Annotated in this window: 40 protein-coding genes and 1 riboswitch; of the genes, 15 read left to right on the forward strand and 25 right to left on the reverse strand. The window is 48.0% G+C overall.

The genetic code is table 11. The annotated features are described in order from the left end of the window. Window positions 1-143 precede the first annotated feature (143 nt). Complete coding sequence (locus JKK62_RS08810; protein ID WP_201427584.1) at window positions 144-1,931, reverse strand: serine/threonine-protein kinase; 1,788 nt, start codon at window positions 1,929-1,931, stop codon at window positions 144-146. 48 nt (window positions 1,932-1,979) lie between these two features. After that, window positions 1,980-2,453, reverse strand: a complete 474-nt coding sequence (locus JKK62_RS08815) for a hypothetical protein (RefSeq protein WP_201427585.1) — start codon at window positions 2,451-2,453, stop codon at window positions 1,980-1,982. 277 nt (window positions 2,454-2,730) lie between these two features. On the opposite strand from JKK62_RS08815, the gene JKK62_RS08820 reads away from it, so the two are divergent. Both JKK62_RS08820 and JKK62_RS08825 read left to right on the forward strand, forming a co-directional pair. After that, window positions 2,731-2,889, forward strand: coding sequence for a hypothetical protein (locus JKK62_RS08820; RefSeq protein WP_201427586.1), 159 nt, complete (start codon window positions 2,731-2,733; stop codon window positions 2,887-2,889). Between the two features lie 17 nt (window positions 2,890-2,906). Beyond that, entirely contained in the window at window positions 2,907-3,827 is a 921-nt protein-coding gene (locus JKK62_RS08825) for a glycoside hydrolase family 25 protein (protein ID WP_201427587.1), read from the forward strand. Window positions 3,828-4,041: 214 nt separating this feature from the next. Here JKK62_RS08825 and JKK62_RS08830 read toward each other — a convergent pair whose 3' ends face one another. Next, window positions 4,042-4,566: an S-ribosylhomocysteine lyase gene (locus JKK62_RS08830; protein ID WP_201427588.1), complete on the reverse strand. Its 525-nt coding sequence runs from the start codon at window positions 4,564-4,566 to the stop codon at window positions 4,042-4,044. Between the two features lie 140 nt (window positions 4,567-4,706). Next, entirely contained in the window at window positions 4,707-4,919 is a 213-nt protein-coding gene (locus tag JKK62_RS08835; protein ID WP_201427589.1) for a hypothetical protein, read from the reverse strand. 440 nt (window positions 4,920-5,359) lie between these two features. Between JKK62_RS08835 and trmL the strand changes: the two genes are divergently transcribed. From trmL to JKK62_RS08865, 6 genes are all read left to right on the forward strand, one after another. After that, window positions 5,360-5,884, forward strand: coding sequence for a tRNA (uridine(34)/cytosine(34)/5-carboxymethylaminomethyluridine(34)-2'-O)-methyltransferase TrmL (gene trmL, locus JKK62_RS08840; RefSeq protein ID WP_243411801.1), 525 nt, complete (start codon window positions 5,360-5,362; stop codon window positions 5,882-5,884). Between the two features lie 108 nt (window positions 5,885-5,992). Next, on the forward strand, window positions 5,993-7,048 hold the full coding sequence (locus tag JKK62_RS08845) for a helix-turn-helix domain-containing protein (protein WP_201427590.1): 1,056 nt from the start codon (window positions 5,993-5,995) through the stop codon (window positions 7,046-7,048). Between the two features lie 208 nt (window positions 7,049-7,256). After that, window positions 7,257-8,468 carry a phosphoglycerate kinase gene (locus JKK62_RS08850; protein WP_201427591.1) on the forward strand — a complete coding sequence of 404 codons (1,212 nt, stop codon included), beginning with the start codon at window positions 7,257-7,259 and terminating at the stop codon, window positions 8,466-8,468. Window positions 8,469-8,608: 140 nt separating this feature from the next. Next, entirely contained in the window at window positions 8,609-9,400 is a 792-nt protein-coding gene (gene tpiA / locus JKK62_RS08855; RefSeq protein ID WP_201427592.1) for a triose-phosphate isomerase, read from the forward strand. 192 nt (window positions 9,401-9,592) lie between these two features. After that, complete coding sequence (gene gpmI, locus JKK62_RS08860) at window positions 9,593-11,113, forward strand: 2,3-bisphosphoglycerate-independent phosphoglycerate mutase (protein ID WP_201427593.1); 1,521 nt, start codon at window positions 9,593-9,595, stop codon at window positions 11,111-11,113. Window positions 11,114-11,383: 270 nt separating this feature from the next. Further along, window positions 11,384-12,868 carry a CotH kinase family protein gene (locus tag JKK62_RS08865; RefSeq protein WP_201427594.1) on the forward strand — a complete coding sequence of 495 codons (1,485 nt, stop codon included), beginning with the start codon at window positions 11,384-11,386 and terminating at the stop codon, window positions 12,866-12,868. A 31-nt stretch (window positions 12,869-12,899) separates the two neighbouring features. On the opposite strand, the gene JKK62_RS08870 is transcribed toward JKK62_RS08865, so the two are convergent. The 13 genes from JKK62_RS08870 to JKK62_RS08930 all read right to left on the reverse strand — a co-directional run bounded on the left by JKK62_RS08870 (window position 12,900) and on the right by JKK62_RS08930 (window position 26,945). Then, window positions 12,900-13,394, reverse strand: coding sequence for a flavodoxin family protein (locus tag JKK62_RS08870; protein WP_201427595.1), 495 nt, complete (start codon window positions 13,392-13,394; stop codon window positions 12,900-12,902). A gap of 9 nt (window positions 13,395-13,403) precedes the next feature. Continuing rightward, window positions 13,404-13,610 (reverse strand): helix-turn-helix transcriptional regulator, encoded by a 207-nt coding sequence (locus JKK62_RS08875; RefSeq protein WP_201427596.1) that lies wholly within the window; start codon window positions 13,608-13,610, stop codon window positions 13,404-13,406. Then, window positions 13,610-13,939: a DUF6442 family protein gene (locus tag JKK62_RS08880; protein WP_201427597.1), complete on the reverse strand. Its 330-nt coding sequence runs from the start codon at window positions 13,937-13,939 to the stop codon at window positions 13,610-13,612. Before JKK62_RS08880 ends, JKK62_RS08875 begins: the two co-directional genes overlap by 1 nt. 333 nt (window positions 13,940-14,272) lie before the next feature. Beyond that, entirely contained in the window at window positions 14,273-15,082 is an 810-nt protein-coding gene (locus JKK62_RS08885; protein ID WP_201427598.1) for a hypothetical protein, read from the reverse strand. A 187-nt stretch (window positions 15,083-15,269) separates the two neighbouring features. After that, entirely contained in the window at window positions 15,270-16,034 is a 765-nt protein-coding gene (locus JKK62_RS08890; RefSeq protein WP_201427599.1) for a hypothetical protein, read from the reverse strand. A 31-nt stretch (window positions 16,035-16,065) separates the two neighbouring features. Beyond that, window positions 16,066-18,138 (reverse strand): elongation factor G, encoded by a 2,073-nt coding sequence (locus JKK62_RS08895; RefSeq protein ID WP_201427600.1) that lies wholly within the window; start codon window positions 18,136-18,138, stop codon window positions 16,066-16,068. A gap of 577 nt (window positions 18,139-18,715) precedes the next feature. Next, entirely contained in the window at window positions 18,716-20,209 is a 1,494-nt protein-coding gene (locus tag JKK62_RS08900) for a serine/threonine protein kinase (protein ID WP_201427601.1), read from the reverse strand. Window positions 20,210-20,259: 50 nt separating this feature from the next. Continuing rightward, complete coding sequence (locus JKK62_RS08905; RefSeq protein ID WP_207752160.1) at window positions 20,260-20,820, reverse strand: NUDIX hydrolase; 561 nt, start codon at window positions 20,818-20,820, stop codon at window positions 20,260-20,262. Window positions 20,821-20,868: 48 nt separating this feature from the next. Then, window positions 20,869-21,921, reverse strand: a complete 1,053-nt coding sequence (locus tag JKK62_RS08910; RefSeq protein WP_201427603.1) for an acyltransferase family protein — start codon at window positions 21,919-21,921, stop codon at window positions 20,869-20,871. A gap of 105 nt (window positions 21,922-22,026) precedes the next feature. Continuing rightward, a complete protein-coding gene (locus tag JKK62_RS08915) occupies window positions 22,027-23,058 on the reverse strand; it encodes an alpha/beta hydrolase fold domain-containing protein (RefSeq protein WP_201427604.1) in 1,032 nt (343 codons plus the stop codon). A gap of 25 nt (window positions 23,059-23,083) precedes the next feature. After that, the gene (cysK, locus tag JKK62_RS08920) at window positions 23,084-24,013 is read right to left on the reverse strand and encodes a cysteine synthase A (RefSeq protein ID WP_201427605.1); all 930 of its coding nucleotides are present in this window, start codon (window positions 24,011-24,013) and stop codon (window positions 23,084-23,086) included. A 134-nt stretch (window positions 24,014-24,147) separates the two neighbouring features. Continuing rightward, window positions 24,148-25,770 (reverse strand): collagen-binding domain-containing protein, encoded by a 1,623-nt coding sequence (locus tag JKK62_RS08925; protein WP_201427606.1) that lies wholly within the window; start codon window positions 25,768-25,770, stop codon window positions 24,148-24,150. A gap of 80 nt (window positions 25,771-25,850) precedes the next feature. Continuing rightward, a riboswitch (cyclic di-GMP riboswitch) is annotated at window positions 25,851-25,937 on the reverse strand. A gap of 183 nt (window positions 25,938-26,120) precedes the next feature. Next, complete coding sequence (locus tag JKK62_RS08930) at window positions 26,121-26,945, reverse strand: GGDEF domain-containing protein (protein ID WP_201427607.1); 825 nt, start codon at window positions 26,943-26,945, stop codon at window positions 26,121-26,123. A 33-nt stretch (window positions 26,946-26,978) separates the two neighbouring features. Between JKK62_RS08930 and JKK62_RS08935 the strand changes: the two genes are divergently transcribed. Then, on the forward strand, window positions 26,979-27,191 hold the full coding sequence (locus JKK62_RS08935; RefSeq protein ID WP_201427608.1) for a hypothetical protein: 213 nt from the start codon (window positions 26,979-26,981) through the stop codon (window positions 27,189-27,191). 364 nt (window positions 27,192-27,555) lie between these two features. Here the strand turns inward: JKK62_RS08935 and JKK62_RS08940 are convergent, their stop codons facing one another. From JKK62_RS08940 to JKK62_RS08970, 8 genes are all read right to left on the reverse strand, one after another. Further along, window positions 27,556-28,038 carry a GNAT family N-acetyltransferase gene (locus JKK62_RS08940; protein ID WP_201427609.1) on the reverse strand — a complete coding sequence of 161 codons (483 nt, stop codon included), beginning with the start codon at window positions 28,036-28,038 and terminating at the stop codon, window positions 27,556-27,558. Between the two features lie 42 nt (window positions 28,039-28,080). Beyond that, window positions 28,081-29,325 (reverse strand): ADP-ribosylglycohydrolase family protein, encoded by a 1,245-nt coding sequence (locus tag JKK62_RS08945; RefSeq protein WP_201427610.1) that lies wholly within the window; start codon window positions 29,323-29,325, stop codon window positions 28,081-28,083. A gap of 345 nt (window positions 29,326-29,670) precedes the next feature. Then, complete coding sequence (locus JKK62_RS17775) at window positions 29,671-29,805, reverse strand: hypothetical protein (RefSeq protein WP_279380618.1); 135 nt, start codon at window positions 29,803-29,805, stop codon at window positions 29,671-29,673. A gap of 150 nt (window positions 29,806-29,955) precedes the next feature. Beyond that, window positions 29,956-31,221: a site-specific integrase gene (locus JKK62_RS08950; RefSeq protein WP_201427611.1), complete on the reverse strand. Its 1,266-nt coding sequence runs from the start codon at window positions 31,219-31,221 to the stop codon at window positions 29,956-29,958. 97 nt (window positions 31,222-31,318) lie between these two features. Continuing rightward, window positions 31,319-31,513, reverse strand: coding sequence for an excisionase (locus tag JKK62_RS08955; protein ID WP_201427612.1), 195 nt, complete (start codon window positions 31,511-31,513; stop codon window positions 31,319-31,321). A gap of 361 nt (window positions 31,514-31,874) precedes the next feature. Beyond that, complete coding sequence (locus JKK62_RS08960; RefSeq protein WP_201427621.1) at window positions 31,875-33,086, reverse strand: virulence-associated E family protein; 1,212 nt, start codon at window positions 33,084-33,086, stop codon at window positions 31,875-31,877. Window positions 33,087-33,219: 133 nt separating this feature from the next. Then, window positions 33,220-34,689: a MobQ family relaxase gene (gene mobQ / locus JKK62_RS08965; RefSeq protein WP_436286308.1), complete on the reverse strand. Its 1,470-nt coding sequence runs from the start codon at window positions 34,687-34,689 to the stop codon at window positions 33,220-33,222. Between the two features lies 1 nt (window position 34,690). After that, complete coding sequence (locus tag JKK62_RS08970; protein WP_201427614.1) at window positions 34,691-34,975, reverse strand: DUF3847 domain-containing protein; 285 nt, start codon at window positions 34,973-34,975, stop codon at window positions 34,691-34,693. A 464-nt stretch (window positions 34,976-35,439) separates the two neighbouring features. Here JKK62_RS08970 and JKK62_RS08975 point away from each other — a divergent pair, with 464 nt between their 5' ends. The 6 genes from JKK62_RS08975 (at window position 35,440) to JKK62_RS09000 (ending at window position 43,399) form a co-directional block, all read left to right on the forward strand. After that, complete coding sequence (locus tag JKK62_RS08975; RefSeq protein WP_201427615.1) at window positions 35,440-36,231, forward strand: helix-turn-helix domain-containing protein; 792 nt, start codon at window positions 35,440-35,442, stop codon at window positions 36,229-36,231. 294 nt (window positions 36,232-36,525) lie between these two features. Further along, on the forward strand, window positions 36,526-36,738 hold the full coding sequence (locus JKK62_RS08980) for a helix-turn-helix domain-containing protein (RefSeq protein ID WP_436286307.1): 213 nt from the start codon (window positions 36,526-36,528) through the stop codon (window positions 36,736-36,738). 2 nt (window positions 36,739-36,740) lie between these two features. Beyond that, on the forward strand, window positions 36,741-37,598 hold the full coding sequence (locus JKK62_RS08985) for an NgoPII family restriction endonuclease (protein WP_201427616.1): 858 nt from the start codon (window positions 36,741-36,743) through the stop codon (window positions 37,596-37,598). Between the two features lie 15 nt (window positions 37,599-37,613). After that, the gene (locus tag JKK62_RS08990) at window positions 37,614-39,641 is read left to right on the forward strand and encodes a HaeIII family restriction endonuclease (protein ID WP_201427617.1); all 2,028 of its coding nucleotides are present in this window, start codon (window positions 37,614-37,616) and stop codon (window positions 39,639-39,641) included. Further along, on the forward strand, window positions 39,626-40,567 hold the full coding sequence (locus JKK62_RS08995) for a DNA cytosine methyltransferase (RefSeq protein WP_201427618.1): 942 nt from the start codon (window positions 39,626-39,628) through the stop codon (window positions 40,565-40,567). Before JKK62_RS08990 ends, JKK62_RS08995 begins: the two co-directional genes overlap by 16 nt. A gap of 27 nt (window positions 40,568-40,594) precedes the next feature. Then, window positions 40,595-43,399: a TrlF family AAA-like ATPase gene (locus tag JKK62_RS09000; protein ID WP_201427619.1), complete on the forward strand. Its 2,805-nt coding sequence runs from the start codon at window positions 40,595-40,597 to the stop codon at window positions 43,397-43,399. The last annotated feature ends 151 nt before the right edge of the window (window positions 43,400-43,550 follow it).

The following is a 43,550-nucleotide window of genomic DNA, read 5'->3' on the forward strand; positions in this document are numbered from 1 at the left end:
CATACTGTTGTATGTGTCTATACTCTCTTGACATACAAAATCCCCCTTATGGTAGTTCTTTTTCATTCTACCATAAGGGGGTGCTTTTTTCTATTGTCCGTTTTTACTGGACCTGTTCAATTTCCGCTGCTCTTTTCATTACGCTATTGTTTTTCAAATACCATTCGATCCTTGCCGTCCGGATTCTCTATGATCATCTTTTTTCCTTCCATCCGATAGGGGATCGACTGATTGTTTTCGTTGGTGATCGTATGGCTCTGAGGATCGAACTTCCAGACCAAATGATCGGATCCGATATCGATCGTGCCGATGTTATCCTTGATCACCAAATCAACAATGATATTATTCAGATCCTGAGATTTATCAACACCGTCCGATACCATCTCAGTCATACGATAGGTACCGTCCAACGCTTCAATCCCGTTACCGAGTCCTAATACCACCAACAATGTGATGCCCGCCGCCAACACTACGATTCCGCCGATGATCAAGCCGATGATCAAACCGGTCTTTTTCTTCTTTGGCTTTTCGACGACAGCAGTTTGTGTACCGTAAGTCTCCGCACCCGAAACCGGCGTCGCATAAGAGCTCTGAGAACGATAGTCGGTGTTTTGATACTGCTTGGAAGAAGATACCGGCGTCGCGTAGTTAGTATTGTTGTCGTTGCTTACCGGCGTTGCGTAGTTATTATTGTTCGTGCTTACCGGCGTTGCGTAGCTATTGTTATTCGTGCTTACCGGCGTCGCATAATTATTGTTATTGGTACGAACAGGTGTTGCGTAGGATAGGTTCTGTGAAGATGACGATCGTTCTCCCGTCGTGACCGGTTGTGCATACGAGACCTTGCTTGCGCTATTCTGCGACATCGCGCCGTCATCTGCGAGATATGTATGCTGTTCGGGCTGATCGGAAGGAACCTGTTGCGGCTTCGGCAGCAAGTTCGCCGTTTCTTCTGCCGCACCCTGCGGATCATCCAGCGCTTTTTCGATCAGGGAGGACAGCTCATCCATACTTTGGCAGCGATTCTCCTTGAATACCGCCAAACCGTATAACAGGATATTTTCCATCGCGGTCGGAATGTTGACCCCCAGCTTAGAGGGCGGTATCAGGTTATCTTCTCTGAGTCGATCGAGCGCGTCCTCGGGGATGTTGCCCGTGATACAGCGGTACATCGTCGCGCACAGACCGTAAACATCCGTCCACGGACCCTGCTTTCCGTTTTTACGATACTGTTCCTCAGGCGCGTAACCCTGCTTGAGCAGTACCGACATCTCTTTTTGCTCGTTGGTAAAGTACCTTGCCGATCCAAAGTCCATCAGCTTTAAGCTGCCGTTACTCATATACATGATATTATCGGGCGAGATATCACGATGGATCATTCCCGCGTCATGGATCCGCCTGAGCGAATAGGTGATGGGCAGCATCAGCCTGAACATTTTCTCCGCGTTGAAGGTACCGTTCCGCTTGATGTAAGAAGCCAGGTTCTCTCCCTCGAGGTACTCCATGATGATGTACGCCGTACCGTTTGCCTCAAAATACTCTCTGATACCGACGATACCGGGCTCACCGAGGAACTTGGCGACCTTACGCGCTTCTTCCAAAAAGTTATCCTTACCCTTATAGAAATAATGCTTTTGGCTCTCGGTAGTAGCAAATACATTCTGATCGATCGTATTATTACGGTTGGCATATCCGTTAGGATAATACTCCTTGATCGCGATCTTGATATCCAGCGACAGATCTCTGCCGATATAGGTGATTCCGAAGCCGCCTTCACCCAGACAGTTACCGACCAGATATTTATTATCCAGGATCGTACCCGGTCTGAGGCGATATACGACATTATCGGGAGTATTCTCTTTGTGACAATGAGGACACACACGCTGATCATCTGTGATTTCATTCATACAATGATAACAGTAATTGCTCATAATCTTGCTCTCCTATCCAATGTAATATCAAGGTGAGGTTTGATGGATTCAGCCGCCGTTCATCACCGCGTCAAGAACCTGTTCTTTCAGGCGATCCAACGGGCTTTTGTCGGGGATCAGCTCCGCGGGATCGGGTTTATGCTGCGGCAAACAGGACGCCGAGCTGAAGCTCTTCATCTGAATGACGATGTGCTCGTTCTTTACCAGCTCAAACAGCTTGTCGATCGTGGGGCAGGTCTGCACCGCGCGGATGAGCTGTTCTTTCGTATGTCGGGGCGCTTTGGTACGCGCCGCGTCCAATACCGCCTGTCGCACCTGTATCTTGAGACTTTCGAGGGGTGAGAGGTCGGGGATCTGCTTAGGTGTTTGTTTGGGCAGGGATGACGCGGAGTTAAAGCTCTGCATCTGGATCACGATATGCTCGTTCTTGACGATCTCAAAGAGCTTGTCGATCGTCGGACAGGTCTCGATCGCCCTGAGGATCTGTTCGGTCGTATGTCTTTGATAAACCGGTTTTTGCAAAAGCCTTCCTCCTTTCCCGTTATTGTCGCATATAATGTCACCGAAATGACCGCCTATGCGCCATAAATTTGCCCTTTTCGGTAAATAAGAGCAATATTGGTTATATTATAATCGAAAGATAAGAGATTTTCAAGTAAAAGTAAACTTATTATGAAGTTTATTTACAACAACCTCGTTTTGTGCTATGCTATTATGGACTCAAAAGAGCAAAAACAATCGATATTGCGGGGATGGATCGCGTGTTCATCCCGCTGCGATCTTTATAAAAGGAGCAAAAATGGCTTATTTAGATGACAACAACGATCATTTGTACACAGCGGGCGACCCTCTCGAGGCGCTCGACAAAGAGCTTGCCGAGCTGAAAGCGTCGCTCAAAGAGCTTGACGGCATTACCGAAGCCGATCAAATGAACGATCCGAACCCCCAAGATCACTGAAAGAAACAGAGGCTGATATGAAACATTCACAATCCACAACATCCTCCGGCGGCAAGCGTGTAGGTATCATCATCGTGGTGATCCTCCTCTCCGCCGCGCTGATCATCGGCGTCGGCTACGGCGCGATGCGGTTACTGACTCCGAAAAATACATCCGACGCCACCTCCGCGACCTCCGCGGGTGAGGTCGTCACCATCAACGACTCCGTCATGGGCGATATCGAGATCCAAACCGTCAAGGGCGCCGAGGTCAACACCTACACGGCGGACAACCTTGTCACCGACGAGAACGGGATCCCCGCCTACTATGAGAACGGTCAAAAGATCTCTCACCTCGGTATCGACCTCAGCGAATTCCAGGGTGACGTCGACTTTGCCGCGATGAAGGAAGCAGGCGTCGAATTCGTCATGCTGCGCATCGGCGGCCGCTACTACGGCGACGACGGCGTTCTCTACACGGACAAGAATTTCGATACCAACTATGATAAAGCCAAGGCGGCGGGACTCAAGGTCGGCGCGTACTTCTTCTCACAGGCGATCAGCGCCGAGGACGCGAAGCAGGAGGCAAATTATACCCTCGAAAAGCTGAACAAGCGCGCCCTCGACTACCCCATCGGCTTTGACTGGGAAAACATCCAGGAAGAGGCTGCCCGCACCGACTCCGTCACCGGCGATCAGCTGACCGATATCGCCGAAGCCTTCTGTGACACCGTCACCGAAGCGGGCTATAAGGCTATCGTATATTCCAACACCTCGCAGATGTTGATCATGTATGACTTCGAGACCATGAAGGACTATGATTTCTGGCTCGCCGACTACCGCGAATTTCCCACCATGTACTACAAGTTCGATATGTGGCAGTACAGCAAGGAGGGCAAGATCGCCGGCGTCGAGGGCACCGTCGACATGAACATCAGCTTCACTGATTTTACCGAATAATAGTGATTTCGATACAACAAGCGCCTACCGAGGTAACGATATCATTAAGTTAAGAAGGCTCCTTTTGGTAAAAGGAGCTGTCGCCCGACATATGTCGGGCGACTGAGGAATTGCATCAATCGCTCGAGCGTCAGCGAGATACATTTTCTTAACTTAATGATATCGACCAAAGAAAGCGCTTGTTTGTGTCAATATGCTTTTTGCGGGATCGCGTTTACGAATCAAAGAACTGCTGTCCCTCATCCGTGATCAACCTCTCCGTTTTCGGATACTCAAAGATCGCGGGATCCTCGGCGTTCTTCTCCAGATACTCCGCGAATTCCGCCGCGTACCACTTCGCCATCCCGAGATTGTGCATGAGATAATGGCCGCAGTTCACCGCCGTCGCGCCGGGGATCACCTCGGCGTCCTCCACCGACCGGAACGCGGCGAGGAGCAGCTCATAGATCTCCTTTGGCGCGCGGTTGCCCTTGAGGATCAGATAGAAGCCCGTCAGACATCCCATCGGGCCCCAGTAGATTACTTCATCCTTCCAATCGGGATCGTTGCGCAGAAAGGTCGCGATGAGATGCTCAAGCGTATGCATCGCCGCCACATCGATCACCGGCTCTCTGTTCGGCTTTTTCAGTCTGACGTCATAGGTCGTGACCATATCGCCGCCGACATGATCCTCGCGGCTGAGGAAGATCCCGGGGACGATCTTGGTATGGTCAACGGTAAAGCTCTGGATCAGTTCCATATTTATCTCTCCTTTATGCTATCATCATTTGATATGAGTTTAGCATAAAAGGAGGACTTTTTCAACACCTTAAGAATCGTTAGGGGTTTCCCATAATCACTAATCACTAACCACTAACCACTAACCACTGACCACTGACATTACTGAAACATATCCTTTGCGCTGTCGAACAGGTCCTCCATCGCGTCGGCAACCTTCCCCGCCTTCTTCTGCAGGGTTTTCTTACTGTTGTTCATCATCACAACACCCACCGCGCTGACCGCGACTCCCGCCGCGAGACCGCCGAGGATCCCTTTCACCACGCCGCTCTTTTTATCGGCGCAATTACCATTTGTACACATCGTCTTTGGCATGATACCAACTCCTTTCTGTTTTGGACAGGCTGAATCAAGCCTTCCCCTTGAGGGGAAGGTGGGCTTTTCGCGCTGAAAGCCGAAAAGGTCGGATGAGGTGTAATACTGATTCCTAATAAAATGGCTTATCATCTGATGCGTAATAATTTCGCATAACTGCGTTGTTGTCCTTGATAGGCGCCAGCCTATCGGCGTCCTCCGCCTTGTTCTGCGAAATCTTCCACTATCATCTGATTAACCCGTTTTATGAGAAATCAGTATAAACGCTTCATTCAATTCTTTTCCATCGATAATACGGAAAGGTCTCCACCTCATCCGCCTCGCTTTGGGCGAGGCACCTTCCCCTCAAGGGGAAGGCTCAAATGCTGCCCTTATTCAAACTCATCATTATTCTTTGTAATTGCTCAGCTCATATTCTAAGATAAAAGAGGGAATTCAAATTGGAAAAATCTGACAACAAGGTATTGAACATCGTCTTATTCGAGCCGGAGATCCCGCAGAACACCGGCAACGTCGCACGCACCTGTGCCGCTACGGGCGCAAGGCTCCATCTGGTGCGACCCTTCGGCTTTGAGATCACCGACCGCAACCTCAAACGAGCGGGGCTCGACTACTGGTACCTCGTCGACATCACCTACTATGATTCGATCGACGACTTCTTTGCCAAGACTGAAGGCGGCGAATACTTCTTCTTTTCCACCAAGGCGCGTCACAAGCACAGCGAAGCCAGCTACCCCGACGGCACCTACATCATCTTCGGCAAAGAAACGCGCGGCATCCCCGAGCATGTTCTGATGAAATACCCCGACCGATGCGTCCGCATCCCGATGATCGATGAAGCGCGATCCCTCAACCTCGCGAACTCCGTCGCCGTCGGCTGCTACGAGGTCTTGCGACAGTGGGATTACCCCACCCTGCAAACCAAAGGCGAGCTCCACCGCCATCATTGGGAGGATGCTGAATAGCCGAAAAGACCGCTAAAGTATAATATCAACTGAAATTCAACATCGTTTTTGTTGCCGAAAGCATATGGTTCTGTTATAATATGTCTGAAAACACCCACTGGAGGACATATGAAAGAGAACGATTATCGCTTCGGCAATTTTGTTTGTCAGCTACGCGAGGAAAAAGGCATGACGCAGGCGGAACTGGCTGAATTGTTGGACGTTACCCCTGCGGCGGTATCAAAGTGGGAAAATGGCGAATCAAAGCCGCGCACCGAAAAGCTCTTTGAGCTGGCAAAGCTATTAGATGTGACCGCTGAGGAACTGATAAACGGCGAACGCAAGCCGCCGCAGCCGCCGACGATCCAGCCGACGATCCCTTACCGTCCCAATGCCCTGCCATCCAATGACACCCGTTTCAGGCGTATTGGAGCCTTTTTTCTGGATGTGCTTTTCTGTGAGATAACCGGTATTATCGTATTTGTTGTTCTTTTTGCCGTATTCCGTCAAAAAATAAACATTTTCGGAAACATTACTGTTTCTGTCAGCGTAATCGCTCTGCCGTTGATGGTTTTTCGCGATTTCATCTTTAACGGCAGAAGCCTCGGTAAGCGCATTACCCGAATGACCGTCGCTAACACCGACGACGGAAGCCGTCCGAAATGGTACAAGCTGATCCTGCGCAACCTGCCCTTCTTTATCTATTTTATCGATTTCTTCGTATTGATCATCAACGGACATTCCCTCGGTGATCTGCTCACCAATACCTTTACGCCGCCGTATGTGATATATAAAACCGCTGACGGACGCCCTATCGCTCCTTCTCGTCCATTAGCGCAGAGCTTTACCACTCCCCCAAAGAAAAAGCGCAAAATATTCATCATCGTTACCGGCGTTCTTGTCGGTGTTATCCTTTTCTTCACTATCATTTTCACGGTCGCTTTCAATTTTGTCAAGCATTCTCCCGCTTATCCCGTCGCGATCCAATACGCCTCAGAGATCGACTTGCTTTCCCAATATGATCTGAAAGAAAGTGATTTTGCATTGCACAGCTACCATTCCGGACGGCAGAACAGCTCAAGGTATGAAACTTTCGGCTTTTGGGTCAAAGGGCATGACATCTATGTTACAACCCACACAGAAAATGGCAGTATCGAAGTTACCGACTGCAAGAAATACAGATAGCGCTTTCACGCTCCGTAAAGCAGGACGTCTTTACGGAGCTTTTCTTGTTATTTTTAACAAATAAACCTGATATTATTCCATTTTGCTATTGCAATAAGCTACCGTTTTGTTATATAATTAATGAGTAAAATTATGGTATTGTGCGTTTGCGGTTAGCTTTAACTAACATAAGCGCGAACGCCCAATGCGAAGAAAGGATGTTTTTATCATGAAACTCAATAAGTACACCGTTGATGACATCAACTTTGCCGGCAAGAAAGTCCTTTGCCGCTGTGACTTCAACGTACCGCTCAAGGACGGCGTGATCACCAACGATAACCGTATCACCGCCGCTCTGCCCACCATCAAGAAGATCATCGCCGACGGCGGTCAGCTCATCCTCTGCTCCCACCTCGGCAAGCCGAAGAACGGCCCTGAGGAGAAGTTCTCCCTCGCACCCGTAGCCGTTCGCCTGTCCGAGCTGCTGGGCAAGGACGTTGTATTCGCCAATGACGATGAGGTCGTCGGCGCTAACGCCAAGGCTGCTGTTGCCGCAATGAAGGACGGCGACGTCGTTCTGCTGCAGAACACCCGTTTCCGCAAGGAAGAGACCAAAAACCTCGAGCCGTTCAGCTCCGAGCTGGCTTCTCTGGCAGAAGTATTCGTTATGGACGCGTTCGGTTCCGCTCACCGCGCACACTGCTCCACCGTCGGCGTGACCGATCACATCAAGTGCACCGCAGTCGGTTATCTGATGCAGAAGGAGATCGACTACCTCGGCAACGCGGTAGAAGCTCCCGTACGTCCCTTCGTCGCGATCCTCGGCGGCGCTAAGGTCGCGGACAAGCTCAACGTTATCTCGAACCTCCTCGAGAAGTGCGACACTCTGATCATCGGCGGCGGCATGGCTTATACCTTTGCTAAGGCACAGGGCAAGGCGATCGGTACCTCTCTGGTCGACGACACCAAGCTCGATTACTGCAACGAGATGATCAAGAAGGCTGAGGATCTCGGCAAGAAGCTCCTCCTGCCCATCGACACCGTCTGCACCAAGTCCTTCCCCGATCCGATCGACGCTCCTATCGACACCGAGGTCTATGCCGCAGGCGAGATCCCCGAGGACTGCATGGGTCTGGATATCGGCCCCAAGACCCGCGAGCTCTATGCGGAGGCTGTCAAGTCCGCTAAGACCGTTGTTTGGAACGGCCCCATGGGCGTATTCGAGAACCCGATCCTCGCGGAAGGCACCATCGCGGTCGCCAAGGCGCTGGCTGAGACCGACGCTACCACCATCATCGGCGGCGGCGACTCCGCTGCGGCTGTCGTCAACCTCGGCTTCGCCGACAAGATGAGCCACATCTCCACCGGCGGCGGCGCTTCTCTCGAGTACCTCGAGGGTAAGGTTCTGCCCGGTATCGCTGCTATCGCTGACAAAGACTAAGACATTTGTTCAGGGCGGGATGCTCTCTCGCCCTGTTTTACACCGAATAAGAGTACCGTATCTGCATGATGATCGGCGGGAGCAAGCCCCCGCCCTACGGTATGACAATTTCAGTAATACTATTTGAAAGGATTTTTATCATGATACTTGACGCTTTAACAAAAGGTATGAGAAAGACCATCATCGCCGGTAACTGGAAGATGAATAAGACTCCTTCCGAGGCGAAGGCTCTGCTCGAGGAGATCATCCCCCTCGTCAAGGACGCGGCATGCGAGGTCGTAGCCTGCGTTCCTTATGTTGACCTTGCTACAGCGGTTGAGGTCACCAAGGACACCAACATCAAGATCGGCGCTGAGAACTGCCACTGGGCAGAGAGCGGCGCTTTCACCGGCGAGATCAGCACCGGTATGCTCAAGGAACTGGGCGTTGAATATGTCATCATCGGTCACTCCGAGCGCAGACAGTATTTCGGCGAAACCGACGAGACCGTCAACAAGCGCGTCAAGGCTGCTCTGGCAGCAGGTCTCAAGCCCATCGTTTGCGTCGGCGAACTGCTCTGGGAGCGTGAGTGCAACATCACCAACGAGGTCATCGCGCGTCAGCTCAAGCTCGACCTGTGGGGCGTTACCGAAGAAGAGCTCAAGAATGTTGTCATCGCTTACGAGCCCGTATGGGCAATCGGCACCGGCAAGACCGCTACCGCTGAGCAGGCAGAGGAAGTCTGCGAGCTCATCCGTATGTGCCTCAAGACCCTGTACACCCTCGAGGCGGCTACTGGCGTTACCATCCAGTACGGCGGCTCTATGAACGACGCTAACGCGGCTGAGCTGCTGGCTAAGACCAATGTTGACGGCGGTCTGATCGGCGGCGCTTCTCTGGTGCCTGAGAAATTCGCGAAGATCATCGAAGCCACCAAGCCCGAAGAATACTGATATTTAAAGAGCAGTATACGATACAGAGGATAACCAAAAGCCTCCCTTTCCTAAGGGAGGTGCTCCCGACATTCGTGTCGGGAGCGGAGGGTTGCAACGTTTCAACACTTGTCAACCCCCGGTCATCGGATCGAACTGTTCGATGACAGCCCCCTGAGGAAAGGGGGTCTCGATATGAGAGGAATTGATAGAATGAAAAAACCAATTGCATTAATTATCATGGACGGCTTTGGTATCGCTCCCAAGTACGGCAACGCCATCGACTACGCGCGCACGCCGCATCTTGACCAGCTGTTCTTCCAAAATCCCCTTACCATGATCGGCGCGTCGGGTCTCGATGTAGGTCTGCCGCACGGTCAGATGGGTAACAGTGAGGTCGGCCACACCAACATGGGCGCGGGCCGCATCGTATATCAGGAGCTCACCCGCATCACCAAGAGTATCGAGGACGGCGATTTCTTCGAGAACGAGGCGATGAACAAGGCGATTGACAACTGCAAAGCGAACAACAGCTCCCTGCATCTGTTCGGTCTGCTCTCTCCCGGCGGCGTCCACAGCCACAACACCCATCTGTACGGCATCTTAGAGCTTGCCAAGCGCAAGGGTCTGACTAAGGTCTACATCCACGCGTTCCTCGACGGTCGTGACGTACCCCCTTCCAGCGCGAAGGAATATGTCGCGCAGGCAGTCGAAAAGTGCGAGGAGATCGGCGTCGGCAAGATCGCTACCATCAGCGGACGCTACTACGCGATGGACAGAGATAATCGCTGGGAGCGCGTCGAAAAGGCGTATTCCGCGATCGTCTACGGCGAGGGCGTACAGGAGACCGATCCCGTACAGGCGGTGCAGAACAGCTATGACAACGGCGTGACCGACGAGTTCATGCTGCCTGCCGTGATCGCGGGCGGCGACACCGTCAAAGCGGGCGACAGTGTCATCTTCTACAACTTCCGTCCCGACAGAGCGCGTGAGATCACCCGCACCTTTGTCGATGATGATTTCACCGGCTTTGAGCGCAGGAACGGCCGCTTCCCCGTCACCTACATCTGCATGACACAGTATGACGCGACCATGCCCAACGTCGACGTTGCCTTCAAGCCGCAGCAGCTCGTCAACACCCTCGGCGAGTATCTCTCTAACAACGGCTTGACCCAGCTGCGTATCGCCGAGACCGAGAAGTACGCGCATGTCACCTTCTTCTTCAACGGCGGCGTTGAAAAGCAGTATGAGGGCGAGGATCGTATCCTTGTCAAGTCCCCTGCCGTCGCCACCTACGATATGCAGCCCCATATGAGCGCCTATGAGGTCACCGAAAAGTGCGTCGAGGCGATCAAGAGCGGCAAGTATGACGTCATCATCCTCAACTTCGCCAACTGCGATATGGTCGGCCACACCGGCGTGTTTGACGCGGCGGTCAAGGCGGTCGAGGCAGTCGACTGGGGCGTCAAGAAGGTATCCGACGCGATCGCCGAGATGGGCGGCGTGACCTGCATCACTGCCGACCACGGCAACGCCGATCGCATGATTGACCGCGACGGTACTCCCTTCACCGCGCACACCACCAATCCCGTACCCTTCTGCGTCGTCGGCTATGACGAGTGCAAGGAGCTGCGCGCGGGCGGCGTGCTCGCGGATATCGCGCCCACCATGCTCGATATCATGGGTCTGCCTCAGCCCGAGGAAATGACCGGTAAATCAATGATCATCCGGTGACGCGTGCGTCTTTTTTCCGCCTGACGCGTACGTCATGATTCCGCCTTTTGAAAGGTTTTTTATCATCTTGTAAAGGCTTCAACGGCGTGTCAGAAACGGCATGACCCTATCGCGCTTTTGATCTATTGATACAAATCATTGAGCGCTACCGATTTGTTTTCAATCAAGTATTGAATTGCTAAAAGCTCCCGATCATCCGGGAGCTTTTTCTTGTATCCGCAGCCACGCTGTGATATAATATGACAAACACCCCACCGAAAGGATGAGCCCATGAAACGTGTTTTTTCATTCGTCCTGATCCTCATCATGCTGTTCTCTTTTCCGTGTATTTCGCCATCTGCCGCAACATCACAGAACCCGTCTGTGCCGAAGATCGAGATCACTACCGACGCGGGCAACGGTTTATCGCTGGAAAAGGCGGACGGCTATGTCGGCGCGCATATCACCATCACCGATGCGGACGGCTCCGCGGTCGATGATACGATCTCCCTCAAGGTGCGCGGCAACAGCACCGCGATGGAGCATGTCACCAAAAAGTCCTTCAACTTCAAATTCGCCAAAAAAACAGAGATTCTCGGGATGGGCAAAGGCAAAAAATGGGCGTTGCTCGCCAACTGCTTCGACCCCACCCTCCTGCGCAATTATCTCGCCTTTGACCTTGCGCAGGAGCTTGATCTCCCCTACACCTCACAGCAGCGCTACGCCGAGGTGTGGCTGGACGGCTCCTACCGCGGCTGTTACACCGTCTACGAGCCGGTACAGGAAGGCACGGATCGCGTTGACATCGACATCGAGAGCAACGACGGCAAAAAAGATTTTCTGCTCGAATATGAGGCGAGCCGCACGGAGGCTGATGTATCCTATGTCAGCGCGGGCGGACTTCGTTTCGCGATGAGCGACCCCGACGAGCCGACAGAGGATCAGCTCGCCTATGTCACCGATACCCTGAACAATATCATCAACACGCTGAAAAACGGCACTGAGGAAGAGATCCGCCAAACCATCGACGTCAATTCTTTTGCGAAGTTCTACCTGCTCAACGAGTACGCCAAGACCGGTGATTTCGGTTTAAGCTCCGTATTCTTCTTCTACAAGGACGGCGTCCTCTACGCGGGACCCGCGTGGGACTACGACCTCGCGCTGGGCAACCTCAACGGTGACCTCAACTCCACCGCCGCCAAGCAGGGCAGCCGCACCGACGGCATTATGCAGGCGGATAAAAACTTCTACCGCTTACTCACCGGCAAAGACTGGTTCCAGACCGAGGTCAAGCGCGTCTACGCCCAGCATTATGACTATATCGAAAACATCTCCGCCGACAGCGGACAACTCGACGCTTTGCGCGCGGAGAATCAGGCGCTTTTTGATCGCAACTTTTCCGTATGGAACGTCAACAGATGGTGGCTCAATTACCAGAAACCACCGCAGAGAACCTATGACGATAACTTCAATTTCCTGAAAACATGGTGCGCCGAGCGCCACCTGTGGCTCACCGACTACTACGGGCTGTACCGCTATTCCTATCTGCGCGGCGACAGCGACGGTAATGGAAAGGTCGATATCCTCGACGTGACGCTGATCCAGCGCGTTATCGCCAATGTGCAGTCCGATGACAACGGCATGATCGCCCTGCGCTCCGCCTTATCGGGCGACACATTCGATATCACCGACGCGACATACCTGCAGCGCTATATCGCCCAAATGCCGACCCCCTACCCCATCAACGAAACCGCACAAACCATTCTGTATTCATAACAAAAGCTCCCGAGAGATCGGGAGCTTTTTCTTATGCTTGATTCAGTTTGCCGCAAAATGCCTGTATCTTCTCCTCGTTCTCCTGCGAGGGTTGATCCTTCGGGTCGACGAGGATCAGCTGTGCGTCAAAGTGCTCGATCCCTAAAAACTTCGCGAGCTTATCGATCGCCTTCTCCGCCCCGCCTCCGGCATAGCACACACATACGGCGAAGCGCTTACCTTTCAGCGCGGCGCGATTCTCGTCGATAAACGTCCTGATCGGCGGCGTGAAACTGCTCGCCCAGACAGGTGTAGCGAAGATGATCCTGTCATAATCTCCGTTGAACTCATACGGATTCAGTTGGGGCTTCTCACCCATCACCGCTTTCATACCGCCCCAGATAAACTTGCGCGCTCCCTTGTCGGGATAATCCTTCACGGGCTTTATTTCGATCAGATCGGCTGAAAGCTCCTTCTCCTTAGCAATTATTTCAGCAACCATCTTGGTATTGCCGCTCATTGAATAATAAACGATCGCTGTTTTCATCAAATCACCTCAGAAATAGAAAACTTCTTCAAACTGCTTATCCAGTGCGATACACAGGATCAGTGCCAGCTTCGCCGTGGGATTGAACTGTCCCGTTTCGATGGAGCTGATCGTGTTGCGCGACACGCCGACCATCTTGGCGAGCTCCGCCTGTGAGAGCTTCTTCTCCTTGCGGATCACGGCGAGGTTGTTCTTCAAGATCAATTCATTATCCATCACGGCATTACCTTGCAAAGCTGGAGGATCCACAGCGCCAGCATCATCAGCGCCAGCGCTCCCCAAAAGATCGTGACGAACAGCTCATGCCGCTTACGCAGCTTGATGTACTTGGTCAAAAAAGCGACAAACGCCATGGTGAACAGGACAAAATCCATGCCGCGGTTCACATAGCCCAGCACAAAACCGTTGACCGTATCGACGAGGATCACCAGGATCACGGCGATAAAATACGCCGCGTAGGTACCGCTCTTCTGCGCCTCGATATCCGCGTAATCCTTGCCGCTGTTCTCAGCCTGTGCCTTCTTCAAAATATCATCTCTGTTCATGATAGCATCTCCTTTTTAATTGTCATTGCGAGGGAGCGAACACGCGTGTTCCGTGACCGTGGCAATCTCAACCGCTCTTTACTCGTCATTGCGAGGGAGTGAACACGCGTGTTCGGCGACCGTGGCAATCTCAACCACAACGATTCAATCTTGACAAGTTTACTTGTCTTCTTTGATGGCTTCATTATAGCACTGCCAAGTTTACTTGTCAATACTTTTTGCAAAGTTTTCTTGGCAAATCCCCGGCAAAGCAGAAGAACGAACTAAACGCAACAACACCCCGCCGAAATCGACGGGGTGTTTCGATAATACAGCGATCATGCCGTTAACGGATCAATCCTTTTTCTCGAAGGAATAGTCACTGCTGATCTTCATATCCAGATTATAATTTTTGATTTTCTTGGAATCGTCTGTCGCAACGCTGAGGGTAATGCTTCCGTTGCCGTCCTGCGCTAAGAAATGATAAGAATAGGACTTTGAGGAGTTCTCTTTTTTCTCTACCCAAGAAGCAGCGGATGTCAAGGCGGATTCTAAATCATCAAGCGTCGCATACTTGCTCAGATCGATCTTATCGCCGCAAATCTTAACGCCTGCTTTCGTGAAGACGCCCTCGGGAGAGCCCTTCATCTCGATTTCGGTAACGATACAATCCACCGGCGTCGCGAAGGTAGAGGCGTAGTTGCCGATGCTGACCTGGATCTCTGCTGTATTGTTATCAAGCGTTTTGCCGGAGTAACCTGTCTTATACTCGATCTTCTGATCCATGTTGACCTTTTTCCAGCTTTCGGTATCATAGCCCCAACCTTCGTCAACCAGCTGCTTCAGAGTAGTCAAGCCAATGGTATACTCTTTGTCAAAGATCGTGATCGTGGGGGTCAGCTCTTTGCTGTCACCGCTGGTGGTAAGCTCAGTGCTGTTTTTCCAAAGTGAATCGGTTTTTCCGACTGAAACGGATCCGGCTTTCTCATACTGAGATTCCGTAGCCTCTTCCTTAGAACTTGCCGCTGCGGAATCCGCTTGTGAAGATGCTGCCTGTTCAGCTTCTGTGGGTGCGTTGTTATTGTTGTTCTTTGATGAGTTACACGCCGCGAGACAACCGACCATCAGCATCAGTGCCATCAAAAAAGCAATGCTTCTTTTCATTCTTTCTCCTCTTTTCTCATTTTTATCAGAAAAAAATTCTTCATCCCTGTTTTTTCTATCATACAGATACAGCAACGACCGCGCAAAGAGTGGTCTTTTTTTCGTTTTACTCGATGATTCGTCGTTTTTCAAACACACCCCGTCTGTTGACGGGGTGCATAAGATTTCTGTTACATGATCAACGAGATCATTCAGGCTGGTAAGTATAATCGTAGTTCAGATCCAGAGAAGTATCGATGCTCTTCATCTTGTTCTCTTTTTTATCGAAGCTTGCATACATATAGAACTTACCGTCCTTTGTGTCAGCCTTATAGCTGTAGGAAGTGGAATACTCGGAATCGTACTGCTTCTCCTTCACAAAGGAAGAAAGATTGCTCTTGAGCTGGTTTTCGATCTCCTCAAAGGAAGTGCATTTTGCCAGATCAATCTTGCCGCCGAAGATCTTAGCGCTTGCCTTGGTGATAGCGCCGTCCGGAGAACCCTTGAATTCCATTTTAGTCAGGATACACTGCTCGGGAGTCGCAAAAGTCTCAGCTAAGTTTTTGAAGCTGATATCGACCTCTGTAGTCGAGTTATCCATGGTCAGGTAGGAACCGCCGGTCTGCTTATACTCGATCTTCTTTTCCATATCGATATCTTTCCAGTCCTCGGGATCATAACCCCAGTCGTTGTCAGAAAGATCCTTGACTCGGCTCTTACCGAGTGTATACTCTTTATCAAACAGGGTCATGCTCAAAGTAACTTTGTTGTTGTCGCCGGTACCGGAAACAGTCTCTTCGCTTTCTTCCTTAGAAGAAGCCGCGGAGCTTGCCGCAGAGCTTGCTGCAGAGCTGGCAGCGGAATCCGCCGCAGAGTTGTTATTGTTATTGTTGTTCGGCTTTTTGGAACAACCTACCAATAATGCAGCAAGAAGCGCAACTACCATTACAACCGCAATAATTCTTTTTGTCATTTTCATCGTCCTATCCTTTCTCTGTTTAAGATTAATCTATATCAGCCTTAGCGGCTTCAATGACCTTTTGAGCAACCTGAGCGGGAGCGTCCTCATAGCGCTCGAACTCAAAGCTGTAGCTGCCGCGACCCTGGGTGCACTGGCGCATGAATACGGAGAAGTCAGCCATCTCAGCCATCGGGACCTCAGCCTCGACGATCTGCATGCCGTCCTCACCGGCGTTCATACCGAGCACGCGGCCTCTGCGCTTGTTGACCTCGCCCATGATGTCGCCCATGTTCGCGTCCGGAACGGTCGCCTTCAAGGAACCGACCGGCTCCAGCAGAGCGGGCTTAGCCTGCGGGATACCCGCCTTGAAAGCGAGCTGAGCGGCAGTCTTGAACGCCATTTCGTTGGAGTCAACGGGATGGTACTTGCCATCATAGAGCGTCGCCTTCACGCCGACGACCGGATAGCCTGCCAGCGGGCCGTGCTTGATGGAATCTCTCAGACCCTTTTCAACAGCCGGGAAGAACTGCTTCGGAACCGAACCGCCGACAACGGCGATATCGAACTCCAGACCGTCGGAATCACACGGCTCAAACTTGATCCATACGTCACCGTACTGACCGGAACCGCCGGACTGCTTCTTATGCTTGCCTTCCACATCGGACTTGCCGCGGATGGTCTCACGATACGCGACCTTGGGCTGCTTGAGCTCAACCTCTACGTTGAACTTGCTCTTTAACTTGGAAACGACGACGTCCAGATGCTGTTCGCCCATACCGGACATGACCAGCTCCTTGGTCTCGGGGTCGTTCTTATACTGGATGGTGGGATCTTCCTCGACCAGACGAGCCAGACCCTGCGCTACCTTATCCTCTTCACCCTTCTTCTTGGGATAAACCGCCATCGTGAAGGAAGGAGCCGGATAATCGATGCCGTCAAGGATGACCTTGCGGGTGGGAGAGCAAAGGGTGTCGCCGGTATTGGCGGCGGTCAGCTTCGGGATCGCGCCGATATCGCCCGCGAGTATCGCGGCGGCGTCCTCCTGCTTTTTACCGCGAACGGTCAGCACCTTGGTAATACGCTCCTGATTGCCGGTGCGCATATTGACGAGAGGTGTATCGGTAGATACCTTACCGGATACGACCTTGAAGTAGCTCAGCTTACCGACAAACGGGTCGGCTACGGTCTTGAAGATGATCGCGGCGGTAGCGCCCTGCTCGTTGCAGGCGATCTCTACGGGGTCGCCGTTAACGTCAACAGCGGTCTCGGAGCCCTTGTCGGCGGCAGTCGGAGCCAGCCAGGTTATGGTGTTCAGGAACTGCTCAATACCGAAGGTAGTAGCCGCGTCACCGCAGAATACGGGGCACAGAGAGCCGTCCTTGACGCCCTGCGATACACCGGTGATGATCTCTTCGGGGGTGAATTCCTCTTCCATGAAGAACTTCTCCATCAGTTCTTCGCTGGTCTCGGCAACAGCCTCCTTGATCGCCTCGCGGAGTCCCTCAAAGCGGTCGCCCATCTCGGGGATAATCGCGGTGGGAGTCGCGTTGCCCTTGTTGTCATATTTATAAGCCTTGTATTCGAGCAGATTGATGTAGGTATTCGCCTGTCCGTTCTCGATATGCGGAACGATGACAGGGCATACGGAGGGACCGAAGGTCGCCTTGAGATCCTCTAATACACGATAGAAGCGAGCGTCCTCGTCGCATACGCCGTTGACGAAGAATATCTTGGTCAGGCCTTCCTTATCGGCAGCCTTGACCGCCTTTTCGGTACCGACATTCACGCCGTCCTTTGCGGATACAACGATGACCGCTGTCTCAGCCGCGCGATAGCCTTCAAAAACGCCGCCCTCAAAGTCGAACAGACCGGGGGTGTCGATGATGTTGATCTTTGTATTCTTCCACTCTACGGGAGCTACTGCGGTAACGATAGATACCTTGCGGCGAATCTCCTCCGCGTCAAAGTCAAGCTGGGTGTTGCCGTCGGCGATCTTGCCCAGACGGTCGCTCGCCTTGGAAAGATACAGCATCGCTTCGGCAACGGAAGTCTTACCCGCGCCGGAATGGCCTGCCATAGCGAAATTGAGAATGTGTTTCGGGTCGTACTGTTTCAATGAAAAAAACTCCTTTCAAGAGTGTGATGTTCGTTAGTCAACTGAGAATAAACACGCTCTCAGATCTATTCTCGGTTGCCTATGCTCTCACAACAGATGATACCTGTTTCAAGCTACCATATCATTATAGTACAAATCGAGGGGCGGTACAATAAAAACCGTCCGCCGAGCGGAAAAATCCACTAAATATATAAAAACGTCCTTTTGCAATTGTGCAATTTGCACATAACGTGACCCTCTTTTTAACATATTCCCCTAATTTTGCTGTTGTTTTTGAGATAGATTCCATGTTGGAGCGCCATTCTGACAGTCTATGGATCTCAAGAAGATCTATCGATAAAAAAATAATAGCAACATCCGAAAAGTGCAAAAAATTCCCCTGCAAAACAGCAATGTCATTAAGTTTAGGAAAAAGTATCTCGCTGACGCTCGATCGATTGATACAATTCCTCAGTCGCCAACGGGCGACAGCTCCTTTTACAAAAAGGAGCCTTCCTTAACTTAATGATATTGTGCAAATACAGGGGGATCGATATGATTCTAATTACGCGGATAGTTAAGCGTCTGGACTTTTGCCCTAACCGCCTTGACTGCTTTGACCGCCTTCGCCGCCTTCGCTGTCGGCCGCTGCGGAAGCTGAGCCGCTATCTGCGCCGGAAGCTGAGCCGCTATCTGCGCCGGAAGCTGAACCGCTATCTGCACCGGAAGCGGAAGATGATGGAGAGTAATAGGAACCGGAACTACTGCCGCTTGAGCCTCCGCCCGAGTTATCCTCGGCGGAATGACTGGTTCTTGAAGAGTCGGAGTCAGAGCCGTTATCATCGTCGGAGCCGTTGCTCGATGAATTTGAGGACGATGATTTAGAGCTGCTTTCACTGCTGTCCTTCTCCTTGGATTCCTCAGCTTCTGCTTCGGTCGTCTCACCCTCTTCGCCCAAGCTCACGGTGAGAACGATCTTTGAGCCCTTTTCCAAGACCTCATTGGGGCGCTTATCCTGACTGATCACGACGCCTTTTTTCACCGTCGCGTTGTAGGACTCCGTTTTTTCACAGGTCAAGCCCTCTTTTTCCAAAAGCGCCTTTGCCTCTTCATAGGTTTTTCCGACCAGATTCGGCACAACAGCCAGCTGCGGCGCGGCATTTTCCGTCGCCTCGATGATCTCCTGCTGTCTGATACCGACGAGGCTGTAGACCGTCACGGACAGACCGATCACAAAAACGACGATCGCTGCGACGAGCAGGATGATCTTCATCTTTTTCATCTTACGGGCGAGCTTTACCGCCTGATCATCCTCGGTGAGAGCCTCACACAGCTCGCTGTCTGTCTGATAACGATCAGCGGGATTGATCGCGGTACATTTATCGAGGATGCGGATCATCTTATCCGACAATCCCATCTGCGCGTAGAGCGCGGGATAATCCACCGCCTCATTCGAACGGGGATTCACACCTGTCAACAAATACCGCATGGTCGCGCCGAGCGCATAGATATCCGAGCGCTCATCCGTCTGACCGACATACTGCTCCGGCGGCGCAAAGCCCTTGGTGCCGAGCGCAACGGTATCATTGGTCTTTTCGGGATGAAACACCCTTGCCACACCGAAGTCGATGATCCTCAGACTGCCGTCCGGTTTCATGATCACATTGGAGGGTTTCATATCACGGTAGATGATTGGGGAAGGCTGATTGTGCAGATAAGACATCGCGTCGCACAGCTGCACGCCCCATCCGATCACCCGCTCCTCGGGTTGGGGACCTTCTTCAAAGAGGATCTCCTCCAGCGTTTTGCCCTCGATATAATCCATCACCAGATAGAGCGCGTAGTCATCCTCGATGATATCGACGATGCGCGGAAACGCGGGATAGTCAAGGTCCTTCATCATATTCGCTTCATGGATCAAAGCGTCGATGTACAGACGGTTGTATTCATCGTTCGTTTTGACGATCTCTTTGACCGCCCAACGATTTCCGAGCCGAATGTTCTCCGCGAGATACACGATCGACATACCGCCGCGATTGATGTATTCAGTTAATTGATAGGTGTTATCAATAATAACGCCGAGTCTCGACATGGTGTCACCGCCTTCATCCGAAAATACTATATCATCTGACTGTAGGGTTGTCAATCATCGGTTTCCTTCTGTCGATACTGCAAATAGAACATCAGCGCCGTACCCATCAGTGCGTGGGCGAATTCGCCCTTTCCGTAATTGCGGATCACCTCGTCCGTCGGCATCAGCTCATAGGTGAGCAGCTCATCGCTGTCGAGCGACTGTGTGCCCGTCTGCTTTAAGTCCTCGGCGAGATACACATGGAAGCGGTTTTTGAACAAAGCGGGGTTCGGGCTGACGGTACCCAAGTGGGTCAGTCTGCCTGCTTCAAAGCCGGTCTCCTCCATCAGCTCACGGCGTGACGCGGTCGCGGCGTCCTCTCCGTCGTCCACCATACCACCGGGGAATTCCAGACTCAGACATTCCGCCGAATGTCGCCACTGGCGCACCAGCACAAAGCTGCCCCGGTACTCCGCGATGACCATCGCCCAATCGGGCGCGTCCATCGCCACATAATCGCCTTCGATCCCTGTCGCGGCGACCTCATGCTGCTCGTTTACATCGAATATCGGCGTATGCAGCAGCAATTTGCTGTCGGTGATACTCCATTTTAAATCTGTCTTATTCATCATATCCGTCCTTTGCAGCAGCAGCGCAGTTTCTCCACGACGCTGACATGGTTATATTTTCGGTGCTTCTGTCGGTTTTTGCTTTCGCAGCAACAGCTTCTGTATCAAATAAGCGAGGTATGCCATGAGCATAAACGGCAGTGAGAAGATCAAATACTTGTACAAGCCGTGACCTGCGCCCCAAGACGTCTTCTCATATATTTTTCTGCCGATGCTCGTCGCGATATAGATCTCCAGCGAGAACGCGCCGAAGAAATTGAAGAGCTTGTCGATCTTCCACTTGCTCAAAGTGACAAAACTCTGGGCAAACACAAAGGTGAGCGCCACACCGACGATCGAGCAGGATAGGCGGTAATACGCGCCATGAACCTCCGGAACGCCGCATACAGGCACTCCCAATGCCGCGATCATCACGCAAATGATCAAAAACAGCGGTGAAAAATGACGTTTCTGCTTCACGGTCCTGCCCATATAGATACCGATGATAAATACCGCTAAACGCGTCAGCGCTTTATCCAGCAAGTAGTACAGAGCATTGAATCGGTGATACAACACGATCGTGATCACACCGACAGCCGCGACCATGAGTATCGTTCTTAACAAGGCGTTTTTCTCCTGATAATGGATCGCCTTGAACAGCAGCGGCGAGATCAGATAAAAAACGATAACAGCGGAAATATACCACAAAACGATCGGCTCATCATCTCCGAGCCAATAGTTGATCGCCAGCGCCGTCTTGAAAAACCTGTCGATATGTTGTTCCGCTATAATACACGTGTAAATGAGATACGGTACGATCAAAACCAGATACGGCAAATAAATGCGCGTCAGCCTTCTCCAATAAAACGTGCTCAGCTTCGGCTTCTTCGACAGCGAGAAGTACAGTCCGATACCCGACAGCAGCATAAAAACATCGACGGCACAGTTGCCCGTGCGGAGGATCAGTCCCAATGTCATCCGGATCCCTTCACATTCATTGATATTGAACGTTTCGGAACCATGAAAAAAGACGATCCAAATCGCACACAGACCGTAGATCGCGTTTCTGTATTTACTTAATGACGAAAAATTCAGTTCTCCGGAATCGAGTCTTCTTTCTGTCATATATTCATCTCTTTTCTCCATCATCATTGACCGTGAGCCGCTGTATGGTCCGGCTCCGTTTGTCGATCTCGCCGATCGACTTTGTCACATGATGGATAAAACCTTTTATTGACACGCGTCAATGATCATCTCACGCGCGGAAACAGCCTCGGGGAACTCATCCTGCACAAAAACATGCCACAAGCCTTCGCCGAAGATCAGGGAACAGTCAACTCCCGCCTCCCGCATTTTATGATACAGCGTCGCATTATCCGGCACCATGACCTCGTCCGTACCGGTGAAGATCATCGTCGGGGGCAGGCTCTTCATCTCGCCGTAAAGCGGGCTGACCGACGGATCCTTGGTATCGAGCTCGCCCGCCCACAGCTTGCCCAGCTCGATCAGTCCGTAGCTGCTGAGCATCAGATCCTTTTTCTCATACTCCGGGATCGCGGGATCGGACATCGTCACATCGACCCACGGAGAGAGCAGGAACAGCTTCTGCGGAAGCTGCGTTCCGTTATCCCTCAGATACTCCGCAAAACCGAGCGCTAAGCCGCCGCCGGCGGAATCGCCTATCAGATAAATGGGCTTGTCCTCCTTGAGCGCCTCGGCATATGCGGCTTCAAGGAAGGGATACGTGTCCCGACAGGTCGCCTGCGGGGTCAGCGGATAGAGCGGCAGATACACCTTCGCGTTCAGGCGCTGTGCCATATCGTCACAAAACATCACCTGTTTTTCGCTGATGCCGTAAGCGTACGCGCCGCCGTGAAGGTAGAAGAGGATGCTTTCCGCCTTATCTTTTTCGAGCGTATAAAGGTCGTTGCCGCTGATGGCGGAATGACCCTGCGTCAATTTCGTTTTGGTTTGAGGGAACTCCTGCCCCTCGCGGTTTTTCAGCATATCCAGCGCCGCGGGAAAGCCCTTTTCGGACAGACTCTCCTTGACGTTGAGCGTCCGCATCTTTTCCTTTGCCTTGGCGGTCTCATCGGTCAGCGGGATCGTGATGATCGCCTCATCCCTCGTCGCCCGATCGGATCCTGTCGGTGCCGCGGAATCGGCGGTCGCTTGTTCGGCGCCCTTTTGACATCCCGTGATCGTCAGACAGATGACCGCGACCAGCATAAGCACCGCCGCGATACGTGTTCTGTTCTTCATGATTATCTCCCCATCAAACCGTCCGTTATTCCTCAAACAACGGTGTGGAGAAGTAGCGCTCGGCGGTATCGGGCAGAACGGTAACGACCGTCTTGCCGGGGCCGAGCTTCTTCGCGAGCTTCAGCGCCGCGGCGACATTGGTGCCGCTGGAGATACCGCACATCAGCCCTTCCTCACGCGCCAGCCGCTTTGCGGTATTGATCGCCTCTTCATCCGTCACAACATAGATCTCGTCATAGATCTCCTTGTTCAGTATCGGCGGGATCAGACCGTCGCCGATACCCATCTGCAAGTGCGTGCCGATGGTGCCGCCCGCTAAGATCGCGGCGTTCTCAGGCTCGACCGCCCAGATCTCGATGTCGGGATACTGCGCCTTGAGCACCTCGCCGATACCGGTGATGGTGCCGCCGGTGCCGATGCCCGAGCAGAAGCCGTCGATATGGTCGGCGCACTGCTGCATGATCTCCAGCGCGGTATATTTCTTATGCGCTCTGACGTTATTGATATTCTCGAACTGCTGAGGTACAAAGACGCGCGGATCCTTTTCCGCCATCTTCAACGCGGTCTTCAGACATTCGTCGATACACGCGCCGATATCGCCCGCGTCATGGATCAGCTTGACCTTTGCGCCGTAGTGCTTGATCAGCTTGCGGCGTTCCTCACTGACGGAATCAGGCATGATGATGATCGTCTTGTAGCCCTTTACCGCGCCCACCAGCGCCAGTCCGATGCCCTGATTACCCGAGGTCGGCTCGACGATGATGCTGTCATATTTGAGCAGCCCCTTTTTCTCCGCGTGATTGATCATATTCAGCGCGGTGCGCGTTTTGATCGAACCGCCGACATTCAGCGCCTCAAACTTGACCAGCACCTCGGCACTGCCGGGCTGAGGCATACGATTCAGTCGGATCAGCGGGGTCTGTCCCACCGCCTCCAACACATTTCTGTAAATCATGCGATCACCTTCCACTTTCCCGATTCGGTTGAATCATTGATCGTTAATCTTATTTATTATATATGATAGGATGGAAAAAGTCAAAAAAACATGACCGCTGTTACGCGGTCATGTCGTTGTTTTGCTATTTCAAATCAATGATTCCATGTAAAATCGTTGACGCTGGTGAGGAACTCATCCTCATAAACGCCCTCGCCGGAGTTGTTGGCAATGAACACATCCGTGGTGTCGATCAGCTCGTCACCGTTATACGCCTTGCAGGTGATGGTGGAACCGAGCGGCAGATTGACGGACAGGCTCTCAAGAGGCTTGTTGATCACCTGATCGATGCCGGTCTTCTTGTTGTAATCTCCGTTCGCGAAATGGAAGCGATATGCCATGAAGAAGTTGTTGACGTCGGTCTCGAGGTGCGTATCCTTCGCGTCGATGTTGATGATGATCTTCTTCTCGACGTTGTCGATGATATCGATACCCTTCACGGTGTAGCGATCGGGATCTTCCTTAGCCGCCTTGGCGAGCTCGTTGAACTCGTTCTGATGTACAACGACCATTCTGTAAACGACGGTGCCGGCAATGCCGTTCCCGTTGCCGTCATACAGACCGTTGTCCCAGTTGACCGCGCACATACGGAAGGCGTACTCTTTACCAACGACGACTTCCTTCATCTCGCCGCCGTAATACACGCTGCCGTCCGCAAAAGCGACCGCCATCTTCAGAGGAACATCGATCCTGATGCTCAGACCCTCAATAGGATCCTCGGCGGGAGCCTCGGTGGGATCCGCGGCAGGAGTGGGCTGTGACGCGGGAACCGCGGGAATAAAGCTCTTATTGTAGCCGGTATGAAGCTCAAAGCCGTTCAAGCCGGTGAGACCGTTCAGGATAGAGGTGCCGCATACGTTGGCGTTGCTGCCCGTCAAATCCGTATCGGGAGCCAGAAGCGTACCGATCAATTCGGTAGAGGTCATTTCGAGCTTCGTCGCATTGACGACATTGATGATGATATTGCGGCTGTAATCTCTCAGATAATCCGGATCCATACTGCCGTTGATTCTGTAAGCGCCGTATTTCAGCGTGATCGCGTCGGCAGCCGTCAGGTTCACAACGATGGTCTGACCCTCGGTGATCGTGAAATCAAAGAGATATGAGTTGATGACCGCGTCATCGACGTTGTATACCAAAACATTTTCATCCGGATTGCCGACAAATGTATAGGTACCGTAAGCGGCGTCGCAGACTCCGTTGACCGGAAGCGCTTCTACCGCGGTCTTTGCGGCATACGCGGTGTTCTTCGCGTCCGCAAAGTACTGTGCGGCGTTCGCTACGGTATACTGACCGTTTGTCGTCGCGGAAGGAGTCACATTGGACAGTTTATAGGTGTTGCCGTCCGCCTTACCGATCACCGTCTGTCCCCAGACGTTGCCGTAGCCGGCGATGTTCGCGTTGCCGTTGACCAAAAATGTAACATCCTCGGTCGACGCGCTGCCGGCGCCGTTGGGACCGCCGTTAACGGATAAGCCTCTGTCAGAATCAAAGTTACCGCCGACAGCAAGCGTACCCTCCACGTCGATGATATTGTTTGCGTTACCCAAAACAACGCCCGTCCAGTTCAGCAGATCACCGAAGATATTATTCGACGTCGCGCCGTTGAATTGCAGCGTATCGCCCTCGTTCACGTGACCTGTGTAGGCATAAGCGGGTATGCAGAATGCTGAGATCGCCAATAACGCGACAAGCATCAAGGAAAGCAGTTTTTTCATGATGGCACCGCCCTTTCGAATTTCATTAAGAAAAAAATAAAAGCACCTATTATGTGCCCATCTCAAATCGGACACACCATAGATGCAACCAGACGACCATAATGCATAAGCACCTTAGGCTCTTCGCTTTGCGTCACTGCCTTTCGACAGCTTTGCTTTTAAATCTAATTATAATTATAATATACCTATAGCGCTTATTTGTCAAGTGTTTTTTCATAAAAACAGGCAATTTTATAATAAGTATTCTGCGACTTTATCCGAGCCATAACAGACGCATAGAAAGAATACCGTAAAAACATCCCCGAAGACCGCATAAAACGATTTTCGGGGATTCATATCCATTGTTTTCATCAGTGATAGCTTCTGTCGACACCGAGGCTCTTGTAGTAATTGCTCTTATGCTCATACATATTATTATCCGCCTGAGCAAAGACAGACTCCACATCATCGTGATCCTTGATCGAAGCGACGCCGGTAGAAACGGACAGGCTGTCGATATAGCTGCCGTGCCAGATCGCCGTCAGCTTATCCAGACGCGAAAGACACAGCTGTGCCTTTTCGATGGGCGCGTTCATGATGATACAGAACTCGTCGCCGCCGATGCGGTAAATCGTTTCGATCCCTTCAAACGGCCCGGACAGACATTCCGAAGCGCCGGTGATCAGCTCGTCGCCCGCCTTGTGTCCGATCGTATCGTTCGTCGTTTTCAGTCCGTTGATATCCGCCATGATGATGCACAGCTCAGCAGGCGGATTCTCCGAGAGCTGCGTCAGCTTATCCTCAAAGGAATGTCTGTTCCTGAGCCCTGTCATACGGTCGAAATAAGCGTATCGCATCTGGACCTCCGCCAGCTGCTTCTCATATTCCGCGTAAACATAACGCTCAAAACGCTCTTTGTTGATCGCGTTTCCGATCAACAGTCCGAAAACGGAGAACAGCATATAGTTGTTCAGTCCCCAGTAATAGATATCCGGAGCAATGACGTTTCGTCCCATCAGGACATAGAGGACAAGGGCTGAGCAATGCACCGCCAGCGAAGACAACGTGGTATCAATAAAAATGGATGGCGAAATAATCGCGACGGCAAACAAAGTCAGCGAACGCAGGTTCGGCTGACAGACGGCGATCCCGATTCCGCCGCCGAGCAGCGATAAACGGAAAAAGAATTGGAACAACGGAAGCGTTTTCGGAAATCGCGGTATCAGAAAATGGGAGCAAAAGAAGGAGAAGATGCAGGTGCAGAGAGAAACGATATATGCCGGTCGGCACATATGGTAATCTTTCGCGTAAAAAGACATACATATGCAGTATATCCAGAATACGCTGACAAGGATAGACCAATACTTCAGCGCCTTGAGATTTGCCTTGGCTACCTGATCCTGAACCTGCTTGAACTCATCTTTATCGGTTCCGGCGTATAATATATAGTTTTTAAATCTTTCAAAAAGGGATTTTTCTTCATATCAGGTTTTTCTTATATCATCACATTCAATCATGCTTTTTGCATAAAATCTTAAATTTCATGCGTATTTATACAAATTTATAATATCGGTGAAAATTTAACAACTAAGAATATAACATATTATCCGTGATGATTCAAGTATAAAACCCTCAAACAACAGAGAGATTTCATGGCTCTGTCGCCTTAGGATTGCGCACTTTTCATAAAAATAACCGAAATTAAGCGATAATCGTCCTTTTTCGATTTGTTTCATGCAAAAAACAGACAGCCTCCAAAGGCTGCCTGTGATAGAAATGGTTAATGCTGTAAATCAGATTATAGCTTTATGTGAAATTCTGAGTGAGATTTGATTTGCTTTTTCTTTTCTTTTTCCGGAAAAAGACGAATCCGTCCTCAACCTTTATGATACGATAGCCCAATTTTTTGTAAAACGCATTTGTCCGCTCATTCCAACATGGGGTATCCAGATCAAACTCAGCAGCCCGTGGGAATTCCTTTTCTATGCATTCCATCAGACGAATTCCGTACCCTTTTCTATGATAGATGCTGTCAATGAATATTCTGCCGATGTATACCCTGTTTTTTGTTTCATCCGGGAATATAATGGCTGCCCCTACCAAATTATTATCGATCATTGCCAGATACAAATGCCCCTCCCGAGCCATCTGTTGATGCCATTCTGCCGAATCGAATCCGGGCGGACAATCACCTTCTGCCCCACCGACATTTACATCTGTTTCAAATGCTCTGATAGACATATCCACGATTTTATCTGCCTGATTTGCATCTGCTTTGACAATAACCATTTCACTTCTCCCGACTGTCATACAATTCTCGATTTATGCTAATTAAGATGATATCACGACATCACCGAACTGTTTGCCGAGTTGAATCAATTCATCTTTTTTTATCAGACAACTAAGCCATTTTTTGGGTATTTGGTTCATCCCGTATACAGCTCCCGCAATAGAACCCGTAATAGCGGCGTTTGTATCGGTGTCATATCCAAATGAAACCGCCGTTTTGATCGCGTCCTCATAGTTGTCGGTGTGCAGCATGCTGAACACTGCTATCGTCAGGCTGTTGACAACATATCCGTTTTCCGCGACACTGTTTACATCAAAAGGCTTGTACGCATCCATTTTAAATAGTGCGTCATGCGCTTTAAGTGATTCCTCTGAGAAGTTCTCGCGGTAATGAGTGATATTGTGATAAATCGATTTAATGAACGCGAATTTCGGGTTTTGGGTTCGGATGCAATCATAGAGGAACTGTGTGTAGATGTAACAGCTCAGCATATTGATCTCGTGTCCGTGGGTGATCCCCGCGGCATTTTTTATGATACTCAGCGTCTCGGAGTCGTTTAGATTATTTACAATGCAATACACAGAGAAGGGGAACATCCTCATCAATGCTCCGTTGCCGTTATCCCGGAATCCTTTTCCGCCGCAATCCAGAGCGGGCATTCCCGCCTCGAATCTTTTCATCGCGTGGCTGATGTTGTTTCCGAGACCAAAGGGAAAACTCAGCGACGAATACCTTCCGTCATTCCACCACGCAAAAAATTCTCTCATGATATCGTCATAATCGATCCTACCGTCATTGTTTATCATTGACGCCATTTCCGCAACAGTCATTGACGTATCGTCGCTCCAGGCGCCTTTGGGGATCATATTGCCCCATCTCGAAGAAAAAGAGTGTCGGGTGTCGTTTCCTTCCATTTTATCGGGATTCAATTTTTGAATCTCCGCTCTGCTCATAAATTCAAATGGTACGCCGAATGCGTCTCCCACAGCCTGACCGATCAACCCATCGGTAACATAGTCACGGTCAAAGTATTTTGGGTTCAGTTCGCTGAATAAACAATCTACCTTTTCTAAGTCGGGAATGATGTAAGGATCATGTGCGTAAATGGATCCCAGAAGATAGCCCTCCATTTCAATCACTCCGTGCTTATCCGCCGAGAAAACTCTCAGGAGCTCTTCTTCCTGCCCTTCCTCATTCGTCATCAGATAGTTGTTTCTTCCTTTGATACGATACAGAACTCTAGTGTCAGGTTTTATCTCCGCGATTCTCGGATCGTTCTCTTTCACGTTACCTCACCCTTTCAATCAGAATATGACTCTCTGCCGTTATATTCTTTCACATAACAGCTTGCCCGTCTCCTCCGGCAGCTTCCGTAAATCCCGCTTTTTGAAAAAGGTTCAAAGAACCTTGATCATTATATCATTTCAGCCTGATTTTGTCTATCCGTCAAACAAAAAGCAGGCAACCTCATCATAAGGCTGCCAGCGTGAATTCAAAAAAATATGCGATTGTTTTTGCCCTACACATCTTTCTACAAAGTTTGGCGTAAATGGCGTAAAGCTTTATCATCAGCAAGAAACAAGAATCCCCGAAAGCCACCTTTTCAAGCGGTTTTCGGGGGGTGATGTCAATTATTTATCGAGTTTCTCGGCTTCCTGCGCAGCCTTGCATTCCTCCTGAGAGGGGCAGGTAAAGCAGGCGCATTCAAAATCCGCCGGCAGTTCTTTCACCTTCTCTTGTTTCTTCGGCTGATCAAGGGACTTCATTGTCGGGAACTATATTGTATACGAATCTTATGTCTTTGTCAACCTACATAACCGTATTTCGGGTATGTACTTCATTGTCGGTGAATCCGTAACTCTACTTAAGCCATTATCCATTATGTTTCGATTGGCTTAAGTTTTGGCTTAAGCGGCTTAAGGTGTTTGAGGAACCTCATTGTCCTGCTTTTTACCCTTGAAAAACCAGTCGAGTTCTGCAAACTCATCCTTTTTCAATTCCTTCGTCACATCCGCATAGATGTTCAAGGTAGTGGATATATCAGCGTGTCCGAGCGCGTCTTGGATCACCTTGACGTTTACGCCCGCCTCGCACATTCTGGTAGTAAACGTGTGGCGAAGCGAGTGGCAGGAAAAATGCGGCAGCAGTACGGGGTTTTGGTCCTTTTTCAAAAGCACCTCGTCGTTGCAGTCGCGGGTAATACGGCGGATAGCCTTATTGAGCGTGGCTTGGTTCTGAGTGTGTCCGAAACGATTAACAAAGATGAAATCCGAATAGCCGTCAATCGTTATCTCGCACTGAATACCCATAGCCTCTTGATATTCCCGTTCCTTGATAAACGCTTCTTTTACAAAATCAAGCATGGGAACCTGTCTAACGCCGGCTTGCGTTTTTGGTGTGTTGATATTAAAATAACATCCCTTTTGTCCCTCGGTAACGCGGTGATCATAATAGACAAGCGTATGGTTCACGTCGATGATTCCCTCCTCCAAGTCGATATCGCACCAACGTAATCCGGTAACTTCACCGACGCGCAGCCCTGTCCCCACCATCACGGCGATAATAGGGTACCAGTGACTATATGTGTGGTTCCTTTGCAAAAAGCTCAACAGTAGCTCCTGCTCAGGCTTTGTTAATCCGCGCCGTTTCTCGGTTTTAAAAACATGGGATTGCTTTAGTTCTTTGAGCACGTTGTCCGATGGGTTCATACGGATATATTCGTCGTCGACCGCCAAATCCAATACCTGATGAAATACGGTGTGCACGCTGTCGATTGTTGAAGTCTGTAAACCGCGTTCGTCTGCAAGCAAATTGTAAAAGCGCTTTACGTCAGACTTCTTCAAAGACGATACCCTAAGCTTACCAAAGTTTGGTCGCACGAACATATCATACATATACTGATAGTTTTGAAATGTGTTATCTTTTAAACCGCGCTTTAGTTGCCGCCAAGTATCGTAAACGTCATTGACCGTTTTGTAGCGGGCTTCGGCTTTGATGCCGTCGCACTTGTCTTTTTGGATATCTTTCTCTTTTTCCCGAAGCTCTTCAAGCGTTTTCGCATATACTCTGCGCCGCTTGCCGCCTCGTTCCGTCCAACGGTATTCATAGGTACCGTTAGGACGTTGTCCCTCGCCAGTGCGAAGAACAATTCTGTCTTTATCTTTTCTCTTAGATTGAGCCATATTATCTCCTTTCCGCACAAGCAGGAAAGGGCGATACTCCGATCATATCACAAATACCGCCCTGTTATGTTCCTGCATTTATGCTGTGTTGTTTATCTTAAAGAGAATACATCTTCTCTGTGAATTCGTCCAACAGGCGACGTTTGATCAGTCGCTTGGTTCCGATCCAAAGGACAAATTTGCATTGTTCGCTGTCGGACAGCTTTCTGAGCTTATTGATACCGATACCTGAATAAGCCGCAGCTTCTTCCAGCGTTAAGTTGCTTTTTTCCCAAATGGGAACTTCCTTCAAGGGCTTTCACCTCCTTAGTCACTATTTGCCCTATAAAGCATTGTGTAGAGTTATACAGGAATAGGCGATACTTTGATTGATAACAGTATATCATTTTTCGTCTGATTCGCGAAGTGCCTTTTCTGACGAAAAGAGAACTTCCAAAATCTTGTTTCCCGTTAATATTGATGAATAATGATTGTAACCGTAACCTGTAACCGAAGATAAAAGACTTATATTTTTTAAGCTTTTCCCTTTTTCTATTATTCTTTTTCTTATTTGGTTACATAGTTACAAAGTTACAATCGTAAAGAATCATACTGTATATGCGACTTTGCGCCGTCGACCGACATGTAACCAAGTGTAACTCAGTACCCCTTTATCAGTCAAACGGCAGATCATCGTTGGAGGTAACTATCGCCTGATTCTTGACTCGCTCCCAGCCTTTCTGAACTCCGTACTTAGCATAGCGTTTTGCTCCCTTATGCACTCTCCATCCTTTGATCGTGCCGCTGGCGATGCCGGTGTTCATGATCTCGCAGATATCTCTGGTCTCCCATGGCTGCGGCTGATTAAGATTACCGAGTGCCTCAGCGTAGAGCATTTTGGAGCACACACGGTCGCCTATAAAGTCCTCCAAGAAAGCATATATCTGACCGGCAAGCGTGTCCTCTTGCATGAAGTCCTGCTGCGTTTCTCTGAGCTCCTTGTCCAGCTCCGTGCTGAAGGTCAGCTTGTAATCACCGTTTTTATAAATCACCATCGCCTCCGCCCATAGCTGATTGATATAGGCTCTGGACGATTTCTCGTCTGCAAGAATATGTACCTCTGCAAGCTCCGGATATACATTGACGGGAATGAACCTTCGGTTCCCTGTCCGATCCCGCGGCAGGAAGTCCTGACGATTGGTTGTACCCGCAAACACGCATTGGCGAAGCCTGTCCGCCGGATGGGTCTCATACGGTACCTTATAGGTCTCCTTCTGTCGGCTGAGAAAGGATTTGATTTCCTCAATGCTTTTGGCGTTCGCTGTGGCGATCATCTCGGACATCTCTATGATCCAGTGACCTTGCAGCTTGCGGTAGACGTTCTCGTCATCGAGCTTTCGCAGGTCGTCCGAGAACCATTCGTCCCTGATTGCCATGAAGCGGAAGAATGTCGACTTGCCCGCGCCCTGACCGCCGACCAAACAGAGCATTGTTTCAAACTTACATCCCGGCTCAAACACCCTTTTGATCGCGCCAATCATGAAGAGCTTAAGCGCCTCATAGGTATAGTCGCTCTCGCCGCTTCCGAGAAAATGATGCAGCGCATACCTGATTCTCTCCGTGCCGTCCCATTTCAGGCTGTTCAGATGATCCTGTATCGGGTGATAACGGTTCTCGCTCGATACGATATCGAGAGCTTTGAGGATCTTTTTCTCATTAGACAGGCTGTATACCTGTTCGAGATACCAGAGCAGATAGTTCATCTCCGTGTCGTTGATGACCTTGCTGCGGCAAGTCCACGGCAGCGGCGTGAAGAGATCGATCCGCTCCGTAAGGAGATTGCGCCGGAATTTGCCGCGCAGATCGGGATCGAAGCTCAACGCCATGATACAGTTCTGAAAGCTGTTTTTGATCTCTCCGTTTTTGTATCTCTCCAAGGACTTTCTGATTTCCTCGGAGGTTTGAGGGAACTGTGTTGTTTTGTTATCGTTTGAATCGGTCGTGTTTTTTACCTCCTCCTTATCTTTCGATAACCCCTTTATATTGCGTTTGTTGTTTAGGCTCGCGGTCGTTGATAACGCGGCTGACTTGGTACTGTACCTGACGCAGCTTTGCCAAATCTTCTTTCAGTGGCTTGTACTGTTCTCTCAGCCCGGCGTATTCCGTTTTGAGATCGTTACACTCTCGTTGCCAAGCTTTGACATTGATCGGCTTGTCGCCGAGTTCTTCCCTCAGCACACGGCGGACAGCGTAGAATTGACGCAGTTCGGAATCGTGATTGCTTTTAAACTTCTCGCGTTGTTTCTTCCATTTGATACCGTCCAGCTCGTTATGAATCGGCTTTAGTCGGTAATAGATCTCAGCGCTGCGGATCAGCTCACGGAGTTGCTCCATGCGTTTTGATTTAGCTTTCATGCTGTCTTTTAAAGATTCAAACGAAGCGTCCAAAGCAGATAACCGCGATTCCAGTTCCTCTACTGTCAAAAGGTCATTGTCGCGCAGATAGTTGATGACTTCTGTCATCTTTTTCAGATTTCCGACCTTACCTTTTTGACTATATGCGCCTGAACTCCGCTTGACGTAATAGTCCGTCAGAAGATCAACGAGATTCGGCGTTTGCGGTTTTGATAACTCCTCCCTGACCTCCGAGAGCCATGAGAACAGACTTTTGATTTTCTTTGTGACGTCGTGTATCAGGAGGTTGGTCGCTTTGATCCAGCGGTTCAGCTCACCCTTATCGGTTTTGACCCCTTTCGCCTCCATCTGTCGGGCGGTCGGACCCTCATGGATGGTCGGGATCAGATTGATCCCCTGCCGCTCATACGAGCGGTGGTCGATTCGGACGTTCAAGCCCTTCCGTTCAAGGGCGCCGTTTACCATCTCACACCAAGCCTTACGCCAAGCTTCTAAGGTCTCGGGGCAGTGCCAGTCGGTGGTCGCTACAGCGTTGAACCTCGGCTTGCCACTGCTATCCAAAACAGGATCGCCGTTCTCGTCCACCAAGTATTCCCGCTTTTGCTTTTGTCCCCAAGTGCCGTCGGGATTGATTGGACGCATAGTTGTCAGAACATGGAAATGCGGATTGGGAATGCCTCCGTCCCCCTTGTCCGGCTGATGGATCGCGAGATCGGCAATCATACCCTTGTCAACGAAATTCCTCTGTACAAACTTTCTTGCCAAATCGATGTTCTCCTCCATCGTCAGTTCGTTTTGCAGGGCGATATCGAAGCTGTATGCAAGCTGAGCTTTCTTGTGCCGTTCCGCGTGTTCGACGGCGTTCCATAAGGTCTCCCGATCCCGATACTCGGGCGGAGCGTGCGGTGGCAAAATGATCTCGGAATAGATCACGCCCCCTTTCCTTGTATAGTCGCTGTACTCGCCGTAGTAATCGCTGTAAAGCTTTTCACCGGCGCGGTAGGCAGCCGCAGCGATAGCGCTTTGACCGGCGCTGCGCTTGATTTGCTTGACGCAGAAATGATACAGTGCGATCTCAGTCACCGTCCTCGATGATACGATACTTCTCAGTGACTTTCTCCACCAGTTCTTGAACAGAGTCTAATTGATAGATCTGCTCTACCAGCGAATAAAAATCTTCCTGAGATAAGTATTCGGTGTCCGGCATGACGGTCTCGACCGCAACACCTTTGAGTATCAAGCGTTTGTTACGCTGCTTGCGCTGCGCCTTCTTTAGGTAGGACGCACGGTTTTGCAGTCGGGTCAGCTTATGCTGTTCCTGTTCGAGCTTTTGCTCGGTTGTTTCGCATTGTTTTTTCAATGCTTTTGTTTTGGTTTTCAGATTATCACTCTCCTTTGGGTTTTGGGTTAGCCGCATACGCGGCGCAAGGGTTCCCTTGTACGGAGCTGTGCGAACGAAATAATCGCCTCGCAGAGCGCACATACACATGATGTATAGAAGTGCGCCCTTGTCACATACAAGGGATAAAGATTGTTTTGCCGCTCTACCCGGGAGCCGTTATCCTGCCCCCCTGCTTTGAGGGGCGTATCCCGGCATTGGTGCGCTGAATGCGGTACTTCGCCTGCCGGTCATATCCTCCCGGACGGTCATTCAGTTGTGAATGCAGTCCGGTGAAGAACCACTGTCTCTATTCTACTCACAAAGTACAAAAATCCGGAAATCTTGCCAAATTTGCAACTTTTTTTGCGTTCGACTTTTTTCGATTAACAAATCTGCAATTCCGAAGTATCATAAAATCGAAAAAATACGAGGAGGCGTATATTATGCCATTATTACCTGGGACGCCCGGAGAACGGATCTCCGATCTGTGCAACGGCAGACATATCTCGCAAAAGGAATTGGCTAAGAGGATCGGCGTATCCGCTCCGCAATTGAGCCGTATCGTCAGCGGAGAAACAAAGACGCTCAGCAGCGATATCCTGATCGCCGTCGCCAAAGAGTTCAAGGTATCCACCGATTACATACTGGGATTATCCGAAGTCAGCACCAGAAAAAGCTATGATATATTTGAGTTAGGATTTTCCGAAGGAGCCGCAAAGGGTCTTGTGACCAAAGCGGTTGATATGGAGATCCTCAACCGCCTGTTGGAGCACAAGAGTTTTCCTAAGTTGACGAACCTGATCCGTATCTACTTCAAGGATACGGCGAAGGCTGGGATCATGGCGCGCAATCAGATCATCAATATGGCGACAGCTTTCTTATCTGATTTTGTCAAAGAGCATCCTGACAAGCGAGCGGAGGTGCGAGAGGATCTGCAGTTCATGAGCGCACAAAAGCTCGGCGAGCATGAGGCGGAGATGGAAAAGATCAAGAGTGTGTTTCTTGCGATCCTGCGGAACATAAAAAAGGACATAGACAACGGAAAGCAGCCCGAAAAGACTGCCTCCGCCGCTATGATCCAAGCAATTCAAGATGAAATAAGGGAGCGCGATCCAAAGACGCTCACAAAAGACGATGTCACTGAAATCGTCGTCAACCAGCTCGGTTTGGTTGCTCCGATGAGTGAGAAAACCACCGGTCTATTTAGAAAGCTATTAAAGGGAATGATGAAATAGCTAAGCAAAAAGGAAAAGTTAAGATAAAAAGATAATACAAAGAAACAACCAGCCAGAGCATTTATCTGACTGGTTGTTTCTTTCATTATTATCTTAATTGCAAGCTTATTATTAATCATGGAATAATCTTTATCAATGCAAAAATGAGACTTGATCAATTATCTTTCTTCGTTATTAAATCGTATAAATGATTATAATTCGGCAAATTTCGGTATTGATATGCTTGATATTTATCATTCTATATGTTAGTATTACTTATATGATTGTATTCTAATTGAAAAGTGGGGGGCAAATATGGAAATGACAAATGAAACGATCGAACGATGGTACTCAATGAATGAGATGTGCAGCTATTTGGGAATCACCCGTGACACTTGCCTAACATGGATTGAGAAGCGCGGTATGCCAGGAGTGAAGATTGGTCGTACATGGAAATTCAAAATTAGTGATGTTGATAAATGGATGCTTTCTAAGGCTGTTACAAATACTGCTAAAGAGGAGAACTAAGTATGAATATCATCAATGCCATCATTAATCTTATAAATGCTGTTTCGACTAATATTGAAACTTTTACTGAAGGTAATAACAGAGCTAATAACATGGGTGAAGGGCTTGAAAACTATGTTAGAGATCTGTTTGCAGATTCTTTATCTGAAGCCAATCCAAACAATAAAAGGGTTAAGCTCAATCAAGCTTTTTCCTACCTTGGATCAAAGAATTTTTCACCAGATGGTATGTTGCGTTGTGGCGATGCAATTGAAATAAAGAAAATTGAAAGTAAAACCTCTGATATCGCTTTAAACAGCAGCTATCCTAAACAAAAAATAAAGAAGAGCGATCCCAGGGTTGCAACTGCTTGCAAAAACGCTCGTGGAGATAGTGATTGGATAGAAAGAGACATTATCTATGCAGTTGGATATGTCCCTAATAACACAAGAAACCTAAAAATGCTCGGGATGGTTTACGGAACCGAGTATTGTGCCGCTTCGGATTTATATGAATCAATATTTACGACTGTTAAAGATAAAATTGCTGAGATACCAGAGTTCGATTTTACAGAGACAAGGGAACTAGCCCATATGAATGGAATAGATCCATTGGAAAGAACATATTGGAGAGCTAGAAGCATGTGGGGAATTAAAAATCCTTGGAAAGCTTTCAATGATGTATACCATTACGATGATTCAAAAGAATTTTCATTTATGTGTATCATTAATAACGAAAAGTGGTCATCTTTTACTAACATAGAAGAATTGATTGAATTATCTCAAAGTGATGATCGTTTGACGATCTCCGATATACAAGTACCAAATCCTGACAATGCAGCTGATTTGGTTGATGCAAAACTAATCTCATTCAGTTATTAAGGAGAGAATTGAGAAATGAATATTATCAGTTTATTCACCGGCTGTGGCGGTCTTGATCTCGGCTTTGAAAAAGCGGGATTTGACATTCCGGTCGCGAATGAATTTGACCCGACGATATATGAAACTTTTAAGGTTAATCATCCTAAAACGCATCTTGTTGAGGGAGATGTTCGCAAAATAACAAAAGAAGATATTGCTCCTTACATAAACGGCGAAGTTGACGGAATTATAGGCGGTCCTCCCTGTCAGTCGTGGTCTGAAGCAGGATCTCTTAAGGGTATTGAAGATTTGAGAGGTCAGCTGTTCTTTGATTATATAAGAATACTTAAAGAGTTCAAACCTAAATTCTTCCTCGCTGAAAATGTTAGTGGTATGCTTGCAAACAGGCACAATGAGGCGGTACAAAACATTTTTAATCTTTTTGAAAACGCAGGTTATAATGTATCCTTGACTATGGTTAACGCAAAGGATTATGGTGTAGCCGAAGAACGGAGAAGAGTATTTTATATAGGTTTCAGAAAAGACCTGAATATTGAGTTTAGATTTCCTAAAGGCTCGACAGAAAATGACGCCGATAAAAGAACTCTTAGAGATATTATTTGGGATCTTCAATTTACTGCAGTTCCTTCAAGTAAAGGCAATCATCATAATCCAAATGCGATCAATAACAACGAATACTATACAGGGGCGTTTTCTCCGATTTTCATGAGTCGAAATCGCGTCAAGTCATGGGATGAACAAGCATTTACAGTTCAAGCCTCCGGTCGTCAATGTCAGTTGCATCCTCAAGCTCCCAAGATGGAAAAAATCGGAGAAAACGAGTGCCGATTTGTCGAAGGATACGAGCACCTATACCGGAGAATGACTGTTCGTGAAGTAGCCAGAATACAAGGCTTTCCGGATGATTTTAAATTCATTTACGAGAATACGAATGATGCGTATAAAATGATTGGTAACGCAGTTCCTGTGAATCTCGCTTATGAAATAGCTATTGCTATTAAAATGTTTCTCAATGGTGAAGGTGAAAAGGTAATAGGAATTGATGAGAAGTATAAAGACAAAATGAAATCGAGGACTAGAATAATGAGTACAAGTAGTAACGATCAAGGTCGCGCATATGAATATGCATGGATAAACGCATTAGACCGTGCGTTAAGTAAAACAAGAAATACGATTATAGTGTCTAATTCAAGCCTTGAGGCAAATAAACGTGCATGGGATAAAATGCCTGAAAGCATGAAAGATACCTTCATTACTTCTGCTGATGCAGCTATTGAAACTGTATTAGAATTAGAACCACGTATGGTAGAAAATGATAATGGTGTTCTGATACTTGAGTCACAAAAAGATAATGCTGGAACTACAGGAGATGTAAGGGATATTGTCATAAAAAGAGATAATATCAGTTGGGAAATAGGTCTCAGTATCAAACACAATCATGAGGCAGTTAAGCACAGCAGGCTGAGTCATAGACTAGACTTTGGCAAAGAGTGGTTTAATATACCCTGTACTCAACAGTATTGGGATGCTGTTAAACCCATTTTTGACATGTTGAAATCAGAAAAGAATAAAGGAACTAAATGGTCTGAAATTGCAGATAAAGACGATGCTGTTTATGTTCCATTACTGAATGCATTTATGGATGAAGTTAATAGAGCATATGCTGCTGATGCAACAATGCCTCGTAAAATGGTTGAATACTTGATTGGAATAAACGACTATTATAAAGTGGTGAGTCATGATAACCAGCGATTAACTATGATTCACTCATTCAATGTTCACGGTACATTAAACCGACCAAGTAGCGTTAAAGTATCGGCAATATCTGTACCCCTAGTACAACTGCCTACTGAATTAGTCACCATGCGCTTTAAGACTAATAGTACAAATACTGTTGAGATGTATTTGAACAATGGATGGCAACTTAGCTTTAGAATCCATAATGCAAGCTCTAAAGTTGAGCCGAGCCTGAAATTTGACGTTCAGTTTATAGGAATGCCATCAACTATAATCACTATCAACTGTTCATGGAAAAAACAGTAGGAAGTTTATTCTCCGGGATAGGAGGAATCGACCTCGCTTTCAACCAAGCTGGCTATAGTATCAGTTGGGCTATTGAAAATGATGCAGCATGCTGTAAGACCTACAGACATAATTTTCATAACTGCAATTTAGTTGAATCAGATATCCGAGATATTGATCCGGAAAAACTGGTAAAAGTGGAGGTACTGGCAGCCGGATTTCCTTGTCAATCCTTTTCCATAGCTGGCAAACAGCGCGGTTTTAACGATCATAGAGGCAATCTGTTTTTCGAGATTGGTAGATTTGCTAAGGCACTCAATCCTGCAGTCATTTTCCTCGAGAATGTGTCAAATTTAATAGACCATGATAGCGGAAAAACTTTTAACACTATTCATAACAAACTCGTTGAACTGGGTTATTTTATTCGTTATCGCGTTCTTAGAGCTTCAGAATATGGTAATACTCCGCAAATCCGTGACAGGATTTACATCATCGCGTTCAAGGATATTAACAAATGCGAAAAATTCATTTTTCCTGATCCTGTTTTACTCACCAAAAATGCAAATCATTATATTGCCAGGCATGAAAGAAAACCCAGAGTATATTACCTCAATGAAACGGATACCTTATATAAAACAGCTAAAGGTATTGTAACTCGTCATGATTGCGTTTATCGAGTCTATCATGAAAGCGTTAAACCCATTAGGAATCAAATGTGCCCAACGCTAACTGCGTCAATGGGAAATAGAAATAATCAATGTCCCCTTGTTCGTGATGATTATGGTATTCGGAAATTAACACTACGAGAATGCCTTGATTTTCAGGGGTTCCCAAAAGATTATTACTTTCCGAACACGATATCTATCAATGATGCATATAAGCAAATTGGAAATTCAGTATGTGTTTCGATTGTTAGACAAATAGCCTCACAAATAAATCAAGTGTAAAAGAAATGATAAGGGAATGGTGAAATAATGAATAGTTTACGAGGTTCAGAATGGAATAGATGGGACTTGCATTTGCATACTGCGTCATCTTATGATTACAAATACAAAGCTAACGACTCGGATGATCTATTATGTCAAACGCTCAGAGAAAATAATATTAAAGCTGTTGCGATTACAGATCATTTTACTATTGATATGGATCGTATTAAATCATTACGGGCAAAAGCTCCGGAAATTGTATTTTTTCCCGGCGTTGAACTGCGAACAGACAAAGGATCTAATAATTTACATTTGATTCTTATTTTCTCGGAACAATCCGATTTAGACGCCTTATCAAGCGATTTCGAAGTCATCATGAAAAGAGGATCTGCAAAGGCGGCTGATTCAGATGAAACGATTTATTGGGATTTTAATGACATTGTTGATTTTGCAAAGAAGCACGATGCACTAATAAGTATTCATGCTGGGAGAAAAACAAATGGGCTTGATAAGGAAATAACAAATTCCCTTCCTGTCAATGAAGCAATTAAAGCTGAAATTGCTGATAATATTCACTTCTTTGAATTAGGTCAAAAAAGAGATATTAGTGATTATGAAACTTATGTATTTAAGGATGTTGATAGAAAACCACTAATAATGTGTTCAGATTGTCATCATCCGAATCAATATCAGCCCAAGGAATCATTGTGGATTAAGGCTGACTTAACTTTTGATGGATTAAAGCAATGCATTTACCAACCGTTAGAAAGAGTTTATATTGGCGTTGTACCACCTGTTTTAGACCGATTACAGAAGAATAAGCAAGTTAATATTGATAAAATCGAGGTTCACAGAATTGAGTCTCCTGTACATGATCAAGTTTGTTGGTTTGATTTTTCTCTCCAATTAAATCCTGGGCTGGTTGCGATTATTGGTAATAAAGGAAGTGGCAAAAGTGCATTATCCGACATATTAGGACATATGTGTAAGTGTTCAACAATGGATAACGCTTCTTTTCTAAATAATTTTAGATTTAGAAAGTTGCCAAAAAACTATGCCAACGACTACAATGCCACATTAACTTGGGCTGATGAAGAAAAATACCATAATCTCTTAATTGAAAGCGATTACGGGTTATCTATTGAAGACGCGCAATATCTTCCTCAAAAGTATATAGAAGATGTATGTAATAATATTGATGATACCTTTCAGCGCGAAATTGATAAGGTCATTTTTTCTTATGTTGATAGAACTGAACGTGGAGAGGCGTTTAATTTAAACGAATTGGTTCAGCAAAAGTCTCGATTTATTGATGCTCAAATTCAATCGTCTCTACTTAGATTAAAAGAATTAAATGCAAATATTATTAGATTGGAAACAAAGAAAACAAATACTTATCAAAAACAAATAGCTGAAAACTTAAAAAAGGTCGAAGAAACTCTTGTTCGTCACGATAAATCTAAACCTTCTGAAGTCAAGAAGCCTGACGTCAAAAGCGAAAACGAAGAATACCAGAAGGTGTTATTGTTACTTAATGATAAAATTGAAAAGTATAAGTTTAGTATCGAGAACGTAGCTTCTGAAGCTGTTGTAAGAATTAATAATTATATTATAGATTTAAAAAGCCTTATCGCTCAGATTACAGTATTAGAGGAACGCTTTACAAATCTCCAAGAATTAGTGACCACCTTTTTCAATAAATACGAAATAAAAAAAGCGTATGAGTTTTCCCTTATATCTTCTCTGGATTTCTTTATCGATTTACTTGAACAAGCTGAAATTGATAAAGTCGAAGCTCAAACCAAACTGAATGAATTAAAAGAAGAATTAAAAGCACTTGAAATTCAAAAAGCAGAATTAATTTCATCTGCCGATAATGAAGAAAAGCACTATCAAAAATATTTATCTGATTTAGAAGAGTGGAAGCTGAAGAGAGTAGGGATAATTGGTGACGAGGAAACCGAAGGGTCACTTGATTATTATAAGTATGAGAGCGAATATTTGAACAATAATCTGGATAATGATTATTTGGAAGCATGTATAAAACGTGACGGAATAGTTCGAGATATTTTCAAGCAAAAGGAACAATTATCGGCAATATATCAAGAAATATATGCACCTGTACAAGGGGAAATCGCTTCTTTGCTCGGAAATCTTGAAGATAATATTTCGTTTGAAGCTGAATTGTTTATGAACAATCCTAATCTTCATAAACACACTCTTGGGTTCATCAATCACAAGTTTAAAGGCAGATTTGGTAGATCCACAGAAGCAAGCAGCGAATTTGATAAACTATTCAGAAAAACAAACTTTGGTAATGTAGAAAGCGTTCTTGAATTTGTCCACGATTTATCAACCGCTGTTACCGAAAATTTTGAAAATGCAGAAAAGAAGGTTCAAGATCGCCAAGGTTTTTACGATTTTCTATACGGATTAAGTTATATAGGCGTGAACTTTAAACTAAAAATGGGAAAGCGAAACCTTAATGAATTATCGCCCGGTGAACGTGGTATTGTTTTACTTATCTTCTACTTAGCATTAAGTAAAGAAAGTAAACCCATTATTATTGATCAACCCGAAGATAATCTGGACAATCAATCGGTATATAGCAAACTTGTTCCTTGCATTTGTAAAGCAAAGCAACAGAGACAGGTAATCATTGTTACACATAACCCAAACCTTGCCGTTGCATGTGATGCTGAACAAATCGTATTCTGTGAAATGAATAAAGATACCTATCAAATCAGCTACACATCAGGGGCAATTGAAAACCCTGAAATTCGCAAACACGTTATTGATGTGCTTGAAGGGACAATGCCAGCTTTTGACTTAAGAAAGCGAAAATACAATTAACCATAACTAAAAAAAGAGAGCAGAACGGTTACTGAACAGGTCCAGTAAAAACGGACAATAGAAAAAAGCACCCCCTTATGGTAGAATGAAAAAGAACTACCATAAGGGGGATTTTGTATGTCAAGAGAGTATAGACACATACAACAGTATG

It is taken from the genome of Ruminococcus difficilis (genome assembly GCF_016680995.1).

What these genes read in the sequence shown, in the direction of transcription:
- JKK62_RS08900 (WP_201427601.1), bottom strand. Translation starts at nt 20,209, where the DNA reads ATGTCGAGACTCGGCGTTATTATTGATAACACCTATCAATTAACTGAA.
- JKK62_RS08835 (WP_201427589.1), bottom strand. Translation starts at nt 4,919, where the DNA reads ATGCCAAAGACGATGTGTACAAATGGTAATTGCGCCGATAAAAAGAGC.
- JKK62_RS08960 (WP_201427621.1), bottom strand. Translation starts at nt 33,086, where the DNA reads ATGGCGTTGAGCTTCGATCCCGATCTGCGCGGCAAATTCCGGCGCAAT.
- JKK62_RS08935 (WP_201427608.1), top strand. Translation starts at nt 26,979, where the DNA reads ATGGGAGCAAAAGAAGGAGAAGATGCAGGTGCAGAGAGAAACGATATA.
- JKK62_RS08915 (WP_201427604.1), bottom strand. Translation starts at nt 23,058, where the DNA reads ATGAAGAACAGAACACGTATCGCGGCGGTGCTTATGCTGGTCGCGGTC.
- JKK62_RS08975 (WP_201427615.1), top strand. Translation starts at nt 35,440, where the DNA reads ATGCCATTATTACCTGGGACGCCCGGAGAACGGATCTCCGATCTGTGC.
- JKK62_RS08830 (WP_201427588.1), bottom strand. Translation starts at nt 4,566, where the DNA reads ATGGAACTGATCCAGAGCTTTACCGTTGACCATACCAAGATCGTCCCC.
- JKK62_RS08825 (WP_201427587.1), top strand. Translation starts at nt 2,907, where the DNA reads ATGAAACATTCACAATCCACAACATCCTCCGGCGGCAAGCGTGTAGGT.
- JKK62_RS08885 (WP_201427598.1), bottom strand. Translation starts at nt 15,082, where the DNA reads ATGAAAAGAAGCATTGCTTTTTTGATGGCACTGATGCTGATGGTCGGT.
- JKK62_RS08950 (WP_201427611.1), bottom strand. Translation starts at nt 31,221, where the DNA reads ATGGCTCAATCTAAGAGAAAAGATAAAGACAGAATTGTTCTTCGCACT.
- JKK62_RS08990 (WP_201427617.1), top strand. Translation starts at nt 37,614, where the DNA reads ATGAATATTATCAGTTTATTCACCGGCTGTGGCGGTCTTGATCTCGGC.
- JKK62_RS08980 (WP_436286307.1), top strand. Translation starts at nt 36,526, where the DNA reads ATGGAAATGACAAATGAAACGATCGAACGATGGTACTCAATGAATGAG.
- gpmI (WP_201427593.1), top strand. Translation starts at nt 9,593, where the DNA reads ATGAAAAAACCAATTGCATTAATTATCATGGACGGCTTTGGTATCGCT.
- JKK62_RS09000 (WP_201427619.1), top strand. Translation starts at nt 40,595, where the DNA reads ATGAATAGTTTACGAGGTTCAGAATGGAATAGATGGGACTTGCATTTG.
- JKK62_RS08890 (WP_201427599.1), bottom strand. Translation starts at nt 16,034, where the DNA reads ATGACAAAAAGAATTATTGCGGTTGTAATGGTAGTTGCGCTTCTTGCT.
- JKK62_RS08845 (WP_201427590.1), top strand. Translation starts at nt 5,993, where the DNA reads ATGAAAGAGAACGATTATCGCTTCGGCAATTTTGTTTGTCAGCTACGC.
- JKK62_RS17775 (WP_279380618.1), bottom strand. Translation starts at nt 29,805, where the DNA reads ATGAAGTCCCTTGATCAGCCGAAGAAACAAGAGAAGGTGAAAGAACTG.
- JKK62_RS08810 (WP_201427584.1), bottom strand. Translation starts at nt 1,931, where the DNA reads ATGAGCAATTACTGTTATCATTGTATGAATGAAATCACAGATGATCAG.
- JKK62_RS08995 (WP_201427618.1), top strand. Translation starts at nt 39,626, where the DNA reads ATGGAAAAAACAGTAGGAAGTTTATTCTCCGGGATAGGAGGAATCGAC.
- JKK62_RS08870 (WP_201427595.1), bottom strand. Translation starts at nt 13,394, where the DNA reads ATGAAAACAGCGATCGTTTATTATTCAATGAGCGGCAATACCAAGATG.
- JKK62_RS08940 (WP_201427609.1), bottom strand. Translation starts at nt 28,038, where the DNA reads ATGGTTATTGTCAAAGCAGATGCAAATCAGGCAGATAAAATCGTGGAT.
- tpiA (WP_201427592.1), top strand. Translation starts at nt 8,609, where the DNA reads ATGATACTTGACGCTTTAACAAAAGGTATGAGAAAGACCATCATCGCC.
- JKK62_RS08985 (WP_201427616.1), top strand. Translation starts at nt 36,741, where the DNA reads ATGAATATCATCAATGCCATCATTAATCTTATAAATGCTGTTTCGACT.
- JKK62_RS08850 (WP_201427591.1), top strand. Translation starts at nt 7,257, where the DNA reads ATGAAACTCAATAAGTACACCGTTGATGACATCAACTTTGCCGGCAAG.
- JKK62_RS08820 (WP_201427586.1), top strand. Translation starts at nt 2,731, where the DNA reads ATGGCTTATTTAGATGACAACAACGATCATTTGTACACAGCGGGCGAC.
- cysK (WP_201427605.1), bottom strand. Translation starts at nt 24,013, where the DNA reads ATGATTTACAGAAATGTGTTGGAGGCGGTGGGACAGACCCCGCTGATC.
- JKK62_RS08925 (WP_201427606.1), bottom strand. Translation starts at nt 25,770, where the DNA reads ATGAAAAAACTGCTTTCCTTGATGCTTGTCGCGTTATTGGCGATCTCA.
- JKK62_RS08910 (WP_201427603.1), bottom strand. Translation starts at nt 21,921, where the DNA reads ATGACAGAAAGAAGACTCGATTCCGGAGAACTGAATTTTTCGTCATTA.
- JKK62_RS08875 (WP_201427596.1), bottom strand. Translation starts at nt 13,610, where the DNA reads ATGGATAATGAATTGATCTTGAAGAACAACCTCGCCGTGATCCGCAAG.
- JKK62_RS08905 (WP_207752160.1), bottom strand. Translation starts at nt 20,820, where the DNA reads ATGATGAATAAGACAGATTTAAAATGGAGTATCACCGACAGCAAATTG.
- JKK62_RS08865 (WP_201427594.1), top strand. Translation starts at nt 11,384, where the DNA reads ATGAAACGTGTTTTTTCATTCGTCCTGATCCTCATCATGCTGTTCTCT.
- JKK62_RS08880 (WP_201427597.1), bottom strand. Translation starts at nt 13,939, where the DNA reads ATGAACAGAGATGATATTTTGAAGAAGGCACAGGCTGAGAACAGCGGC.